We start from the raw sequence: 54,126 nt of genomic DNA, 5'->3' as shown, positions 1-54,126 counted from the left end.
CGGGCGAGGTCTGGCGGGCGGTGCCTGCCTCTTATAACAATGGATCAGGGATTATTCCGGCTGCTGACACCCGCCTGCAGTTGCAAAAAGATTCCTGGCTCGACCCGCTGGATATCAAGGTGCAGCATCGGGGTCAGGGCCTGCTGGTGAATACCGTGCCGACCAGCCGCGGAGAAACCCAGCGCGCAGTCTGGATTCAGGGGCTCTATGTGCCGCAGGTCACGGTCAAGGCGATTCATCAGAACCATCTCCAGCCGCTGCTGAAGCCCCTACGGGATGACACCGCCCAGGAGTTCCAGGATGTGGGCAAAGAGGGCGCGGCGGCACAACCACGCTATGCCGAGGATCTGGCCGCGCGGTTCGGGGAGGGCATGATGCAGGCGCGGGCCGTATGTGAGCAGATGGGCCTCGATGCCGAGGCGCTCGACCAGCATGATCAGTTGCAGGAAGTGGTGGAGCGGCTCATCACCCAGGCATTGCGGGACGCGCCCTGTCCCATGGATGCGGAGGGGGAAAGGCTGTTCGGTGAACTACAGTGATCGATCGCGGAATTCGGGGAAGAATGCCTGTCTTGCAGACGGCATGTCTTGCCGCAGTGGGAGAACAGGGATAACCTTCCACTATCGGTTGTCCTGGCAGGGCTTATCAGGAAGCAAAACATGGCCACTTCTCGCAAGCCTTGCAGGCTGCAAGCCCAAAGCAAACAGGCATACAGCTACCTGCTCCAGGTGGAACTCGAAGATATCACGCCCACGATATGGCGTCAGGTTTGGGTAGACAGTGGGATGTCGCTGCACACCCTGCACCATGTCTTACAAGCCGCCATGGGGTGGACGGATGCGCATCTCCACGAGTTCTCCATCAACGGGAAACGATATGCCCTGCCGGATCCTGAAGATGACCCGAAGCGGCTGCCTGTCGATGAACGAAAAGTCCTGTTGGGTCAGATATTGGAGCCGGGGTTGGAGTTCAAGTACCTCTATGACTATGGCGATAGTTGGACCCACGTCATCCGCGTGGAGGAGGTAAACCCCATCACTGAGCCTGCCGGCTGCAAGCCTTACGGTGTCGCCTTTGTGGATGCGGGGCAGGGCGCCTGCCCGCCGGAAGACAGCGGTGGGGCACCCGGCTATCAGGATTCCCTTGATCTGCTGCGTGAAGACCCGGAAAGCGAGGACGCTCAATCCTTCCTGCAGTGGGCGGGTGAGGACTTTGACCCCGGCCGGTTTGATCGGCACGCCGCTAATGCTGCGTTGCTGAGGATGGCGTGGAACCGGTGGGGATAACCATTGGCGCTTGGCGGCGCCAATAAGCTGGCCTTGGGACGGTTTATGCCAAGTTGAGCGAGACAATCATCACCCAGACATGGCCGACGCCGCCCCATGCCGGCACCATCCGCAAGCCCGGTCCCGGAGACCTGAATGTGCTCGCCGCCATCGAGAACCAGTGCTTTTCCATTGATCGCATTTCACGCTCCGGGCTTCGCCGTTTCCTGACCCGCAGTCGGCAGGACCCATGGGGCGTCAGGTTTCTCGCGGTCGAACATGGCGCGTGCGTTTGCGGCTATATCCTTCTCTTGTTGCGGCGAAACTCACTTATCGCGCGCATCTATTCCATAGCCGTTATGCCGGAGCACCGTCGGACGGGAATGGCCCGCACACTCCTCGCAGGCGCCGAATCCGTCGCTGTGGAGTCCGGCAGGAACCGGATACGGTTGGAAGTGCGCGAGGACAATGCCGCGGCTATTCGCCTGTACACCAGCGTCGGCTACCAGACTTTCGGACGTATCGAGCCCTATTACGAGGACCGCACCGCCGCGATTCGCATGGAAAAGCCACTCTGATGTCTGTTGTCCACCCCAATCCCGGAATTTTCCATGCCTAAAAACCTGATCGTTGTCGATTCCCGCCGCGACTGGCCGGTCGATGATTCCGGTATCCCCTTTATCACCGCGATAGACTACCTGCGCCGCAAACACCAGCCGGAAGACCGCCGCACGCGGGTCATCAACCTGTGCCGGAACCTGGAGTATGGGGGCGTGGGTTACTATTGCTCGCTGCTGGGTGAGGCCCGCGGCCACCACGTCCTGCCGGAAGTGCGCACCCTGCTGGAAGTGCGCAGGCAATCCCTGTATCGCCCGGGACTCGCCGATTTGCAACCTCTGCTGGAAAAAGCGACGGAAAACCTGCAGAAGGAGGTGGGAGCCACTTACGTGTTGCGGATTTTCTTCGGCTGGACGGCAGATGGCCCCATGCAGGAACTCGCACGGGAACTCTTCGAGCGCCTGCCCATGCCGACACTGGAGGTGCAGCTTCGGGCCAACGGCGTCTGGCGCATCCAACGGGTTTGCGCGTTACCCATCGGAGACCTGGACGCCGTGGAAAAAACGAATTTTCATGCCGCCATTCAGCACTATCTCGCCCGCCGTCGGCGCAAGTCGAAGCCTTCCGAGCGCATGCGCTACGATCTGGCCATCCTCCACGATCCCCAGGAAGCATTGCCGCCATCCAGCTCCCGAACGCTGAAGCATTTTGTTCGCATAGGAAAGCGCCTGGGAATACACGTCGAACTGATTTCGCGCCGGGACTATGGGCGGCTGGCCGAGTTCGACGCTTTGTTCATCCGGGAGACCACGCGTATTGACCACCACACCTATGAGTTCGCCCGGAAGGCCGAACAGGAAGGGCTGGTGGTGATCGACGATCCGGATTCCATTTTGCGCTGCACGAACAAGGTCTATCTGACGGAGATACTGCGGGCGCATCAGGTGCCTATCCTCGAAACCATCATTATCCGTAAAATTGATCTTCGACGCCTGGAGAAACGGCTGCCCTATCCCTTCGTGCTCAAGGTGCCGGACGGGTCCTTCTCCCGCGGAGTCCGGAAAGTCACCGATCCGGAGACCTTGAGGAAGGTGGCCGCCGAACTGTTCGCTGACTCGGATCTGCTGCTGGCTCAGCCTTATTGTTATACGCCGTTCGACTGGCGCATCGGCATGTTGGACCGGCAACCCCTGTTCGCTTGCCAATACTTCATGTCGTCCAACCATTGGCAGATCGTGCGTCACCTGGACAACGGGCGTGCCCTGCAGGGCGGGTTTCGCACGATTTCCCTCCACGAAACACCCGCGCCCGTTCTGCAGACCGCCGTCCGCGCCGCCAACCTGATTGGGGACGGACTTTACGGCGTGGATCTCAAGGAAACGCCTGATGGTGTCTTTGTCGTGGAGGTCAACGACAACCCGAATATTGATCGCGGCATTGAGGACGGTGTGATGGGGGACGCCCTCTACGAGACGGTGCTGCGCTCCCTGATCCGGCGCATGGAAACGCGGCACGGGCGGCCCTGAACCTGGCCAGCGAACGGACGGGCCACGAAAATGATAACGGGTGGCTTGGCCACCTGAATTGCACTATGATTTCCCCATCACCCCATGCCAGCGGGAGGCATGATCATGTCAACGGTAAGACAGCTGGAAACCCCCGGGCTCAATCTTTACGAACAGGACTTCTTTGCGTGGACGATGGCACAGGCGGCTGCCCTGCGGCACAATCGGCCCGAGGGCGTGGATTGGGAAAATGCGGCTGAGGAACTGGAGTCGATGGGGAAAAGAGACCGGCGGGAACTGGAAAGCAGGTTGCGGGGTTTGTTGATGCACCTGATGAAGTGGGTCTGGCAGCCCGAGAAGCGCGGTGCCAGTTGGGAGGCCACCATCGTCGAACAGCGCAAGGAAATACTCAAGATCTTCATTCAGTCCCCTAGTTTGAAAGGTCATGCGGAGCAGGTTCTGACCGAGGAATGGAGGGATGCCAGGCGTTTGGCGTCCATTGAAACGGGCCTGCCGTTGTCCGAATTCCCGGACGCTTGCCCTTGGGACACCAACAGACAGGTTCTAGCGGACTGGTGGCCGGAATGATGAAAGACGACCAATTGGCGGAGATCGCAGCCGAATTGTATGAGAATCCTGTTTGCATCGCTTGGAGTAAGTTCTGGGTGGTCCGAAAAGCGCACGCTGTTTATCTCCCACTTTGGAACCGGATACTCGTCAGTGATGCCTATCAACACGCGTCACCAGAAGCGCTTCGCTGTCTGGTGGCGCACGAGTTGGGACACGCCAGGGATGGTGCACTTCGGTTTGTTTTGTGGGGATACCTTGTCTCTGGCCTGCTAATGGTAGCGCTAAACTGGTTATACACCGTGTTCGCCGCCCCGATTGTTGGGTGGGCGGAAATGGCGGCCGTTTTCACCGCTGCGGGGTTTGCCTATCTGCTGGCTTCAAAGCGTATATTTCCTTGGGAGAAACGTGCCGACGACTGGGCGATAGCGCGAGTTGGGGAAGATATATATTGGACCACCAAGGAAGAAATCAGAGCGGTTACCCTGTGGCGGAAATGACGTCATGGATCGGGTGTTCAGGGCCGTACGGGCGGATTGCCTGCCGGTGGCCTACCAGTTCTCCGCCGCGCGGATGATCGAGGGGCGAAATGCGCCCGGCGTGGCGGAATGGTTGGCGGATGCGCCGGAGGAACAGATCCGCGAGGTCCTGGAACATATCGTGTTCGCGAGTTTCTGGTGTCTGGATGGTGCGGTCATCAAGGTCATTCAAAGAGATCTCCTCAGAGATAATCTGCAACCTGATCAGCAGCCATATTGCTCGCAATAATAATCGTGGAATACGGGCAATCCGCCGGTGTAGCCCTTTGCGGAGGACGAGCCCTTCGCAGGTTGCGTGCCCCTTGCGGGGTGCGACCCCTGCGTGGATTGCGGCCCCTGGGTAGATCCCGCACCCTGCGCGGGTGCATGCATCGGCAGTGCGGGGCCGATGCGGAAGAAACCTTGTCGGCCGGCGAGGCCGGACAGGGCGATTCCGGTGACCGGCCCGGCCCCTGTCATGATCGCGGCCCATGCGGTCGCGGGCCCCATCGCGAGCACCAAAATCAACGCCAACCCCTTGCAGGGCGCGAGCCCCTTGCCGGGGTACATTCCCTTGCGGAGCGTGAATCGTTTCATTTTCATTACCTCCTGCGACCTCAGCCGCGCTATCAGGAAAACTAATGCCGTCCCGGTCTTGGCGTCTGCACTGCGGCAGGCGCCGTAGGGGGCGTGGTCACCTGGCGCTGCACGTCGAGATCCGGTCCGGTGATCCCCAGTCGCTGGCCAATGGCCCGAAAACTCTCTTTCAGACGTTCCCAGATGCTGCCCCCTTTCTGATCAGGCAGCTGCTGCAGATGCTCTTCCGCTTTCTTCAGGTGTCTGTCGGTAATATCGGTATAGGCCCGACGCTCCTTGACCGGGATTTCGTCGAGTTCTGGTTCCAGGGCATCGAAGCGACGGGTGACTTCGGCATGCTGGTTCTGTAGGGCCTGTACCTGGCTCTGAAACTCCGGATTGGAACTGACGATGGACCCGACCAGCGCCTTTTGCTGCGCGTCGGCGTGATCGAGCCCTTTGGGTGCGGCTTGGCGCACGGCCTCCATGACCGGATGATGCAGCAGGGCCTCGCTCTGGTGTTCCAGATCGTGCGCGGTCGCCGTGAAATCGGAGAACTTCTCCCGCGCGGCGTCCTGTCGTTGGGCTTTCTGCTTTTCTTCCCGGGATTTCAGCAGCAGGTCCCGCCGCTGATTGAATCCCTGTGCCAGGGTGGTCAAAAAGCCCGCCGAGCGGATAGTGACATTTTTGCCATTGATATGGGTTTCCTGGGGCGATGGGGATCCTGGGTCTCGTGTTTCCGGCTCCGCAGGCAAGGTTTCCCTGCGTGCGGTGGGGGCCTGCCCTTCCTGGCCCAGGGCATCCGTCTGTGGGCTGGTCGGATGCGCCGCTTCGAGTGCCTCCTCAGGTTGCTCTACGGCGTTTCCCGTGTCCTTTTCTGATGCCACTTCCGGCGACTTCCCGGCCAGAAGCACGCGGGCCTCCTGTTCTTCGGCGTCCCGCCGTGCGGCCAGTTCCGCCGCTTCCTGATCGTCCGGCAGATCGAGCGGGGGTACCGTGGCGTCGGACTGCCCGGGATTGGTCTTCTGCATCTGCTCCAGGTGCGCCCATTCCTCCTCACTCATGGCTGGCGGCATGCTGTTCGCTTCGGATATTGCTCCTGGTACCTTCGCCCGTTCTTCCGTTGTGAATGGATAAGTCCGTGGTAGGGCATCCTCCGGGAGACCATGCCGCTCGCGCCACTCGGCCCAGGCCGTTTCCATGCCCGTAGCGGCCTCGGCGAATGGGTGTTCCGCAAGCGGCTCCTGTGCTTCCCTCTCCGCGGCTTCCCGCAGCCGGGTGAGAGCCTCCCCGATTTCCCCATCATCCAGCAGGAGCCGGGCGCCTTCCGCAGCGCTGGCGGCCGTATCGGCCGCCGGGCGATCCGTCCATTGGACAAGACCGGCCTCGGCGCGATGGATCGCGTCCAGGAGGGGCGTGCGGTAGCGCTCCTGAAAATCACGGACCGCCGTCGGCCACTGGGCGGGGATCTCGGTGTCCATCGCGGTCTGGGCGGGGGTGCGGGTGTCAGCCATGGATATGCTCCTGCGGCAAAAGGGTGGAATGGTCACTGGGGTTATAGCCGTGCGCCATTCCCCGTGTCTTGTCGGACGTCGGCCACCCTTCCGGATTCGCCTTATAACCCCCCTGAGCACCCTGCATTGAGGTATGACCCATGGCACACTCCGATTGGCCCGCGCGCGTTGCGGCGCTGCTCCAGAAGACGGTACACATTCCCCAGGCCCGGCGCGGGGCCTACAAGACCCTGACGGCTTATGGCCCGCCGGATCTGGCTCTGGACTTTCAGGGCCGCTTCGGGTTGCCGGTGGACACCCCGGCGGGTGGCAGTGCCCGCGCCCGCACCCTCGCCCAAAAGGAAGGCGAGATCAGCCTGCTGCTGTCCAGCCTGCGCCTGCTGAACCGCCCGGAGATTCTGGAAATGGTCGAGGCGGCCATGGCGGTGCGTTTATGAAGTCCGCTCTGCGCTTCGCCCTGCCCGCAGCAATGCTCCTGACTTTCGGCATCCCCTCCGCCTGGGCCTGCAGCTGCCCGTTGTGCAAGGAGGCCCATGCGGCAGCCATGAAACAGGCCCTGACCACCATTGACGCCCAGAAGCCGATTCCCGCCAACAGCGTGGTCCACGTCTACAAGAATCCCAACTGCGAAAACCAGCTGGGGAACTACAGCGGCATCCTGAATGCACTCCAGCAGCTGGCCGGCCAAAGCAACAATCAGACCGCCCAGACCATCGCACAAGTCCTGCAGACCCTGTTCGGCCAGACCCAGAACGCCTGCGGCGGCTCGGGCGGCAACATCTCTACCGCCACCACGCAGACCAACTGGGCCATCCCGACCAATCCCCAGAACATCCAGAACGCCATCAACCCCCAGGGAGGCACCGGCAATGCCGATTTCCAGAATCTCTTCCAGTAAAAGCCCCAGGCTCGCCCTTGTCGGCGGCATTACCCGTGCCGGCGGCATTGCCCTCGCAGTCGGTCTCGCTCTGGCGGCCCCGCAGGCCTTCGCCGGCAATACCCCTGCGGGAGGCACCCCTGCGAGGGGCATCCCCACGGGGGTCACCGGCCAGGCCGTGCCGGATAGTGGCGCCAGTTTCCAGAACTGGGCGGGATCCATCCCCTATATCGGCAATCCGCCCTATTCCCGCTATATCCCCTCCACGTCGGGGGTCTCTGGCATGGTGCAGTGCTATCCCGTGGGCGAGGGCGGCGGTTGCACCAATATTTTCTCCGGCGGCGGCGGTTTTGCCTCCCAACAGAACATCCAGGCCCTGGGGCACCAGATTCGCGCGGACATCTCCTGGCTGGGTTACACCCTCTCCCGCAGCATCCGCAACCGCACGGTGGCCCAAGCCATGGCGAAAGCCCAGGCCAACGGCGCCATGCCGGCGAGCGCGCCCTGCGCAGGACATGGCCCGCAGAGTTTCGCCAGCTCAGTGGCCGGCAATGCGGGCGCCTTCGGTGTCAACAATCCCATTGCCGGCGCCCTCCACGTCAAGGCGCAGGCGGTGAGCGGCCTCACCGTCCTGCACGCCGGCGCTGGTCCGGTGAAGTCCTGGAACGTGCATGATCTGCTGTTCTGTTCGGCTTTGGAGGTGCAGGAGGGGCTTTGCAGCAAAGTCGCCGCGAACCCCACAGTCGCCGATGACGATATCGCCGGATCCACCCTGCTCGGCATCAGCGGTCTGCAGGCCCCGCAACATCCCCAGACCGACGTCACCGCGCGGGCGGCCCTGATCCACAACCTGACCGACACCCTGCCGGTCCGGGTGACCGACAAAAACGCCTACCAGACGGCAGCGGGCAAGACCGCCATCGGCATGAAGCTCTCCTACAGCGCGCGCATGAGTCTCGCGCAGGAGGCCCTGGATCAGATCGCCGCCCTGCATACGCCGGTCCACGACTTGGGCAAGGCCATGGATCACTCGCTGCGCCATCTGGGCGGCGCCACCCTCCCCAACGACGCCTCCATCGATCAGGTGATCGCCCTGGAATACCGGGGCGAAGTGGGCAATCCGTCCTGGTACGGCGATCTGGCCACGCTCAGCGGCGCCGCCCTGCAGCGGGAGGTCGTGCTGTTGCAGGCGCAGAATCTGCAATACCAGTACATCGCCTTCCAGGAACGGACGGCCATCGAGTCCCTGCTGGCCACGTTGCTGGCACAGCAGACGGAAACCCAGTACCGGCCCCTCGTCGCCCGGCTCAACGCCGAAAACGCCGAGAACGCCAGTGGCGGTGGTCCCGCCCCGGCCAAACCCTGAAGGAGGCAACATGAACGAAGAAAAAATCATCGAAGCCCAGGCCCTCGCCCAGGATGCCCAGGTGGCACCCGCTCCCGTTGCGGCGGATCTCGTGGCCGAGGCTCGGGAACTGGCGGCGGAAGGACGGATGGAAGCGGATCCCGGTAGGGAAGGTGCCGCCCGGGAAGATCCGGGAGCGGCAGAAGCCGTATCGGAGACCGCCGAAGAAGCGCTGGCGGCTTCGGAAGAAACTCCGCTGCCCGACGTGGCCGTCCTGCCCACGGGCGGGATTCTGGAGATGGGGCACGTCCTCGATCTCCTGCGCGCCGCGGTTCCGGATGCCGGGGATAGTCCCGACGCCACCCGTGATGCCGACCGGGGCACCGTTCCGACGCCGGAAAACCCCGTTTATGGTGCGGTCTACGGCCCCCGACACTGAGGAACGCCCATGAACGCGCTGCTCTTTGCGCCTCCCGTCACGGATCTCTTCATGCGGACCCTGTCCTATATCGTGGGGCCCCTCATCCACACCGTGACCGGCATCGGCCAGGGCACCACCACGGGGGTTTCCAAACTCCTTGCCGATTTCGCGGGTCTGGTGATGTACTTCGTGGGCTTCTGGGTGGCCTATATCGTCTTCGTGGGCATCCTGCGCACGGCCCACGAAGGGGAATGGATGGGGCGCAAGTGGTCCACCAAGTGGATCATGCTGCGCACGGGGATCGCGGCGATGCTGCTGCTGCCCATCGTCAGCGGCGGCTATGACGCGGGGCAGGCGATCATGGTCTATCTCGAAGGCAATGCCGTGGGTGCCGCCGACCAGGCCTGGGATCTGGCGGCGAAATATGTCGTGAAGGATCCCGTCGGCGGGGTGCAAGTGGAACCCTCGCAACTGCGGGATATCGCCGCCGGCATCATGACCGCCCAGGTCTGCGAGGATGCGGTCAATTACAATATCCGGACCTATCCGCTGGCCGCCGCCGCAGCCGGTGGCCAGGTCTCCGCGAGCCAGGGCCTCGCCCTGGGTACGGATGTCGGGACGGCCGCCGCCAACGCCCTGTCCAATATCGCCGGATTCATCGGCTCCGGCGCCACCAACGAACCCGATCTCGTCAAATACGACAGCATCAACTGGTCGGTGCCGAATCTTCAAACGGCGGCAGATATGGGTGTACCCACCACCGACGTGTGCGGGGACATCATCTACCCGGTCGGGGCCTCCGGGAACAATACCGAGGGTCAGATCCAGAATGCCATTTTCGGGGAGAACGCCACGCTCATCCCCGACCTGAAAAACGCCTTGCGGCCCCTGTCCCTGGCGATCGAGAAAAACCAGAATCCGACACCGGCGGCCTACGATACCGCCATCGACAACTATGCGAACATCATGGCGAAAACCGCCGAAAACAGTGCCAGCACCCTGGAAACGAAAGCGGAACAGGGCTTTCTCGCCAAAATCCATACCCAGGGCATCGCCACTGCCGGAGACTGGTGGTGGCGGATGACCCATTTCAGCGCCGTGGCGCAGGACGCGCTCAACAATATCGGCAGCTACTCCAACTTTGGCGGCACCGCCGGTGATCTGGGATCGCTTTTTTCCGGACGTTACGACGGCGCCATGGTGCGCCTGACGCACTTTATCAACGACTATGGCGACAGTTATCTGGCACCCAGCAAGGCAGGAACCGGTTTTGGGGCGGTGCACACCCCCGGCATGCTGGGCGGGGTGGCCACGTGGACCAGCCAGATGTCGGCGCGGGCGGCGCTCTTCGCCGGGCGCGAACCGCGCAACGTGAATCCCATCCTGGGGATCATGAACGAGGGCTATATGGCAGAAGGCATGGGCACGGCCATGTTCGCGGCGCTGGAGGGAGTGGATGCCGTAAAGGGCGCGGCCAAGGGGGCGGCGGAAGGAGACACAGGCATGGTGCCCGGCGTCAGCATCATCGCCCGCGGCTTCGCCGGCGCGGCCAAGCCCATGGCGCAGTTGCTAAAGATTGGTGCCGAGGTCCTCATCGCTTTGGGGCTCTTCCTGTCGGTCTGGGTGCCGCTCATTCCGTATTTCGTGTGGATCACCGCGATCTTCAGCGTGTTGATCCTGTTCATCGTGGCGATCTTCGCGACGCCGCTCTGGCTCGCCTTTCACATTTCGCCGGAAGGGCACGAGGTGGTAGGGCTCGGGCAGCGGGGCTGGATGATGCTCAACACCATTCTGCTCACCCCGCTCCTGATGATCGCCGGGCTCATCGTCGGCACCGGCGTCCTCTATGGCGCCGCCTGGTTGCTGAACCAGACCATCGGCGGCGCGGTGGTGTCCACCTTCGTCAACGGCAGCGGCGGATTCATGGGGCCATTTGACGCCATCGGCGAGTTGGTACTATATATTGTCCTGTTGGTGACGGTGGTTACGACATCTTTTAGTTTGATCCACAAATTCCCGGAGTGGGTACTGGAATGGATCGGGGCGCCGAAGAATGACCGGACCGGTGAACCGCAGTCGGAGAAGATCCACGACACCGGTCGAAAGGCCAAGGAAGGTATCCAGGGAGGGCTGAATGCGTCACCGCCGAATCCGCAAGGATAGTAAAGGACTGGCGCACAGGATTGCCCAAAGGAGGTGAGGCATGTCGGATTCAGAATGGCGTTTGATTGCCGAGGACGATGGATATGGCGGTACCCGTTACTATCGCAAGAGGTTGCCGGGTCCCATCGACCCCAACGTGCTCTGGTTTCCCGTGGACCTGTTTGCGCTTATCGCGGTTTGCGGAGCGCTGGTCAAGGTCTTTGGTTTCTTGTCCAGCCATTCCGGCTTCATTTTCTATATCGTTGTCCCGGCCCTCACGTTGCTGGGCGTGATCCAGTATCCCGTAGTCAGGATCACAGACAAAATTCGTCGGCTTCGATATCTCAATCGTCTTTTTCTGCGTCGATGGTTCACGATATCTCTTATTCTGCTGCCATTGGAGATCGTACCGATCCAGGTGGCTGTATTCTTTTTCGTCTTTGCGCGTCACTTCCACTGAAATTTTTCGACTTTCTGCGGATGCTTCGTGGCCATGTCAGATGCCGTACTGCTTGATGATGGACAGTTAGAGTATCATTCCAGTCGGTTGACAGCATCTCAAGGGTGTATCCTCTCTAATGGCCGGATCGCAGCGTTATGTATACCTCGCGATTATGTATAGCTCCTACGTCGGCGTGGCTGAATACTTTGTAAATACTGGTTTTGCGGTAGATGTTGTGTCCAGATGATATACATAATCTGAGCGATCCGTTGAAGTGATGATTCTTCTACCGGAGGTCATCATCATGAAACGTACCAATCCTCTCTATTCCTCTCCTGAGGCATTTCTCCTCGCCAGTGTGCTTGCACCACACATGGGCGCATACTCAGCGCACCTGCAGTCCGGCCGCTATGCTTCTAGCACAATCCATGGCTATATTTTGGGTCTTGTGCATTTTGCCACTTGGATGGCACAAGATAAGCTTTCCGTTGAGCTGCTGGATGAAATCGCGATTAACCGATTCCTCGCCGAGCACCTTCCTCATTGCGATTTTGGGATGGAAGCAACGCGGATACGAAGAGCGCTTCGGGTCGCGAATCGTCTGTTATGCCGATGATCTCGTCATTTGCTGTCGGTGGCAGGCGGAACAAGCCATGGCCGCCATGCAGGATATGATGGGGAGGCTGAAACTGACGGTGAACGCAGAAAAGACCCGGATATGCCGGGTTCCGGAGGCTTACTTCGATTTTCTGGGCTATACCTTTGGGCTGTATCACTCGGAAAAGACAGGGTATCCCTACGTGGGTATGCGTCCATCCAAGAAGAGTGTGCAGCGGATGGTCGCCGCCATTAGCGCGGAGACGACGTCACAAAAGGGGTTGTTGGATGCCAAAACGGTGGTGGAACGTCTGAATCAGATGCTGGAGGGCTGGGCCAATTACTTTTACTTGGGCCCTGTCCGGAAAGCGTACCGCACCTTAGACGAACACGCCACCCGACGGCTCCGCCGGTGGTTGTGCATGAAGCATAAGGTGGCGAAAAGCGGGGGAACGCGCTTCCCGCATAAGTACCTATACCAGGATCTGGGTTTGGTACGCCTACCTGAGCGGATGCGGAACCTTCCGTGGGCGAAAGTGTGATGTCTTGTCCGAGAGCTGGGTGCGGTAACACCGCACGCCCAGTTCGATGAGCGGGATGTGGAAACGGGGTTATGGTTCGGCTATTGAGACACCGCAAACGAAAGGGCGGTCAACAGAGTAGGCCGTACCTAACGCTACCGCGTCACATCTCGACTCTACATATATATACATAAGCAGCGTTTGCAGTCATTGGCGTGCCACCAGGCCTGTGCAGTCGATACTATGCCTTTTTGGTCTGCGTTCGGCATGCCCGTCATGACGGCGTGCCGCGACTAAAGATGAATGCGTTTGTGAACATTTTGGTCCGGGGTAGCCAATGCTATTGGCCACGGACCACCCCTGGTTTTTATGGCGCTGCTGGCGTGATCCTGGTGATGACATAGCCACCGGTGGTATTCTTTGCGAAGTCAAAACTCACGATTTCTCCGGTCTTGAGTCCGTTGAGTAACGTCTTGTCCTGGACTACGAAATTCATCGACATACTAGGCCAGCCAAGGGCCTTAACGGGACCCATGGCGACATTGGCCGTGCGTGCCTCGAGATTGAGGCTGTTGATTTTGCCATGTCCCAGAAAGATCTGAGTCTTGGCCGTCTGTCCCGCGCCTGTGTTTTTGGCATTGCCCATAGTAGCCTTACCCTGCATGTCGCCCATGGCCGCCTGTGCCGGAAGTGTGATAGCCGAAAAGCACAGCAGAATGAGGGTGAGATAAAAATGTTTCATGGTCCTCTCCTTGACTATAAATTGAACATTCGCCCGCGCATTCCCCTTCTTGGGCCGTAGGCCAGGAGGGGGTCAAGCGGGCCGCTGGGCCTTGCGCGGTTTTTCCTTGGTCCCGTGGCTTTCCCCGTAACGTCGCACTGTCTCCAGTATGGCACCTCCGACGCTGCCAACATAATAAGCGCGATGCAAAAAAAACGGTTTCCAATAAAAAGGTTTGAGGTGCTCGCAAATCGGGTCCTTGCGCGTCTAGCACTGGCGGTTTTCAGGTTGTTGATCAGCGTGGAAATATTGAGCGCCGGGTGGATCTCTACCAATAGATGCACGTGGTCGCCTTTTAATTTACTGATCAGTGTATTGTAGCGCCAAGGTTTACGAGCGCCTCTGGATGATTCGGATTAGCCGTAAGCGCCTGTTGAAAAGCGGTTTTGGCTTCCTCTGGGCAGCCACGCTGGCGAAGTATGACCCCGAGATTCACCAGTGCGTCAGCTTGGTCCGGCATGATAGTGAGGGCCTGTCGGAGAATGGTTTCAGCTTCGTCTAATCGGTCTTGTTTGCTGAGGACTGCACCCAAGTTTATCAATGCGTCAGCGTGCTTTGGTTTAATGGCGACGGCCTGCCGGAGAATGGTTTCGGCTTCGTTCCAGCGGCCTTGTTTATTGAGTATGGCACCCAAGTTTACTAATGCATCGGGATGGTCCGGCTGGATAGCGAGTGTTCGTCGGAGGATGTTTTCAGCTTCGTCTAAGCAACGGCCTTGTCTGCTGAGGGCAGCACCCAGATTCATTAATGCCTCTGGATAATCTGGTTTGATAGTCAGTGCTTGCCGGAGGAGGGTTTCGGTTTCTTCCCATCGACCTTCATGGCCAAGTGTGACGCCCAGGTTCATTAATGCCTCTGGATAATCCGGTTTGATAGCGAGAGCCTTCCTGAGGACGGTTTCGGCCTCGTCCATGCGATCCTGACGGCCTAGTGCAACACCGAGCCTCATTAACGCTTCCAGGTAGTCTGGCTTGATAGTTAGGGCTTTTCGGAAGGTACCTATCGCCTCATCCACACGGCCTTGGTCGCTGAGTATGGCACCGAGGTTCATTAACGCTTCCGGGTATGCGGGTTTAATGGAAAGTGCCTTTCGGAAGGCTATTTCGCCTTCCGAAAGGCACTTCTTTCCTACAGATATCGCGCCCAGTATAAATATACTTTCGGCATTGTCCGGCATTAAGGATAAAACCTTCATGATTGCATGTTCAGCCTCCGGGTATCTATTCAGATATAGTAGCAAAACTGATAAATTATGGAGCGCTGCTACATTATTTTCATTAATATTAAGGGCATCAGAGAGAACACATTCGGCATCTGATAATTTACCTTGCCGACGAAGCACCTCACCTAGCATGGCCATCTCATTTGATGGGCTATTTTTTATGGCGATTAAATTATGTAAAATGTTTTCAACATCCTTCCAGCACTGCAAATTCAATGCTTGATTATAAACCCCCTCAAACAGCAAGGAAAAGTTTTTGTCAATTGCCAATGATTGTTGTAGGGCGGAACTGGCCTCTTGAGTGCGTCCTGTATTATAAAGCAATAGCATATAATTAGCCCAGGTTTGCCCATTTTTCGGATCTGAACTCAGCGCCGCCTGAAAAAAATATAAAGCGTCATTGATGCGGCCCGTTTGGCTAGCCAGCACCCCCATATTGCTATTAACCTCGGCGTGGTTCGGTTGCTCCACAAGAATGTTTCGATAAAGCTGTTCGGCCTCTTTCAGCCGACCTGTTTGATGATAGTGCGTAGCAAGTGCCAGTTTTTGACTTGTGACCGCAAGTTTTTGATCTTCCTGCTTGCCGACTGGTGATGGGAACATCGATGGCTCCTTCCTTCCGTGTGGAATTGTAGCAGACCCCCACCTCATCGTTGCAAAGGTATACTACAAATAATTTGTGTGATTTTGAAAAGACAGGTTAGGATACACTCGAAAAAACCCATTATCCCAAATATTCGCCATTTCAATCCATTGAAATAGAATCAGGTGAGAGCAGGTTTTTCGAGTCGCCCAGCAATATCAGAGGTCCGCGAATGTGCAAGACTATCCATGCTGGACACCAGACCAGACCTCGTGTTAATTAATTCACCATGTGACACCATAATATATCGCTAACGCATGCCCCTTAAGACTTAAGATAGGGGCATACACACTACTGTCCGGAGATTTGACCCGGACCTCATAGTAACCGACTGAAAAAACAAGTCGAAATTTGCTCGGGTAGGTGTCACCGACTTCAAAATGGCGCAAAATGGCCCATTTTCAATTTCGGAGCGCCCATGTATTCTGGAAAATTGGTTATGGCACAGCTTTTCGATCATCTGCCTATGCATACATTCCGCCGCTGCGTCGCCAAATATCCCAGTAAATATCCGGTGCTAAAATTCAGTCATTTTGACCAATTCGCCTGTATGGCATTTGCTCAGTTGACCTATCGTGAAAGCCTTCGTGATATCGAAATCTGCCTCCGTGCCCATAACAGTAAGCTGTATCATCTCGGCATTCGCGGACGTGTATCCAGAAGCACATTGGCCGATGCCAATGAAACCCGTGATGCACATATTTACGAAGACTTCGCACTTGCACTCATTAAAATTGCCCGCAAACTTTACGCTGGTGACAGTTTCGCCATCGATATAGATAACACCGTCTATGCACTGGATACCACGACTATTGATCTGTGTTTGTCTCTCTTTCCATGGGCACGTTTCCGCAAGAACAAGGCCGCTGTGCGACTGCATACCTTGTTGGATTTACGGGGTAATATTCCAAGCTTCATCCTGATTTCGGATGGCAAGCTTCATGATATTCACGTTCTCGATCACTTAATATACGAGCCTGGAAGCTTCTATGTGATGGACCGTGGATTCATCGATTTTTCCCGTCTCTATCATCTCCATAACGCCCAAGCTTTCTTCGTAATTCGCGCGAAAAAGAACCTGCAATATCGCCGCCTATATTCGCAGCCTATCGACAAGGAAACAGGCTTGCGTTGCGATCAAACCATCGTAATGACCGGTACAAACACGCAAAACAGCTACCCCGTCCCTTTGCGTCGCGTTAAATTCTATGACGCGGAGCAGGACCGCCTTTTTGTTTTCCTCACCAACAACCTAGACCTGCCCGCCATAACTATCACTCAGCTTTACAAGAGCCGTTGGCAGGTAGAGCTATTTTTCAAGTGGATCAAACAGCACCTTCGTATTAAGGCATTCTTTGGCACGTCAGAAAATGCGGTGCGTACGCAGATATGGATTGCTATATCCGTCTATGTATTGGTCGCAATTGTCAAAAAAAGACTGCATATTGATGCTTCCCTCTACACTATGCTTCAGGCCTTAAGTCTCGCCCTATTTGAGAAATCGACTATAAATCAGATAGTTGAAAATATAGGTGACGAACCTTGTGAATCTGTAAATTCTAACCAGTTGAATTTATTCGACTAAATCTCCGGACAGTAGTGGGGCATACACACGAATAGTCAACGCTAGCTCGCTGTTTCTTAAAATAGGAATCCGGTTTCGACGAGGGCTCTGGCCTGTGTAGGATTGGTTCCCTGTGGGCCAAAGACATCGCCCTGGGTGTAGCTGCTCGCCTGGACGTAGGAAAACTCGGCGCGGGCGAAGAAATCATGATTCTGATAGGTGGGCGTCACGGTGATGGACCACGCCTTACTGCCGGGTCCATACATCAGGTTGAGCGCGCCATCCGCGGCATTGCCGGTGCTCGCGATATATTCGGCCCGGGCGGCCAGGGTAACGTGGGGGGTGAGACTATAACTCGCCAGGAGAGCCGCGCCCCTGGTCCCCGTGCTGCGTCCCACGCCGATAGCGGGGTTGGCGGGCACCTGGGTGTACTGGAGGTAGGGCTGAATCATCCATGGGCCCGAGCTATAGGTATAGATCAGGTTGTAGATGTCGCTGTTGTTTTGATAGACCGGGGTAGCGAGCGTGGAATAACCCGTCTGCCCCGCATTGCCCATGCCCACGAAGCTCACGGTGTTGGCGGAGTTGATGGTGTAGGACAGGTCGCCGGAAAGCCAGTTGAAGCGGTTGGAATAGAAACCATCACTCCACTGCAGGGAGGCACTCAGAGGCCCCGCGCTGTAATTGACCTGGACGCCACGCTCGACGGCGTTTTCCTGGTTCCACAACAGGCCGCGCTCGATGTTCATATTCTCGAAGGTGAAGGTGTATTCCGCGCCGATCAGGGTGGGGAGCTTGCCGATCAGCACCGAGAAGTTTTTGGTGGGCGCGATCTTCAGATAGGCCTGTGGCAAAGGACCATAATAGCCGGCGGTGGTGGCTCCCGTGGAGAGGAAGGGGGTACCCAGGGCGGGCATATTGTAGGCACCGGCCTGGAGAAAGAACTGGATCAGGCCGTGGGTTTTCTGGATGAAGATCTGGCCATTGCTGATGTCGGCGTGGGTATAGCCATTAAAAGCGACGGGGTCGGGGCTGACGGTATTGACGGGGTTGTCCTGCCAGACACCCATGCCGCTCATCACCCCGGTGATGTCCAGTTTTCCGAGTGGGCCAGCGGAGAACTGAAAGGGCGACGGCGTCTGCAGCGGCCCAGTCATCGATGGCATTGGCAGGGGCGCGGCTTGAACAGTGCCTGACACCAGTGCCAATGTGGACAAAATCGCGACAGCAAGGATTGTTAAACACTGTTTGCTGTTTGTGTGGTGATGTTTTGTGGTGGTGAACGTACTCATCAGGTTGCTCCTTTTTCGTTAAATGACAGAATGCACGAAGCACGAAGCATGATTCATGCCATATACCACAATACCATTTTTTCAGTTGTAAACCCGCACAAAAAGGCTTGGGCGATATTGGGCGGCGCCGTCGCGAGCCAGTATAGATCAAGGGCACACCATTATGGTGCATGTATGCACAGTTATAGTGCATTGTTCTTGGGTCGGCAGAATCTGTTTTTCTATTTTAAGATGCCTTCATGAGGTCGCAGGGCGGGAGCGCACATGATCGTTGTACGGGCGGCACTTTAGTTGCCTAAGCACCGACCCTTATTATGGCCGCCTGCCGTAAGTTATGGCCGGTTGCGGTCGTACGGCTTCCTCTTTGGGCTTTGGCGCCGACGGCTTTGGTCCGCGTCGCCGTGCATCTCATAGTCCAGACTGGTGTCTTTCAGCCGTGACGTGCTCATGGCTTTGATGATGGCCTGTATGGCCTCCATCCCCGTGACCTCGTTCTCCACACCCAGCGCCGCCAGATCGTTCTCGATGTCCGGCTGGGTGAAGACCACGGCGGTGGCATGCCGCATACGAGAGAGATCCACATAAGCCTTCTCCCGGCTTTCTAGGGAACCGTCGGCAAACACGGTCACGTAATCGGCGGTGGTGCCCTGGTTGCGATGGGTGGTGCCGGCATAGGCATAGTCGAACTGGGCATAGCCCGCACCTGGTGCCACCTGCCGTTCGACCCGCCCTTGTGGCACCGGGGCCTCCGGGGTCAGGACGATTTCCATGTCATCGTCCTTGCGCACCGTGATCTCGGGCCCGTGCGGTCCCTGTGCCAGTTTGGTGACGGTGCCCGTCTCATTGTTTGTGATCTGGGCATAGTTGCGGTTGTGCCGGAACACCAGGCGTTCCCCAATCGCGATTTCGCGCTGGCCCAGGCTTTTGCCGTGCCGATCCCGCACGGTGATGGGCATGGCTTGGTGGAGGTCCAGCCGGCCCCGCTCTGCCATGCGGGCACGCGCCAAGTCATTAAGAATATCCACGGCACTGTTGGTGGCGGCCAGCAGGAGGCTTTCCTGGGGCCGATCGGGATCGTAGCGATCCAGCCAATGCCCCACGGCCGCCTCGGCCGCCTCATGCCAGTCTTCCTGTATCTCCACCAGGCCCTTGTGTTCCAGTATCTCCAGGGCTTTGGCCGCTTCTCCGCGCAGGGTGTGGGCGACGACGGCGCGCATCTCCGCGGTCTTCTGCCGGACGTTCTCTTTCAGCGCCGCATGACCCGCCCCGCTGTGGTCCTGCAGGGCTTTGAAGGCGCCGCCGGCCTCGATGGCCTGGAGCTGATTCACGTCGCCGACGAGCACGAGCTTGGCGCCCGAAGCTTTGACGTGGCCGATCAGTCGCTGCAGGGTTCGGGATCCGACCATGCCCGCCTCATCTACGACGATGATGTCTTTCGCGTCCAGCGTGCGGCTGGGAAGGCGGGTATCTCCACCTTCGTCCACAGACGGTTCCAGGGACTGGAGCAGGGCAGCCAGCGAGGTGCTCTCCACACCGGCGCCGTGGAACAGGGCGTGGGCCGCCTTGCGTGCGACGGCCGCGCCGTGAACCCGGAAGCCACGAGATTCCCAGGCCATACGTGCGGCTTCCAGCATCGTGGTTTTTCCGGCACCTGCACCGCCTTGGATCATCTGCAGGGCACCGGCCCGTTCGGTGACATGGCGGATGGCCGCCTTCTGCTCTTCGGAAAGAAAAAACCCTTTTTGCTGTGCGTTGCGGTCCACCTTCTGAATGGCGGTTTGTACCGTCGCCTCGTCCAGAACATGGGTGCGTATTTCTCCGAGGGCACGGGCGTCGGCGACCATTCTCTCCTCGATGGCGCGCATCTCCCGGGTCGTGAAGCGTTGCGGTGCTTCTACCCTCAGGCGCAGGATCTCGGCATCCCGCTGCAGGGCTGCGACCTCGGCGCAGATTTCGTCATAGCCCATACTGCAGGTCTGGGCGGCAATAGCGACCTGTTGCCAGATATGTCGCTCCTCAAAGGTGGAGTCCTGGGCGGTGAGTGCCGACAGTACGGCACCCCGATCGTAGGATGCGGCAACCAGCCCTTGACGCAAAGCCTCGACGGTCTGCGCATCCAGATCATACTGCGCGGCCCGTTCCCGCCAGTCAGCGGCAAGGATGGCGCGATCGATGATTTCCTTGCGTTTGCGGCTGTCGAGGGATGCCAAGGCGGCGGACCGGGCGTCGGTGCGCCCCTTTTTTTGCAGGATCGCCTCAATCTGGCTGCGCCGACGGGAGAACTCCCGTTCCACATCTTCCGAAAAACCGATAATCCGAAAGCTGTCGCGATCCGCCTCGATACCGAATCCCAGTTGCCGGAGTCTGTGTGCGAGGAGCGCACGGTAGATCGCTCCCAGAGCCATTTTGTGGCGGTAAATCTCCCAGGACTCAATGGCGCCCCAGCTCCCATCCCGGCGCTGGGCGATATTCATGAGCAGAGCGTGGGAGTGCATCTGGGGATCCTGCTCCCGGCTACTGGCGTGACGATAGACGCCGGCAATGAGGCTAGCGGTTTCCCGCGACTCGCCGGCATGGCCTCGCCGAGCAATGGGCAGATGACTTTCCAAGTGGCGTAGGGTGTCGGCCACCGCCGCATCGTGGGCGGCACTGATGGCGTCTTTGATGGCGCGGTCCGCGATGGCCCAGGTCACCGACACGCTTTTGGGGGCGGAAAAGGTCAGATCATAGCCATAGCGGCGATCCGGACCTGCGTTCTTGAGCAAAGCGTCCCCCGACCCAGGATGAAAACCCTGGAGTAGGGCCAGCATTTCCTCACGCTGCACGGAAAGGCCCTCCAGTCCGAGCGCATCCGCCCCGGCGCCGACCCAGACGCTTGGCGTGCCGCCGTTATTCTGGCTGTAATAGTCCTCAATGGCGCCGTCACTGCGATCCGGACGATCGGTCTGGCCCGGTTTCAGGACCGCAGATTCGTCGGGGTAGTCGGCGACTTGGGCGACGTGTCCCAGACTGGAGCCTTTCTTCGCGTGGATGGAAAGCATGATGACATCCGTAGGTTGATGAGAAAGTTATAGGTCGTGGGATTGTCGGTCAGGCACCTTGGAAACGCCGAGCGCTCTCTCAGACTATGAGGATGACGCCCTGTGCGCCTTGGGCTGGGATGTTCATTGACGGATCAAAGGGGGCAAACTCCGGCATCAATCGCAGATGGAATGGATGCCTCCCCCTTACGGGACCGGCAGCGGGGGGTAGGTTTTCGGCGGGATTTGGGGTCGTGCGCTACGATATATTCAGCAAAATATCACTGATTGGGGTGGTTTTTGCGCCGCTTCCAGGCGGGAAAGCCCTTCAAAATCGGGCATCAGGCAGGGGAATTCATCACCCTGCACGCCGCAACCGGGCTGGACGAGGAAGGACAACCCTGCTTTACCATTACCTTACCCCATTAGGGCGAGGACTCATGCCTCCTGCGGTTTCCGGACACGGCGCTTACGTTCTCTTCGTGATGTGGCCCTTCTTCATCGGTTTTTGCGGGCCAAAAACCCGCAGCACCATCCCCAGGGCAGCTAATCCACGGAAGACCACCAAACCCGCACCGAGAAACAGCGCCATGGCCAATTCCATGCTTGTCTGCGGCAACAAAGCCAAAGCCCTATTATCAATCAGGAATGAACGGTGAGTCCACTGCTGCGGCGCCGAGCATCCGGTCGATCTCACATTCGGCGGCAAGCCAGTACGCCTCGCAGTCTCCCTCAAAACCGCTCCGCTCGGCGATGAAATAAGCGGCTTCGGCGATCATGCAGTAGCGCGCCTCCGCAGGCACCCGTGACTCGCTCGCTACCTGGTGATGCCGGACTTCCTGATTTTCCTCGGACATCAGTGTATCTCCTCTGCGTGGAAAAAGAATTGCAACACTTATGGCTGATCGCCATCAGAACTCATCGCCGTCAGCGGAGTCTTCTGCGGCGTTCGCTATTGCCGATGCCAGCTCATCCAGAAAATCCTGCAGATGTTCACTGACCACAGCGACCTGACTCTCTAAGACATCCAGGTCGGGGCACCCCTCCGCTTCCTGGAGCAGAAACAAAAACAGCGCATCGTGGGTGAGCTGGGCATTCTCCCAAGTGCCGATACTGGCATATAGGCCTTCCTGATAGAGTTGTGCCACTCGGGTTTGCAATGGGTTGAGTTCCATGATCAGTCTCCAGGCCAATTGACGACGGGCGGGCGTGCCCAGTTCTGAGAATACACCCCGAATATGACACTTTTATGAATGCCAACGGACTCGACCGAAAAAACAACGCGCTACCGCCTTATCCAATGGCCCCGGCCCCAGAACCAGCGCCCGCCCCTATGCCACCAGCGGCCCGGCGCCCAGCGGGCGTAGGGGTGAGGCGGATAGGCCCAGCGCCCTGGTCCCCATATCCATCGTCCCCGCCAGGCCCAAGCGCCGGGCAGCCAAACCATTCCCACCGCCGGTGCCGGCGGGACTATTGCCATCGGCAGAGGGGGTGGCGGCCCAGGCACGACCACCGCCCCAGGGATTGATCCCTCCACATAGGCGGGTCCCGGTGCCACCGCACAACCGCTCAGGACGGCGAGCCATCCCACCGCCAATATTACCCGCCACACCCTATGTCCGCTCATTTTCCCAGATCGCTCCGCTTTTCAAGGTATTCATCACGCTCGATCTCGCCGCGCGCATAGCGTTCGCTCAGAAGCTTGAGAGCGGCATTCCCGTTGTCGCTCCCGCCGTTCCTGCACCCCTGCCGATGCCTGCAGGTAAAAGCCCCCCGAATCAGAAACGCCATACCGAGCACGATACCCACGATGACCAGCAGCCACAGCAATCCCCAAAACAGTCCGAAACCACCCATCATGCCAGGACCGTAATAGCCGGGACCCCAACCGCCCATCATGCCCGGGCCATAGTAGAAAGGTACAACCGGCCCCGCTTGTGTCGTCGGCGATTGGTCCGATGCGGTGGTGACGACCGTCTGCGCCACGGCCAATACCGGCGCCATCATGAGCCCCACCGCCGCGCCGGCCATGCGGATTCCCCTTTTTCGCTGTGATGCATCCATGCTGTCCATCGATTGCTCTCCTGCCGTTGGATGTCGGAATGCCATTCCCCAGTGCAAGTATAGTCCGGCTTTGCTCCCATGGCTGTGGGGTGCGCCAGTATCGCCAACAGAAGCTTCTCAAGCATCGCCTTGCAGAATCCGCGCCTGCAAGGCTCGACTTGCTGCCAGAAACCCCATCAGGTCCCCCGCTCCCGATACCACCAGGTAGGAGGACTCACTACTTGGAATCAGGGAGCATCCATGGCTGCGCAATACACCACCGTCCTTCGCCTGCTGCCGGAGGACTACGCCGCCGTAAAAGCCAAGGCTGAGACATTGAGACATACCGCAGAGATGTTGATCCGGCTGGGCGGCCTCCTCTTGAGGCACAGCAAGGATAGCGAAAAAGCGGGCCGGACTGTCGCCACGCGCAAGGAATTTATGGAGTTGTCGCGCCGGGTTCCTGGGCATTGCCAGCCGGATTGAGGACCGGACGATGGGGAGACCGCCCCATGATTGGCAAAGTTGGAGGATTACGGCCAAAACAGCATCACCCCAGCATCTTTACCAAGTCCTCGGCCCTCAAGTGAGTATAGAGTTTCAGCATTTGCCATGTCTTGTACCCCGTGATGGCCGCCACCTGCATAGGGTTCAAGCCCTTCTCGATCAGTCGGCTGGTGGCCCCATGGCGCAGGTCATGGAAGTATAACTTCTTAATGATGGCGCGTTTTCGTGCTCGACGCCATGATTGCTCTACCGCAGACTCGCTAAGGGGAAAGACATGTCCAGCCATGTCCCTCGGCAGGCTATGTAGCACGGCGAATGCGGGAGTGGACAGGGGGATGGTACGGTCATCCCCGTTCCTGGTGTCATGGAAGACCGCTGTTTTCTTGGAAAAGTCTATGTCTTTCCAACGAAGCTCCAGAAGCTCCCAGCCGGGTAGAGGTCTCTAAAGCGAAAAGCATGAACGGGCGCATATAAGGATTTTCACAATCAGCGAGAGCGTTCAGCATACGCTCCCCTTCGTCGCCGATCAGACGCCGGTCTCTTGGCTTGGATGGTGCTGGCATTCTCATAAGGAGCATTCCATCATGAGATACGCCAAACTGTTCAACAGTTATATGGCGGTGGATCAAGAGCGTGTCAGGTCTGACCCGGCATATAAGGCGAAGATTGCCGCTGACGTGGCCAACTGGATTGGGCCTTCGCAGATGAATGCAGTAAAACACAACAGGAGATGTCGTCATGAATGAAGAACTGCACACCCACGCCCCGCACGAGGAAACTGTTCACGCGCCAGCGGGAAAGCACAGCCTCAACCAGTGGATCGCCATTTTCACGGCGCTGCTGGCCACCATCGGCGCTATCGTCAGTTACCAGGGCAATGCCCTGATGAACGAAGTGCTCTTGCAGAAAAACCAGGCTGTTTTGGAGAAAACAAAGGCGACAGACCAATGGAATTATTATCAGTCCATCAGCACCAAGGCACACCTGATGGAACTGGCCGTGGATCTGGCCCCTCCCGCCAAGGTGGCGCCATTCCAGAAAAAGATCCAGAAATACCAGGCACAAAAGAAAACTGTGCAAGCGACCGCCGAGCACCTGGAGCAACTTTCCACTGCCGCCAATACAAAGTCCTGGCGCCTGAACCGTCCACACAGGGACATGGCTCTCGCCATGATTTTTCTGCAAGTCGCCATTTCCCTGGCGTCCATCACCGCCTTAACCGGACGGGCCTGGCTCTTCGGCATGGCCATACTCAGCGCCCTGGGTGGCGTCGGCTTGTGGGTCATCGCCCTGGGGATGACCTGAGAATCTCCAATCGAACATCGAGGAATAACGATGCGCAAGAAAAATGGGCTATATGCAAAATCTGGTTGAAAACCTATGGCCTCAGTGTCCAAAACCCTGAAGATACTTGCTGCGCCATGGGTTGGAAGATGAATATCCGTCAGGAGTGTGTGCAGAAGCTTTCTGGTTGGAATGAGAAGGTGTAAAGTTATCGAAACTTTGACCTGACCCTCCCCGGTCAGATGCCTTCTGTAGAGGTTTGGCGCTGAATGGCCGGTGCAGACTGTTGGCTGCCATTGGCGATTTAAACCAAATACTGTTTAGTTAGATTAATTTCTGTGCGATCATGGCCCTGTTACCCAAGATGGAGACAGGGTTATGGCGAGGACAAAAGCACAATTATCAGCGGGTGCGCGGTTGGCGGATTACCTGACCGTAGGCTATTTGGCGATGCGGTGTCCTGTAGGAAAAGTCCGGGATGCCTTGGCGTTGCATGATGCACAAAGCCAGCGGCAACGCGGGCTTCCACATGAAGTACTGGTGTATTTTGTGCTGGCCATGGTGCTCTATACCAGCGTGGCTTATGAAGAGGTATTGCAACTGGTCGTCGAGGGTTTGCGTCCGCTGCTCGGTGATGATCGCTTGGCCCAGACCGTCGTCAGCAAGGGGGCCATTTCGCAGGCGCGGGCCAAGGTCGGTGCGGCGCCCTTAAAAACGTTGTATCAGAATCAGGTTCAGCCCCACGGCCCGTTGGGCATGGCCGGGGTTGGGTATAAGGGATTACGGCTCATGGCCATCGATGGCTCGACGCTGGATATGCCCGACGAAGCGGCCAACGCCGAGCGCTTCGGCTATCCGGCATCTTCCCGGGGGAGTGCTGCCTTTCCCCAGTTGCGCTTTGTGGCGATGGCCGAGTGCGGTACTCACACCTTGTGTTATGCGGAGATGGGTTCCTACGAACAGAGTGAGCGGACTCTGGCGGGACCCGTCATGGCGCACGCAGACGCGACGATGCTGATCACAGCAGACCGCAATTTTTATAGCTACGCATTCTGGCAGCAGAGCCTGGCTACTGGTGCCCGACTGTTATTCCGCCTCAGCAGCGTCCTGAAGCTACCTCGGGAAAAAATACTGGCCGATGGATCCTACCTCAGCACCATCTATTCGAGCACCCAAGACCGTAAAAAGGGACGCGGTGGCATTCGAGTACGAATCATTGAGTATACCCTCGACGGAATCCCCGATGCGGAACCCAGCTACCGCCTGATCACCAACTGGATGGATCCAACCGAAGCGCTGGCCTTGGAGTTGGCGGCGCTGTATCATCGGCGCTGGACTATTGAATCCAGCCTGGATGAACTCAAAACCCATCTGGCAGACCGGCAAGTGGTACTCCGCAGCAAGCGCCCCGAGTTGGTAGAACAGGAGTTTTACGCCTTGCTCCTAGCGCATGCGGCGGTCCGCCATTTAATGACCGAAGCGGCGGACCAAACCGGACAAGCCGCTGAAGATCTGTCGTTCATCCATGCCATTCGTGTAATCCATCGTCGGCTCCCTGCCGCTGGCTCTATTCCCCCCTCGGGATAGGTCAACATGGATTTACAGCATCCTCAACGAGATAGCTTCACGAAAAGTGGTCACCAGTCGCGGGAAGCGCAACCCGCGTGGCGTCCGAAAAAAGATGAGTTCGTACCCCATTCGAGATCGCGGCGATCCGCTGCATCAGCCCTGTGATCCTGTTCCGGTCATCTTATCTAACTAAACAGCATTGGATTTAAACCCCTATAGTCGCAGGTTGGCACTGGAAGGCGGTCAATCTCCACTGGTGAGCGCTATGAGATGTCTACGCATTTAAGCAAGTGTATGGCGCTGGATGCGGTTCCCGAATGGTGGTGCACGACTACAAATACCGCAGATAGAATAGGAATATTCGTTCGAATGCTTCTTTTACAAAAATCAAATTCTTCGAACGCCGCGGAAAAATATTTCGAAACGGGGGTCTACCATCTTCCGATCTGTGTAGCCACATGGCGTCATTCCGCATGTCCAGTATACATGAAAGCTCCTGTCTATAAAGATTCGTGGATCCTTTACCATTTAAAATTGCTTTCATGTTTTTCGCCGCTGCGCTAGCTCGAAGTTGAGCCATATGGGCTTGATGCGGCACCCATGGCGGCGGATTCTCGTGATTAGCGCAATCTCCCGCGGCAAAAACATGAGGCAGCCCCTTTACCTGTCCATATTTATCTACATCAATATGACCGCCAATAGACACGGGAAGGCATGACTTCTGCACAACCAATGGACCCGTTATTTCAGGGGAATAGAGGACCAAATCGGCCTTCCTGAACGTGCCATCCTTGTCAGTCATCCCTCCATCTAAAAATTCTGCCGGCTCATATCCATCGTCAAGGATGATCCCGCGTTCACGCAGTCGATCGGTTATCGCGCCTTTCTCTCCCGGACTTCTATCTGGGGAGAAGAAATGAATCTCAAACTCATTTCTTACCCCCCTTTCTCTCAATGCATAATCCAGGAGGCAGGCGCATTCATACATGGGGCCGGGACGTCCGGCAACGAAACCGTCCATCCGGTTAATCTTGTAGCCGACATATATGATACCAGCACTCAGGGATTCCAGCTTCTTTACAAATACATCCATGTCATCAGGACCATAACATGGCGAATATGTATAGTCTTTTGTTCCAGGAATGTCGTCTTTTCTAAAGGATGGCCCTATACCAATAAATAGATAATCATTCTTGTATTCTCCATCATGGGTAATCACGGTCCGTCCGCCGTCCTGTATATCGACAACCGTACCCTCAATAAAGCGAATGTTTCGTCGTCTTAGGAATGGACGAATATCAATGGTGACATCTGCTTTGTTTCGCTTCTTTGTGAGAAATTCAGGAATTGCCGGAAAGTAAATGAATTTACCATTTCCGATGACCGTAATGTCGTATCGGGAATATATTCTTCGAAAGAAATACGCAATGATGGGAAAGGTAGGGATGGATAGAAAGTACCCAATGAAAAACAGGGATGCGAACCCATTGCCTATGATGGTGATTTGTTTCTTCATCAGTATCCCTTTTCAATATGCTCAACGACATGATGCCCAATGAGCAAGCGATCATTCCGGAGGACGCGCATCGGTACATGCCCACCCCTGGGGAACCGTCAGCCGTTAGGACTTTTCGACGATTTCCGCACGTAGGCGGATCTTCCCTTGATTCTGCAGATGGGCCAGCAGGGTGGTCACGCTCGCCGGACTCATGGAAAGCGCCGCGGCCAGTGCCTTAGTATCTTGATTGCCGCGCTCCTCAATCAGCTTTAGAACATCGCCTTCCCGGGCTGCGAGCCATTCTTCAAAAAGTTGGTACAGTTCAGGCTGCGCATTGACCGCCAGTGAAGTGGTGCGACGCATGGTGTCCAGCATTTCCGTACACATTGCCATGCACGTTCCCATCCTCTGTTGCATGAGATTGCCGCCGCTTTCCGTCCCTTCTCCTTTCTGACCCATCATCTTCTGCATCATCGCCATGGGGCCTCCGCCGCCCTGGCCCATCTGACCCATCATTTTTTTCATCATGCCCATGCCCATGGACTCACCGCCGCCTTCTTTTGTCGCTGCAGATGCTTCCTGCGGACTCTCCGTCTGACCTTCTGGTCCTTTCGTTTCCATTGTAAACCTCCTGAATTGTAGAACCTGATGGAAAGGGAATGTCCCGGATACAGCGGAACATCCCCACTTTTCCCGTTACCCGGGAAGCCGGAAAAGGGCGCCGTAGTGATAAGGTGGAAGTTCGATCAGGCGATCCGGCTGGAGACCGGCGGCTTCGGCAACGGCACGGACCTGCTCCGGCGTCATGCGCAGTTCCGTGCGCGGTCCGCGGACCTGTCCCAGGACCGGCGTTTCTTCCCGAGGGCGGGCGTGCCAGTTGACGACGGCGAAAAGCCCGCTGGGCTTCAGGACGCGGGCGATCTCCCGGGCCAGGGCCGTCTGCTCGGGCACGCCGTGAAAGGTGTTGGCCATGAGGCAATAGTCCACCGACTCGGGGAGCAGCCAATGCAGGTCCATGGCGTCGCCCTGCAGAAAGGTGCAGTTTTCCAGCCCGGCGCACACCGATGCGGCGGCGGCCAGCATCTGCTCGTCCAGATCGAAGCCGAGGATTCGACCGTCCTCCACCTGCCGGGCGAGGGCGGCGGTGAAATAGCCATCCCCGCAGCAGAGATCCAGCACCGTCATGCCGGGCCTGACACCCAAAGCCCTGATGACCTCCTCCGGATCGGGCCACAGCGCCTGCCACCAGTCGGGATCAGGCATGACCGTGGCCGGGAAAAACGCCGCTTGCTCCTTCGTATCCATCCCTACTCCTTCCGTACTATTCCAGATCCTTGCGCATCTGCTGGTATTCTTCGCGGGTGATCTCGCCCCGGGCATAACGCCGGTCCAGAACCTCCCGGGGAGTTTCTCCCGCCCCGGGTGTTTTGTGCGAACCGCCGCACATGGGGCCGCCGCCCATGCCACCGCGCATCATGAAAACAATGAAAACCACCATCAGCACCAGAAAAAACAAAGGGAAAATCATCATCCAGGGCGTCCAGCCCCACCCGCCATTTATCCACATGAGTTGGTCCTCCTTTCGGTCATGGAAACGCTTTCGTTGCTAATATCTTCCGAATCCTGAGTATTGGCCAATGAGGCATGTGCGGCCACCCAAAGCTGCAACGATTGCAGGATCGCCAACAACTCCGGGTCGGGGAGGCAATAGTAAATAAAGGCTCCCCGGCGCTCTGCACGGACGAGGCCCGCCTCGCGCAAAATACGCAGGTGGAAGGACACGTTGGTTTGGGGCAGGGCGGTGGCATGAATGATGTCAGTCACCGGTCGACATTCCGTCCCCAATGTGCAGAGGATGCGCAGCCGGTTGGGCTCAGCCAGGGCCTTGAAGACGGGTCCCAGGAGGACGGTGGGGCAGGATTCCCGATCCATGGCGGTCACCTCCTTGACATAAACCATGTTACATATGTATGTCCGCTCATGCTATGTGTGCCCCATAGATTTTGTCAACGGATTTCGATGGGTTGCTTTCCTCCCTCCCATACTCTACCAAGGTTTTGCCATGTTGACTTTGATCCACTTCGATTTCTGTCCTTTCTGCCAGCGGGTGCGATTGGCATTGGGATACAAAAATATTGAATTTGCCGAGCTGCCTGCGCGGTTTTACGGACCAGAACATTTCCGAAACATCAGCGGATTTGAGCGGCTTCCAGTCATTATCTATCCTGATGTAGACCGCCAAGGCGAATCCCTGGATATCATTGCCGATCTCGATCGGCGTTTCCCGGCAACGCCGCCGCTCCATCTGGGAGCCATCGCCGCCGCCGATCTGGAGGCGGTGCTGGCCTGGCGCGCGCGCATCAGCGGCATGCTTTTTCGGCTGATTGCACCGACTTTGCCGCAATATCCCGGGCTCGGCGACGATCCCCGCGCCATGACTTTCTACCGGGAACGGATGGAGGGCTGGCTGGGAGACACCCTGGAAGGACTGCAGGCCCGGCGGCATCAGTGGTATGCCTCCCTGGAGGCGGAGCTCAACGGGATTACGGACCGTATCGCCCGCCATGGCTTCTATACCCCTGTATTTTCTGTCGCGGACACGCTCATCACCGGCGATCTGACCGGTTTGCGCCTTCTGGAGGACATTACACTGCCGCCGGAGTTGAATGCGTATTTCGCACGGGTGGAGGCGGCGGCGGGAATATCGCTTTTGCCCGAACCCCTCCTGCAAGGACAGAATGCTTGAACCGCGCTGCCCATAGCTCCTCACCAGGATCGGAAGGCCGAAGCTGGAAAATCATTGCCAGACTTTATAGGGCAGCGAAATGCCAGAGAAATCATGGAGGGGGCTTTCATTCGGGGTCAAAGGCCAATCTGGTTTGGCCCTAAAAACCTATCCTACCTCTCCCGAGATTACCACCAAACCTCCCCAGGGCAGTGTATGGGGCAGTACCCATTCCATCGCTCGCGCCACGCGGTTCCCGGAAGGGAGGAATATGGCGGAGTGTACCGCCAGCCGGCGCACTCTCAGGCCGGAGAAGAAGTCGAGCACTTCGCGGGGACGATGCCAGCGCGCCCCACGATAGGCCCCGCTTCCACCGCCCCGGCCCTTCTGCCTGTAGAGCAGGCTCGTCCGGTTGAGCCAGCCGATGGCAAAGCGCTGCCGCGTCACCCGCACGATCTCGGCCACAGCTTGGCGCTCGTCTTCCACGAAGCACAAGGCCGCGACCGAAACCACCCGGTCGAAACTGCGGTCGGGAAAAGGCAGGGCACGGGCATCCCCCACGATCCAGCGGATCGCGGGAGGCCCCTTGATTTGAGCGAAGGCGAGCCAGTCCGGGTTCGGATCCAGACCGCTGGCGAGGAGACCCTCCTCGGCAAAGCGGCGGGTGAACCACCCGGTACCACAGCCCACATCCAGAAGCGTATCCCCCGGCCGGGACTGTAGTACCCTGGAGAGCAGGCGGAACTCGGCCATGCCGATCCAGCGCCCGCGAGCGGTATCGTACCAGGCGTCATAAGACGCGGCGTCCATCAGCCTACCGCGCCTGCCAGCCCGCGCCAGGCGTTGATCAGAGCGTTCGCCGCCTCGTCGATCTCCGCCGTGGTGGTGAATCGGCCCAAACTCAAACGGATCGCACTCAAGGCTTGTTCCTGGGGCATGGACATCGCCGCCAGGACATCACTCACTGTATGGCCGCCCGCATGACAGGCGGAGCCCGTGGATGCAGCGATCTCCGGGGTGGCGGCGAGGAGGAGTTGCCAGCCAGCCACGCCGGGGAAAGAGAGATTGAGGGTATTGGGCAGGCGCTCGGTAGGGTGGCCATTGAGCAGCAGGCCGGGAATGGCGATAACCAACCGTTCATGCAAGGCATCCCGCAATTGCTGCAGTCGTGCCGCTTCCCGGGCCAAACCCTCCTGTGCCAGCCGGGCTGCCGTGCCCAAGGCCACGATGTGCGGCACGTTCTCGGTCCCAGGGCGCAGGCCCCGTTCGTGGCCTGCCCCGGCCATGATCGGCAAAACAGGCGTTCCTGTCGGCACATACAATGCGCCAACGCCCTTGGGCGCGTAGAACTTGTGCCCCGCCAGAGTGAGGAGGTCGGCGCCGAGATCATGGACATCGATCGGGATCTTGCCCGCTCCCTGGGCGGCATCCACATGCATGAACGCGCCGCGGGCATGAGCGAGTGCGGCGATTTCCGAGACGGGTTGCATCGTCCCCGTTTCGTTGTTGGCGAGCATCACGGATATCAAAGCGGTGTCGCGGCGGATCGCGTGCGCCGCCGCCTCCATGCGCACGCGGCCCGTGCCGTCCACTGGCAACACGGTGAGCTGCCAGCCCTCCGCTTCCAGCCAGCGCATGGGCTGCATCACCGAGGGGTGCTCCACCGCCGACGTGACCAGGTGGCGCCGCTCCCCCCGCAGGGCCCGCGCCACCCCGAAAATCGCCAGGTTGTTGGCTTCCGTGGCGCTGCCGCAGAAAACCATATCCTCCGGCCGCCCGCCGATCAGCGCCGCCACCTCCGCCCGCGCCGTTTCCACTGCCGCCTTTGCCTCTTTGCCATAAAGATGTGCGGAAGAAGGGTTGCCGAAACGCTCCCGCAGCCATGGCTCCAAGGCCTGTGCCGCTAAGGGATCTACTGGGGTGGTGGCGTTGTAGTCGAGGTAAATCGGCAAATCGTTCATTAGACTCCCACCGGGTCTTCCAGGCAAAAAGACCGAACCAAGCTATTTTGGGAGTATGGTAGGACCTTGAGGGTCTTGCAATCGACAATGCACAAGAGGCTCCACCTCTTTGAGTCATGGCATTCCACGTGATCTTTGTGATCTTTTTTGGCGAAAAAACAAGATGCCAGCCGCCTTACGCCCAGTAAATCCGGATGGCAGTCTGACTCCAATATTCATCCGCTCCTTAAATACACGGGCGGCCGGACCAGATCTAACGGCACTGCAGCCTAGCTGTAGGGCCCGTGTTTTTGGGTCCTCTTTAATAGGCCGATACCTTCGCTACGGCTTGCCCGAAGCGCCCGAAGCGTATGGCCAGAATGGGTAGCACCAGCAGATTCAAAACGGTAGATGTAATCAGGCCGCCGAGAATGACCTGTGCCATTGGTCCTTCGATCTCGTTGCCCGGTGCCCCGCTGGTGAGCGCCAGGGGCAGCAGGCCCAAGGCAGTGACCAAAGCGGTCATGAGAATCGGTACCAGCCGCTCCTGGGCACCCCGAATCGCCGCATCCCGCCCCCAGGACACCCCTTCCTCCCCAACAAGATGTTGGTAATGGGCAATCAGCATGATGGAATTGCGTAAAGTGATGCCGAAAATGGTTACGAACCCTACCAAAGATCCAAGGGACAGCACACCGCCTGTAAGCAGCACGGCGGTCACCCCACCAACCAGGGCGAAGGGTAGATTGAGCAGTACCAGGAACAAGGCTCGCATGCTGCCCAAAGCGATGTAGAGCAGGAGGACAATACCAACCCCCGCCATCAGCGCGTGCATGAGCAGTTCGTTTTGCGCTTTCGCCTGGGCCGCCGCCGCACCCGAAAAGGTCACATAGGTCCCAGGGGAGAAAGAGACGGCTTCGTGGATTCGTTGTTCCGCAGCATGTACAAATTTACTCAACGCCTGCCCGCGCACATTTGCGGTGACGGTCTGTACCGGCTGTCCTGCGGTTTCGAGGATGGCATAGGGTCCAGGGCTTTCATGGATGTCGGCCAAATCGCGCAAGGGTACCATCAATCCATTTGGATTGCGCAACGGCAGATTGCCCACCTGCGCGGGATTACGCCGCCCTGCGGGATCAAGCGTTACCACCACATTGAACACCCGGTTGCCTTGATAGGTTTGCGCAACTACGGTGCCCGCGTAGGCGGCCTGAACCGCATCCAGCACATCTACCGGTGCAAAACCCCAACGTGCCAACGCCGCTTGTCGCAGGCGAATGACCAGTTGCGGCGCAGTTGGAGGCGCATGCATCTGCACGTCTACCGCGCCGGGCAGGTGCTTGAGAACCGCGGCGATTTCCCGCGCCTTTTCATAGAGCGCATCGAAATTGGTCCCAAAGACGCTGATCACTACCGGCGCGGTGTAACCGGAGATCGTCTCTTCAATACGATCCGACAGAGGGGTTTCAACGGAGAAACTCACCCCTGGAAACCCCGATAGGGTCTTGCGGATCCGGGTCAGGGCCTGCTCCTGGGCCTCCCCCGAGAGAGATTGTAGACCGACGATAAATTCGCTCACGTTGACGCCGTAAGTATCCGTACCCGTTCTTTCCGCCCGCCCCACCCGCTGTGCCACCGAGCGGACGGCGGGGATGCGGCTCAAGGCCATAGATATGTGGCGCCCGAGTTGCAGCGACTCGGCAAGCGACGTCCCCGGTGCCGTAGACACATGCACGATGAAATGCCGTTCACTAAACTCCGGGAGAAAATTACTGCCGAACGAGTGGAAGACTGCCGCTGCTGCCAGGAATAATATCGTGATCCCTACCATCAGCCACCGGTGCTGGCCCGCGATGGCGGCGAGCACCCGCGCTTGCCCCGCCTTGAGTACACGGATCCAGGCATGATCAATGGGGCTGGTTGGCGTGTGTCCCAGCAACAGGTAAGCCAGGGCAGGGGTCATGGTCAGCGCGACACCCAAAGAGGCGAAGACGGCCGCGATATAAGCCTCCCCCAGCGGTGCGAAGAACTTGCCGGCCACCCCGGAGAGCGACAGTACCGGCAGGAAGACCAAGGCCACGATAAAGGTGGCGTAAGTCACCGCCCCGCGGACTTCCATCGAACTTTTGAGCACCACTTTCGCGATGGATAAGGGTTGTGGCCGGGCGCGGTTTTCCCGCAGGCGCCGAAAGATGTTCTCGACATCAATGATGGCGTCGTCCACCACTTCGCCAATGGCAATAGCGAGTCCACCCAAGGTCATGGTATTGATGCTGGCGCCCAGCGCGTTGAGAACGATGACCGCGGTGATCAATGAGAGCGGGATGGCGATGGCCGATATCAAGGCAGTACGCACATTGAACAGAAAGAGAAAAAGCACGGCAACGACCAGGATGGCCCCTACCAGCAGCGCCGTGCGCAAGTGGGCGATGGCGGTTTTTATGTAACTGGCCTGCCCGAAAAGATCCGGATGCAAGGACACGCCTTGCGCCGCCAGTACCGGTTCGAGTTGTCGGAGCCGATCCTTCAACACCCTGGTCACCGCCAGGGTGTTGGCACCGTACTGCTCCTCGACATTAAGGATGACCCCCGGCTTGCCCCCTATGGTGGCACCGCCGATGGCTGGCGCCGGGGCCGCCGCTACCTGCGCCACGTCGCCCAACCGGACATCCGCGCCCTGGTGACGCAGGATGACCACGTTCGCCAACTGGGCGGCGGTGATGCTTTGGCCCTCGGTGCGTATGGCGATCCTTTGGTTGGCATCCTCCAGGAAGCCCGCCCCCCGTACTCCGGTGGCCCGTTGCGCAGCGCGAACGACATCTTGGAAGGTCAATCCGAAACGGACCAGCTTTTCCGGTTCGACCTGGATCTGCAGCTCGCGCACTTGCCCCCCGTATATGGCGACATTGGCCACGCCGGGGATGCTGAGCAGTTGTGGCTTGAGCAGCCAATCGGCCAGGGTGCGCAGTGTCATCAGCGAGCGGGTGTCCGACGTAAGACCCAGCACTTGGACAACGCCCGTCGCCGATGTCAACGGGGTCAGAAAGGGGGCGCGTACACTGAGCGGCAACTGTCCGGCGACGGTGTTCAGCCGTTCGGCCACGATCTGACGATCCCGGTAAATGTCCGTCCCGTTATGGAACGTCAAGGTAATCACCGATAGGCCTTGAATGGATCGAGAGCGCATCGCCTGCAAACCGGCTATCCCGGATAATGCGTTCTGGATGGGCTGGGTGACCAGTGCCGCCACTTGCTCGGGCGAAAGACCCGGCGCTTCGGTATCAACCACCGCTAACGGCGGTGTGAAGTTGGGGAAGGCCTCCATTTCCATGTGGGATAGGGTGTACAGCCCGTAGCCGACCAATAAAAACGCCAGGGCGATGATCACCCCGCGAAAGCGGATGGAGAAGCGGATAACGGCTTTGAGCATGGCGGATTCCGAAGTGCGGTGGGCGAGTCAACGACTGAAATTTAGTCGTTGTCCTGGTCTTCATTGGCCTCGTGGCTTGCCGACGGCGGGGCCAACAGCTCCTGGGATAGCAGTAGTTGGGCACCTTGCGTCACCACCCGTTGTCCCGGTCTGATATCCGTCTCGAACCAGCCGCTCGGGACCGGATTCCGCGTGGACACCAGATGCCGGACAAAATGCTCTGCGTCGGTTTGTAGATAGACCCAGGCTTGACCGGCATACCACAGCACTGCGGAATCCGGCACCACAATGCCCTGCGTCGCCTGTCCTGCCAGTGGCACATCCACTGCTACCCGCATGCCAACGCGTACATGGTGTGCGGGCATCCGGTAAAAATAGGTCTCACCCTGGACGCTGGGATCACTCTGCGATGCAGCGGAAATGAGCCGGGCGTCGGTGTAGGCGGTCGGCTTGCCGCTCTCGACATGGACAACCGGCGGCATGGAGGGAATGGCCAGACTCGGCGGCAACGTGACCAGCAAGAGGGCGTCGTGGCCGTTGAACAGGCGGGTGAGAGGGTCGCCGACTTTGCCCAGGATCCAGCCCCCCAGCTCTGGTCCCCACTGGGTAAGCGCCATCTGCCGCAAGCTGGCGGCATTGGCCAATGCCGCAGTGAGGCGTGCCTGGTCCGAGCGATACGCCGCCTGCGCCGCCTGTGCGGTTTTGATGGAAATGTTCTGGCCGTCTCGATTCAGGAGGCGCAGCCGTTCAAACTCCCCCTGCGCAGCAGTAACGGTGGCACGAGCCACCCCTGCCTGACCCAGAGCAGCGGTGTAGCTTGTGCGCAACTTCAGGAGCGGTAGCGGGTCAAGGATCACGCCATAGGCGCTGACTCGTGCTCGATAGCGCGCTGGGGTAAGAGGTCGTGTGCGGATACCGGCCTGCGCCTGCAGCACCGCATCCAAGACAACGACCTTCAGACCGTGCGCAGTGACAGTCATCGGCATCTCATGGGCGGAGTCTGTTTTAGCGCCGCCCCCGCCTTCGGGGTACGCCCTCGCGCCAAACCAGGTCAGGATGACCAGGAACAGCAATGCGGCCAATGTGCCCGCTATGACCAAATTCCGTTTCATACGCGCGCCCTCTCGCGACCGGATGGGGATTTTTCGTGGAGTGCAGGTTTGAGAGAAAAATGCTCCGTAAAGGGCCGCTGCAGGGCATTTTCCAAGGTACCCAGGGCTTGCTGTGCCTGATACAAGGCGGCGAGCCGGTCCTGGGCCGCTACCAGAGACGCCAAGTGCCCACCGAGCATGGCTACGGATCCGATGGCACCCGCAGCAAATCGCTGATCAAGCATGCGCTGGTGTTTCGTTTGGGTTGTAAGCAGGTTCTGCGCCGTATGGAGTGTTTGTACAGCGCCGCGATAGCCAACGACGGCCTGACTGACTTGCCCGATCACCTGGGCCTGCAGGGCGGCGAAGCGCGCAGATTCTTCCGTCACGCGTGCCTTGGCGACGACGATTGGGCCTTGGTTTTGATTCAGCAGGGGAAGGGTTAAGGACAACAAGCTCAGCGACCACCGGCTATCCCCTTCTTCCCATTCGTAACCTGGGCCCAAATTAATGTTGGGATATTGCTTTGCGATTTCGAGCTTGAGGGTGTCCTCGGCGGCGGCATATTGTGCCAAAGCGCGCCGAAGATCCAGGCGGTGGAGCAATGCCACCCGTTCCAGGGTCCTGGTGGATAGCTGCTGCAACGCGGGAAGACGGTCTATGCTCGTGAAGTCGAAACGCGTGTCGGCAATGGCGCCTACCGGCAGGCCCAGCGCTTCAGCCAACGCCGCCCGCACACTGGCGGCGTGCGCCTTGGCGGCGGCTAGCGCCATCTGCGTCCGTTGTAAGGCCAATTGGGCGCTGTTTACCTCAAACGTGGCACTCTCGCCGACGGAGAAACGTTGTGATATCAGTTCCAGCATCCGGCTGCGCACTGCTGTTTCGGCCTTGAGTACTTTGATTTGCTCTATGGCCGCAAACAGGTCCAGGAATCGTTGGCGGACACGGTTGCGCAACTGCCAGGCGGTCTCGCCTACCTGGAATCGCGCGGCGGATGCGAGGTCAAGTGCCTGTTGGATGCGGTCCCCCCGTTTGCCCGCCGTTTCAATGGGCACATCGAAGGAAAAACCGAGCGTCCAGGGCAATACTCCACCAGGGGCGATGCTGTGGTGCTGAGAAAGGAAGCTGATGCGGGGATTCGGGCGTTGGCCAGCGGTGATCACGCCCGCACGAACAACTGCCCATCGGGCACGCTGGGCGGCCAGTTCCGGACTTTCATAAAGGGCTACCAGGGCAAGATCATCCAGATTCCAATGTCGCTTGGGCCAGTGCTTCGGCGGGCGGCCAAAGTGGGCGAGAAAAGTCCTTAGTTTCGGGTTATCAAGGCTGCGCGCCTGAAAGGCGGCCGCAGTCACTGAGGGCACCAGCACGCGCGGATGGTAACTGGCGCATCCGCTCAAAACCGCCAGGACGAAAATCGCCAGCACCGAGTGCCGGGGCATGCGCAGAGCAGGCGTCGCGGCAGATGGTGCTGCCGCCCACTCCCCGCAAAGCGCCTGTCTCGGCGAAAGAACAGCGTTTTCCCTCTGTTCGTCCTTTGACAAAACGCCCGCTCCTGCAGAAAGAAACTTCTCTGATTGCACCTCTCGGCCAGCACTCCTAATGGTCCATCGCACTGTTCTTTCCCTTTATCGGTGGGCAATCAGGGGCACTGTTTTGAAGACTTCCACTGCCTCGGCAGGCTCATGTTCTCGCCTCCCCGTCTTGATGCGACGATGCCGTGACGGGAGCGAATCGTTGACAATCTCGTGGGTCATTATTATATTCATTCAAATGAAAGATTCAAGCGCTGCACCTCGCTGCCGTATCCGTTGCTTTGAACCCGAAAAAGTAGCGGGCATCCGCGATCGTCTGGCTGAGGAAGAGGCACAGATTGCGCGATTCGCCCGTGTTTTCGAGGTGCTGGGCAACCGCACCCGGCTCCGTATTCTGCGGGCTTTGGCGCGAGAGGAATTGTGTGTCTGCGACGTGGCGCAGGTCCTGGAACTCAGCATCGCCGGTGCTTCCCATCAACTCCGCGCATTGCATGACCGGGGATGGCTGCATATGCGCAACGACGGCAAGATGGTGTATTACCGGCTGTCTCCGGACGCCCTGCGGCAGGTGCTGCAGGAGGGCAGGATTTTCCTGGAGGAAGGCATCGCTTCATAGGGGGTGACGAGGGTTTGAGGAGAATCCCGCAGATGGAATGGTTACGCACCGTCATAAACCATAAGGTGGTTCGAATACCCAGGTGGCGCAAGCTATCCATAGCCTGTCGTGCCCCAGGGTAAATGGCATCGACGATGACCACAGTTCAGAGCAGACGACCGTCGTTCTGGACCCCAAAACTTCGGTTGCCGAAGTCTTAATCAATCCAAATCCTATCCCAGCATCTGCCTGGCGAACACTGTAACTTTACGCCCGTTGGGCGAAGATCTACTATCCGCAATGGGTTGCCGGTGCGGATCCTCCAAATAGATTGCGGAGAAGTGCGGTGAGGGCTTTTCTCCCATGTAGGTGACCGGAGTGGGCTTCAGCCTTTGAACATTGCAGTTCTGTCGCCGGAGAAAATCTGTCCAGGATTTTACGGTTGGATGCCGTTTGGGAACGCTTTCTTGAGGAGGTAGGAATGAACGAGAAGAACATCGGCCTTTCCACTCGTTGCGTCCATGCCGGAGAGCTGAAGGACCTCCACGGTTCGCCGCACACACCGATCTACACCACCACCACCTTCAAGTTCGATTCCACCGCCGACTTGCTTGATGTGGTGGAAGGACGCAAGTCGGGCAGCCTGTATACCCGCTATGGCCTCAATCCTACTCTCTTCAGCCTGGAGGAAAAGCTGGCCGCGCTGGAAGATGCGGAGGCAGCATGGGTATTCAGCTCGGGCATGGCTGCCGAGGCGGCGCTGTTCCTCGCCTACGGACGCAAGGGCATCGTTTGCATCGGCGACGCCTACGGCGGCACCATGGAACTCCTTTCCAGCCAGTTGCCCGAACTGGGCATTCCCACCCACTTCCTACTCGGCAGCGAGCTTGGCGGGTTGAAGATGTTACTGGAAACCGGGGCGGGTCTGGTATTTTTCGAGACACCGACCAATCCTACATTGGAAGTGCTCGACGTTCGGAAAATTAGCGGCATGGCCCATGAATACGGCGCTCTGGTGGCGGTGGACAGTACCTTCGCCTCACCGGTAAACCAGAACCCGCTCGCACTAGGCGCAGATTTCGTCATTCACAGCGCAACCAAGTATCTGGGGGGTCACAGCGACATCACCGCCGGTGCATTAATGGGATCCAAAGATCTGCTGGCACCGGTGTGGAACTGGCGCAAGAATCTGGGCACAGTGATCGCTCCGGAAACGGCTTCGCTGCTTGCGCGCAGCATCCGCACCCTGACTGTGCGGGTGGAGCGACAAAATGCCACGGCGCAGGCAGTTGCGGAGGCAATGACAGAGCATCCAAAAGTGGCTCGGGTATTTATCCGGGGCTGCCCGCTTTTGCCGGCCACGCGGTGGCCAGGTCTCAGATGAAAGGGTTCGGCGGCATGCTGACGCTGGAACTGAATGGTTCCTATGAGAATGCAGTGCGGGCGGTGGACAGGTTCCAACTCTTTGCCATCGCGCCCAGTCTGGGCGGGGTAGAAAGCCTCGCTACCATGCCGGTGACTACTACTCATCATGGTCTGGCACCGGAGGAGCGGATGCGGCGCGGCATTTCCGATGCCATGATCAGGCTCTCCATCGGCCTGGAGGACGCCGCCGACCTGATTGCCGACCTGGAACAGGCGCTCGAATGATATCCTGAAGAAACACATTCGTAGGTCTTCTTAATAACTGCTCTCCACCGCCAAGCAAACTGGCAGAATAGCCTGATGATTACCCAAAAACATTATCCAAAAAGGCTACCAATTGCGCTCCATAATCTTCAATTTTGTGAATGGAATTGTGGCCCGCCTTGGGCAAAACCCATAGCTGCACCCGTTCGTTTTTGCGCTGCGCATAAATCGCCCTGGCGTCCGCCACCGGTACCTGGGCATCGTCCTCGCCATGGACGAGCAACACGGGACACTTTATCCGCTGGATAGTCGCAATGGGAGCGATATCGGCAAAACGCGCACCAATTTGCCTCTCTACCGTCTTGAGCACCCAGCGCCCCACCGGCCAGTAATTAAAATTAACGTTATAAACAGTGATAATATGCCATGCTTTTCAGGAGGGTCATGGCATGGCACGTCCGGCAGGTGGAGTAGAGCATGTGGTGGCGGCACGAGAGTTGTTGCGCAGCGCGAAGACAGCTGAAGAACTGAGGCGGGCACAGGCGGTACTGCTGCCCCTGGATTTGGGGTTGAGCCTGGAGCAGACGGCGCGGGCCATTGGACGCTCCGTGAACGCCACCTGTGCGATACGCACGCGTTTTGCCAAGGTTGCCGAAGGGGTTATGGGGCCGCCCCAGGCAAAAACCGCATTGCGCAACCATGCCTTGGCTGATCTTGAGCGTGAGGCCAGCATTCTCGACGAAGTATTGGCCGACGCACAAAAGGGCGGCATCGTCGTAATTCCTCAACTCAAGCCGCTGATTGAGGAGAAGGTGGGAAAACCCATGGCGCTTTCGACGGTCTATCGCATGTTGGCACGCCACGGTTGGCGGAAGCTCGCTCCCGATACCTACCATCCACAGGGCGATGCGGAACGCCGGGAAGTCTGGAAAAAAAACTGCCCGAAGCCATAGCCGAAGTGCTGGCGATGTTTCCGACCTCCCGCCCTTTGCGGTTGATGTACCAGATACCGTCTTGGACGGGGCTATGCAAGCCCAAAATTGGGGTCGAATGGCTTCCCAGATTTAAGCACACCGAAGGCCATATGTAAGAGCCTGCGCATGGCTGCGACCACCACCTGCATGGGGCGTTTGCCTCGGGCCAGGAGTCGGTCACAAAAGGCCGCAATAATCGGGTTGTGCTGCTTGGCCACTACCGCAGGCAGATAAAGCGCCTTGCGTAACAGGGCATTCCCAGCCTTAGCGATGGGGGTTTTTCCTGCCCATTGACCAGACTCACGTATACGGGGATTGAGGCCGGCATAGGCAACTACCTGCTTGGCGGAGTGGAATCGATCCAGAGGGCTGAGGAAGGCCAGCAAGGTAGCGGCTGTGTTGTCCCCAATACCAGGGATACTGGACAGCAACTCCTGTTGGTTTTTGAGATCGGGGTGTTTATCGATATGGATCTCGATCTGCAGGCGGACCATCTGGATCTGCTGCTGGATAAATTCCAAAACAGCCTCCACCGACTTGCGCGCTGGTCCCTCTGCAGATTCCAGGCGGTTGCTCTCCATCGTTTGAAGAGCCAGGAGGTCCTCCAGACGTTGCACCAAGGCTTGGAGAGTAATGATCTCCTCAGCCGGCGGCACCCAGGGTGCAGGACGGTGCATCTGGCAATAGCGGGCAATGAGCCGGGCACCGGCCTTATCCGTCTTGGCCCGAGTGAGCTCGATTTTACCAAAGGCGTGGATCTGGGCCGGGTTGACCACACTGACGAGGAGTTGCTGTTGCGCCAGAAAACGCGCCAGGTTCCGTCCATAGGCGCCCGTGGTTTCCATGCACAGATGGGCTTCCTGGGCCTCGTACTTGTTCAGCCAATCCAAGAGCTGTCGATGGCCAGCGGGGGTGTTCGGGAAGACTTTGCTGCGGTACTTGCCTTCCGCGCTCAGAAGAGCGACATCGAATTTGGCCTTGGCTACATCGATGCCGACGAAAATGATAGGATGGGTCATGACTGCCTCCTTGCAAAGGATATCAGCGATCTGCGGACTATGCCGGTTCATCCTTATCTGTTCAGGCTCATGCTCAATGCAGGCCTCGGATACCGTCCGAACTGGTGGCAAAGGTGGGGCAAGAGACTAATCTGTCTGGCAGGATCAAGTCCTTAGAATGATAACAATCTATCTTGCCTCGCTCCGGGGATCAGCCGAAGGGTACCAATCCACAAGGACTGGCTCCAAGACATAAGGACGAAGCGCGCTTTGGGCGGATCAGCGACACCCGCTATTGCTGGGCCAAGAAGCCGACGCGCCCCGAAGTGAAGGGCATGCTGATCTACCAATACACTTATGCCTATGCGACCGTATCACCCCAGGACGGACGTATGGATTCCCTGGTTCTGCCAGAAGTCAGCGGCAGGTGCATGCAGATTTTCCTCGACGAGGTTGCCCAGCGTTATCCCGATGATAACATCGTCATGATTGTCGATGGTGCCGGTTGGCACAAAAGTAACGATCTCAAGCTGCCAGAAAATCTACGCTTGCTCTTTTTGCCACCCTATTCGCCTGAACTGAATCCTCAAGAGCACCTATGGGACGAGTTGCGGGAGAAGTATTTTCACAACAGGGCCTTTGACAGCCTGGGGGCGCTGGAAGATCAGTTGGTCGCCGGCCTTCGTGCCCTTGAGGCGGACCATGCACGGGTGAAATCCATCGCCGGATGGGAGTACATAATTAACTCTATTTCTAATGCGATTTAGAATAAGGGACATGATGCGCTGCCATGAGCCTGCGCATCACCACGGCTGGATGGGCAAAGGCGCCAATACTGACCACGACCGCCACACGGCGGCGGGAGGCAACCAGCAAGACCGCCGCCGCCCCCAGCGAATGACCCAAGATAGCGACCTGCCCCGGCGCAACATCGGGCCTGGCTTCGAGCCAATCGATGGTATGCTCCAGATCCTCGGCGAATTTGGGCATGGAGGAGAAATCATCCGCATCGCTCTTGCCATGATTCCTTGCGTCAAAAAACAGCAGCGAATAACCCGCACGATGTAAAACTGGCGCAAAAGGCAACATCATCTCTGCGTTTCCTCCCCATCCGTGGATAACCACGATGGCCGGGGCCTGGAGGGGTGCGGAGGTGATCTGTGGCGCAGAAATGTACCAGGCGAAAAGCCGTTTGCCCCCTTCGGTGTCAATGGATATTTCCTGGTAAGGCAAATTAAAACGGGCTGGCGTACCTTTTTCCACCATTCGCGGTGCCAGAAAGGCGCGGCGGAGGAGCCATGGCGCGAGAGCGTCGAACATTACCAGCAAACCGGAAATCCCCGCAAGAAGTTCGATGATGCATGCCATCATGGTTGGCAAATGGGTACCCCAAGGGCGATCTCATGAGCACGATGCTTTAGCTAGCCCATGTTTGACACTATGAAAAATTTTTTCAATAAGGACTGATCGGCGTACTTCTGGGCGTAGATGATGAGGCCAACACCTCCGTGGGTTGGCACGAAGGTTATAGGGTGTAGGGCTGTCTGCCAGAACATTTCTCCTCTTGGCGGCGACAGGCGCGAGCAGTCGTTGCGTGCCCGTTCAAGGCGGCATCTCACCAACCGAGAGGAGAAACCTCCTGCATCTTGAGCACACATACCATACACACCTTTATGGAACGTCTAGCCCAGAACCACACCATGAGCGGTTTGTGCGTGCGTTCCATGACGGTGCCGGTCGTGAGGTAGCTATTGTGATACCAGACACCTTACGAGCTCTTTTACGCTTCAGGTTTCCTGGGCGCAGAGGGCGGGTGGTTATTATTTGAATTCGCCGACCCCAAAAAACCAACAAGAAAAGAGGGGTAGGCGGCGGCATCGTGCGCCAAGTACCATTTCACGGTATGGCTATCATCCAGATTATTGGAACGCGAACACCCTGCAAGGGCGGTTATTACGAACAGCGCGACGAGGAGCTTATTCATGACGGCGTCCTTTCCAATTATCATGCGATCAGTCGCTCTCACTCTTGGCTCAAGCGCTATCATGTGCAGTGATGGTTAGTTTAACTACCTCGATGGGGCTAACTATCGAGATGGACTGCGATGACGCAAGCTGGCGCATGTCAGATGGCGGCATGGCGTGATGGAGGATAACCGACGCGACGAACACCGCCACCCCCAACGCACTTTGGATATTCACTGCGTGCGCACAGCGCCCCACGGGGAGGGTTCCAGTATTGTCTACACTGTGAACACTGTACATCCAGAATCCTGGCAACTTGGAGCATTGATGTGGGGCCCTTCCCGCCCGCTCCACAGATCCAGCATCGGAAGATGTTACTTGACCGTAAAAGACCAGCGACCATCGGTATGATGCCCATCAGTTGATCGAAAATTCGCTTTGCACACCTAGGTTATTGAAGGAGTTCGGCATATTTGGCCACAGTAGCAGGACCGTCCACCTCCCAGGTTGGATCTGGAATTTAACCTTCACCTCGGCACCAAAGACACGGTTAAAGCTATAGGCTGCGCTGTTTATCGCTGACAGACACCAGATTCCTCGTCCCAGGTAAATTATCTTACAGTTAATACGGATACGGTTACATGCGGCAAATTGTCGCACCCCCATCGCTTTGCAATGCCTTGTTACGACGAGGGAGGGGCGGCTGCATTGTCAGGACATCTGATACCCTTTTGTTTAAGGACCCTAACGGATCAGAACAGGAAACCCATCCCTGCCCCGAAGTAATGGGTAAATCCACCTAGGTTTCCGCTCAGGCGCACACCCTCTTCGAGGTCTACCTCACAGGAGGGGGTCAGCAGGTACTGCACACCGCCGTCCGCATCAAAACCGGACCCCAGGCCCGGCCCCGTGCGGCTTTGTCCGTAGACCTCGCCATAGAACTGCAGATTCCACAAAGGCAACCAGGTAAAGGTGATATCCGGATTGATGCTGGTGAAGCGACCACCTCCGGCGAGCGCGGGATTGGTCTGGGATGTGACGCCCAATTGCAAGGATATCCCGGTGTCGTCGCTTGGGGCATAGGTAACGATGCCGTTAAAGGCTACTCCTGTCCCCCGGCTGCCAAACGCCGGGCTCCCGGAGGGTAGGGTAAACAAGCTTTCCACGGCCCCCAGCCAGTGTTTGGTATAGCCCAATTCGTGCTTGATGCCGACCGTGGTGGCCGAGAACCCCTGGAGATGTGGGCTGCCTGGGACCTGCTGGAGATTGTCGTTGGGCGGCAGCAGGACGAATTCGTTGTGGCCCGGCAGGCCAAAGCGCAATTCCGCCTCGGGGAAATTATCGGCAGTGCCGCCTCCGGTTCCCGTAAGGTTGGCGTGTTGGTAACCAGCTTCCAGTACGGCTTGGCCGTATTGCACCACGCACGCGCTGTCAGACACCGTGGGCCGATCTAGCAGAGCGAGTAATGCGGATGGTCCGGTGCAGGGATTTTGGACGGCATCATCTGCACGTACGGCTTGGATGCTCATGATAAGCGTTGCCAGCAAGGCGGTAATAGGGAAAAAATTTATTTTATTCATGTTGGTTCCTTTTCAAAATGCCTGCCAGGGCACTCCCACGAATCAGCGGTTATGCTTAGAAACAGACAATTTTCGTATATGAATATAAAATATCACTACTGTCCGGAGATTTGACCCGGACCTCATAGTAACCGACTGAAAAAACAAGTCGAAATTTGCTCGGGTAGGTGTCACCGACTTCAAAATGGCGCAAAATGGCCCATTTTCAATTTCGGAGCGCCCATGTATTCTGGAAAATTGGTTATGGCACAGCTTTTCGATCATCTGCCTATGCATACATTCCGCCGCTGCGTCGCCAAATATCCCAGTAAATATCCGGTGCTAAAATTCAGTCATTTTGACCAATTCGCCTGTATGGCATTTGCTCAGTTGACCTATCGTGAAAGCCTTCGTGATATCGAAATCTGCCTCCGTGCCCATAACAGTAAGCTGTATCATCTCGGCATTCGCGGACGTGTATCCAGAAGCACATTGGCCGATGCCAATGAAACCCGTGATGCACATATTTACGAAGACTTCGCACTTGCACTCATTAAAATTGCCCGCAAACTTTACGCTGGTGACAGTTTCGCCATCGATATAGATAACACCGTCTATGCACTGGATACCACGACTATTGATCTGTGTTTGTCTCTCTTTCCATGGGCACGTTTCCGCAAGAACAAGGCCGCTGTGCGACTGCATACCTTGTTGGATTTACGGGGTAATATTCCAAGCTTCATCCTGATTTCGGATGGCAAGCTTCATGATATTCACGTTCTCGATCACTTAATATACGAGCCTGGAAGCTTCTATGTGATGGACCGTGGATTCATCGATTTTTCCCGTCTCTATCATCTCCATAACGCCCAAGCTTTCTTCGTAATTCGCGCGAAAAAGAACCTGCAATATCGCCGCCTATATTCGCAGCCTATCGACAAGGAAACAGGCTTGCGTTGCGATCAAACCATCGTAATGACCGGTACAAACACGCAAAACAGCTACCCCGTCCCTTTGCGTCGCGTTAAATTCTATGACGCGGAGCAGGACCGCCTTTTTGTTTTCCTCACCAACAACCTAGACCTGCCCGCCATAACTATCACTCAGCTTTACAAGAGCCGTTGGCAGGTAGAGCTATTTTTCAAGTGGATCAAACAGCACCTTCGTATTAAGGCATTCTTTGGCACGTCAGAAAATGCGGTGCGTACGCAGATATGGATTGCTATATCCGTCTATGTATTGGTCGCAATTGTCAAAAAAAGACTGCATATTGATGCTTCCCTCTACACTATGCTTCAGGCCTTAAGTCTCGCCCTATTTGAGAAATCGACTATAAATCAGATAGTTGAAAATATAGGTGACGAACCTTGTGAATCTGTAAATTCTAACCAGTTGAATTTATTCGACTAAATCTCCGGACAGTAGTGATAAAATATAACGTTTACTGCCCAATTTGTGGCACCTCCTTAATAAGCCCGCACCCTAATCAATGCATCCCGCGGGTAAAACCAATCGCCACCAGTATCAGCATGGCGACGATGTAGAGCCGCAGCCCCCAAAACGCGGTTTTCACCGCACCTTGAACGGGTGCACGGGATAATGGCGCCAACTCTCCGCCCCCTTCTGCCTGAAGAAAGCTTGCAAAGTCATCAGAGACATCCAATGTTTCCTTGGGGTCAGGATAATAGTCTTTATTTTGCATGTGCCATCTCCTAAAGTGCGTGAGGGAAAACCACCGTAAATCCATAGAGACCGTCGGCGACCATCAGTAAACCCACAATGCTGAATGCCGCCATATTCTGCCAAGGACGATTCACATGCTGACCCATGATTTCAGGGTCGTTCAGCAATAGCAGCAGGAACATCATTGCCGCTGGCATGAAGATGGAGGCGACCACTTGAACGGTGAGGTTCAAAAATCCCAAAGGAGCATGTGGGAGCAGGACGATCAAGGCCGCCAAAGCCGTACCTAGAAGCCCAGACAAATAGAACGGGAGTGCATGTTGAGGCCGTAAATTGATGCTTCGCGGCAGTTTAAGCGCCTCGCCCACGGCCCAGGAAGTGCTTGCGGTAATCGCGATGGCGGCAATCAGACCGGCCTCGACCAGTCCCAGCCCAAAGAGCGCGGTACCGACAGACCCGATTGGGCTATGTGCAAGAGCTGCCATGATACGGTGTATTCCGAAATTTCCCGCGCCGGACAACCCATACACCCAAGATCCTGTCAGGGCAACCAAGGCTATGGCGACCAGCCCCATCAGAATGGTGCCAATGGCGGTGTCGGCCTGGCCAATGGGGATATCCTTTTCTGTCAGGCCTTTGTCTACCACGCTCGATTGCTGGAAAAAGAGCATCCATGGCGCAATCGTCGTGCCCAGGTTTGCGAGAATCACATAAACAAAGCCGCTTACCGCGATACCCGCAGGGATGTGCCAGCTCCCCAAGGCCTTTACCACCTGTCCCCAGTGTGGATGGGAAGCAATGGCCAGCGGGACAAAAATCAAGTTTCCAACAGCAACCCAAAGCGCCACCCGTTCCCAGGTGTGATAACGCAAAAATAAAAGCACTCCTGCAACGATGAGAAATCCGCCCAATGCGCTCCAAACAGCGGGCACGCCAAACATCTTCATCCCTATGGTGATACCGATGAATTCTGTAACGAGGGTGAGGATGTTGGCGACGACCAGATCGAAGAGGGAAAAGGCGCCCCAAAAAGGGCCATAACGACCCCAGATCATTTCGGCATGCCCGCGGTGTGTCACTGCGCCAAGACGGACGGTCATCTCCTGCACCACATAGGCCACCGGGACCATGAGGATGAGAAACGGAATGAAAAATCCGATCCCGTAGGCGGCGCCGGTTTGGGCGTAGGTGATCACCCCACCAGCATCATTATCCGCGATCATAACGAGAATTCCTGGCCCGATGAGGGTGAGAAAGAGCCAGAGCCGTTTCCAAAAGGAAGAGCGCTGAATCAATGCTTCCCGTTGCTGGTGGACCCGCCAGCGGTCAGCCACCCGGTGGCGCTGATCCTCGGGAAGTGATGCCAACAGGTTAGTGATATTTTTGGTTTGTACCTCTGTCGCCATCGTATGCTCCTTTACGGGCATGCGACTGGGACGCACTCACGGCGGCGCGCACAAAACAACGATAATGAATGGAAATATTCCATCACCCGAGGACCGGGTGATGGCAACAGCAACTATGCCAGGATGACCCGATCTACGAACTGCAACGGTGCTTTGTGAAAGCAACTAGGGTCACTGTCCAAGTCGCTGGCCCTCCTGTGTGAAGAATTCAGGGGCCTTTGTACCGGTAGAAAACGGAGATGTCAACCATGGGTTTTTGCTATTGGGGTTTAGGGAGCAACGGAACGTAAAACCGGGTTAACCCCTTGTCCAAAGCTGTTGTCTGATTTCTTTCGGTCACGGCTTGTCCGTGCAAGCCGAACCGCTGCACGGTTTAACGGGATGAAACGGGCGCACGTAGCGCTTGCAAGGATTGCCGCAGGACATTAAGCGCGGAGCTGAGAAACACGCTGGAGATAAGGGCACCGACGATGATGTCCGGCCAGCGCGAGGCAAGCAGGTAAATGCTGCTGGCGGCTAGTAAGACACCGACATTGGCGATCAAGTCATTTCGAGAGCACAGCCAACTGGAACTCATGTTTAGGTTGTGGCCACGGGATCGGTACAGAAGAAAAAAACACGCAAGATTAGCGATGAGTGCCAGCATGCCGACGATTCCCATCGTTTCTATACCCGGCATGACGGGGTGAAACGCCTTGTAGGCCGCAGTCCCCAGCACACCAAGCCCAAAGGCGAGCATGAAGCCGCCCTTTACCAAGACAGCAACTGTCTGTCGGCGCGCCGACCGTGCCAGCGCGAAGAGGCTGAACCCATACACCAAGGCATCGCCCAGCATGTCCAGCGCGTCCGCCAGCAGCGAAATTGAATGGGCGATTAGGCCCGCCGAGCCTTCCACGAAATACATGACAGCGTTGATGGCGAGCACGATCCACAGTACACGCCTGTGACTGTCGCGCATGGCGTCTATCTCGCAGCTTTTGTCTTCACAGCAATTAGCCATTTGTGGGATCCCTTGAGTTTGCTGTACCTAGCGGTAGCGTACGTTAAATATTCTGCTTCCTCGATATTTCTGGTGGGAGCCGAAGCGGGCGAGGCGGTCTTGGGCTTCTTCGGGGGTGGGCCCTCGGGCTCCAGTCGGGTTCATGACCTTTTCCTCAATAGTTTTGATTCAGGCCATAGCCCCCATACCGAAGAAATACTTGTTCAACGATCTGTACTGATTAGGTACAGGTGATGAGGATTTGAAGGGCCGAACATCGGCTTGCATTGGCGATATGATCAGCCGGTCGGCGATATCGCTTGAATACCAAGTACCGGAGTTTATGACAAGCCGATCCTCAAAGGTGTTGATGGCATATCCTGTCTCTTTCCTAATCCCCTGAGGACATTGGTCTTCAGAGTATCTATAATTGTGGAAAAGAAATCTTCTCGAAGCCATATTCTTGGATCCTTGCATAAACCTTCCGGAAAATCTCAAACCCGATGATCCGGCGCCAGTGCGCACGGGTGGGCCGGATCGCCAGCCTCCACCTGCAAGGTGGGGTGGTCGATGCGAAAGCGCCTCTGCAATTCATTGCTGATCCGGTTCAGGAGCGCGTCTCCGGGGTAGCCGTTGGGCATGACCAGATGCACGGTCAGCGCCGTTTCGGTGGTGCTCATGGCCCAAATGTGCAGGTCATGTACCGCCGCCACATCCGGCAGGGCGGCGAGATAGGCGCGTACCGCCTGGGTTTCGATTCCTTCGGGCACGCCGTGCAGGGTCAGGTTGAGGGAGTCCCTCAGCAAGCCCCAGGTGGTGATCACGATCACCGCGCTGATGAGCAGGCTGACCGTGGGATCCAGCCAAAACCAGCCAGTAAACAGCATCCCGATCCCCGCCAGGACCACCCCGAGCGATACAGCGGCATCGCCCGCCATGTGCAGAAATGCCGCCCGGATATTCAGATCGCCCTTGCGCCCCGCCATGAACAGCAGGGCGGTCCCAGTATTGATCGCCACTCCGAAGGCTGCGACGCCAATGACTATGTCGCTTGCCACGGGCGTGGGATGCAGCAGGCGCTGAATCGCTTCCCAGGCGATCCCGCCAGTCACCACCAAAAGGAATACGGCATTGGCCAGAGCCACCAGAATAGACGAGCTGCGCAGCCCGTAGGTAAAGCGCGCCGAGGGCTGGCGGCGAGACAGTGCCGTGGCGCCCCAAGCCATGAGTAAGCCCAGGATGTCACTCATGTTATGTCCGGCATCCGCCAGCAAAGCCAGGGAATGTCCAATCATCCCAAACACGACCTCAGCCAGCACGAAGCTCAGGTTGAGCGCCACCCCGATGGCAAAAGCGCGGCCGTAGTTTGCCGGACCGTGGGCATGGCTATGCGCGTGGGTATGATGGCGACCAGCGGTATGGCCGGCATGGTCATGAGAATCGTGTGCCATACATCATCCTTCTCTGCAAAAATCCGAATGAATTGCCATTAAAAACCTTGTAGTCACTACATGGTCAAGGATTTATACTGCTCTTTTTGGGGGGATGATATGCGAATTGGCGAACTTAGGCAGGCCACGGGCGTGGATCCAGAGACCATCCGTTATTATGAACGGATAGGCCTCTTGCCCGCGCCAGTTCGGCGGGCGAACGGCTATCGAGCTTATGGCCCCGCGCATCTGGAACGGCTTGCCTTTATTCGCCACTGTCGGGCGCTGGACATGCCACTCGCGGACGTGCAGCGACTCTTGCATCTGCTGGATCATCCGCTGGACGATTGCCTGGACGTGGATCGGTTGATCAATACGCATCTGGCTCATGTACAGGGACGGCTCCAATCGCTACAAGCGCTGGCGAGGCAGCTTGAGCAACTGCGCGGATGCTGCCACGGGCGGCATACCACCGCCGAATGCGGTATCCTGCATGAGTTGGTGACCGCTGCCCAAGGGGAAGGGTGTGTGTGCCACGGCGGTTCGGCCCCGAACAGCCCGGAGGTCATAGAAATCTCCTAAGGCCTTCATTCATGCAGATGGTGCATATTGGGAGTGTGAGGGTGGTCGTGGGTTAAGGGTTGGTGACGATGCGGGTGCCAGTGGCGGACACCGGGCGCCATCGGGAACGGGTGCCCATGCCGTCACAAAACCTTGGTTTTCAAGCTGGCTTTTGGAGTTATCGCTATTGGGGTTTGGGGGAGCCCGGAACGTAAAGCCCGGTTAACCCCTTGTCCAAAGCTGTTGTCTGATTTCTTTCGGTCACGGCTTGTCCGTGCAAGCCGAACCGCTGCACGGTTTAACGGGATGAAACGGGCGCACGTAGCGCTTGCAAGGATTGCCGCAGGACATTAAGCGCGGAGCTGAGAAACACGCCGGAGATAAGGGCACCGACGATGATGTCCGGCCAGCGCGAGGCAAGCACAAGCAGGTAAATGCTGCTGGCGGCTAGTAAGACACCGACATTGGCGATCTCGCAGCTTTTGTCTTCACAGCAATTAGCCATTTGTGGTATCCCTTGAGTTTGCTGTACCTGGCGGTAGCGTAACCTCTGTACCGGCTGTTCGACGAATATATACCCGAATACCTCACCAAAATAACTCTAAAATCCGTTATGGTGATTTTGCCTTACGCCAACAAGCGGCAGCGCACTGCTGGCTGTATCCCGCGCAGCCTTTACCCGATGACGGTGGGCTTGCGGTTCTGCAGTAGCACCGCAAGCAGTCCGTGCCCGTCCAAGTGTGTTTCCACCCCCAAAGACCATGAGAAGCAAACCGCCAAGTGGTCAGCCGTTGGGTAACCATCTTCACAACGAAAAACCCATCCTATCAGGTGAATCTCATGATTTCAGCGAAAGGGAACTGCTGTTTTTAGAATTAAGCATGCATTCTTTCCTGAACTTTCGACGGCCAAAATGACGGGAGTTTTACCTTTCAGCGCCACGACCAATTTCCCGCCCGACCGTCCCTCGCCCACAAAGGCATCGTCCCGTTACACCAAGCCATCCGGCTGATAGATGCTAGCGTTCCTGCTCGTCACGAAGGTCTAATGGCGCTGGTGGCCACATCAATAAGTGTTTATTGCCTGTATTCGTTTGCCAATCTCGGCAACCTTTTGGGCGTCCTTAACGACTTCCTTCCAGTGACCATCCTTGATCTGTACAATCATGGTGTACGTTAAATATTCTGCTTTATCTGTCAGTATTTTTGTCTCATACCTCGGATTGGTTGGCGCATGATCTTCGCGTGCATAGGCAGATAATGGTGCGGTCATAAGAATCGTCATCATAAAACCCCGCAGGGCAGCATGGCGAAGTCTGATTGTCATGATCCGTATTTCTTTGCATGTCTCCTGGTG

At 57.5% G+C, this 54,126-nt stretch carries 62 protein-coding genes and 1 pseudogene (2 of these 63 cut by a window edge); 28 read left to right on the top strand and 35 right to left on the bottom strand.

The window, feature by feature from the left end; translation table 11 throughout:
• From PJU76_RS08070 to PJU76_RS08040, 7 genes are all read left to right on the top strand, one after another.
• Positions 1-539: the 3' portion of a type IV secretory system conjugative DNA transfer family protein gene (locus PJU76_RS08070; RefSeq protein ID WP_271779093.1), read on the top strand. It extends 1,513 nt beyond the left edge of the window; 539 of the gene's 2,052 nt are visible here — the last part of the coding sequence; its start codon lies off the left edge, out of view; it ends in the stop codon at positions 537-539.
• Between the two features lie 120 nt (positions 540-659).
• The gene (locus tag PJU76_RS08065) at positions 660-1,286 is read left to right on the top strand and encodes a plasmid pRiA4b ORF-3 family protein (RefSeq protein WP_271779092.1); all 627 of its coding nucleotides are present in this window, start codon (positions 660-662) and stop codon (positions 1,284-1,286) included.
• Positions 1,287-1,339: 53 nt separating this feature from the next.
• Positions 1,340-1,843 (top strand): GNAT family N-acetyltransferase, encoded by a 504-nt coding sequence (locus PJU76_RS08060; protein WP_215888907.1) that lies wholly within the window; start codon positions 1,340-1,342, stop codon positions 1,841-1,843.
• A 33-nt stretch (positions 1,844-1,876) separates the two neighbouring features.
• Positions 1,877-3,349: a RimK family protein gene (locus PJU76_RS08055; protein WP_064218487.1), complete on the top strand. Its 1,473-nt coding sequence runs from the start codon at positions 1,877-1,879 to the stop codon at positions 3,347-3,349.
• 105 nt (positions 3,350-3,454) lie between these two features.
• Entirely contained in the window at positions 3,455-3,916 is a 462-nt protein-coding gene (locus PJU76_RS08050; RefSeq protein ID WP_064218488.1) for a DUF29 domain-containing protein, read from the top strand.
• Positions 3,913-4,395, top strand: coding sequence for a M48 family metalloprotease (locus PJU76_RS08045; RefSeq protein WP_271779091.1), 483 nt, complete (start codon positions 3,913-3,915; stop codon positions 4,393-4,395). The genes PJU76_RS08050 and PJU76_RS08045 overlap by 4 nt, the downstream gene beginning before the upstream one ends.
• A 4-nt stretch (positions 4,396-4,399) precedes the next feature.
• Positions 4,400-4,663: a hypothetical protein gene (locus PJU76_RS08040; RefSeq protein WP_271779090.1), complete on the top strand. Its 264-nt coding sequence runs from the start codon at positions 4,400-4,402 to the stop codon at positions 4,661-4,663.
• Here the strand turns inward: PJU76_RS08040 and PJU76_RS08035 are convergent.
• Genes PJU76_RS08035 through PJU76_RS08025 form a run of 3 tightly spaced genes read right to left on the bottom strand, consistent with a single transcriptional unit; the run spans position 4,639 to position 6,645 of the window.
• The gene (locus tag PJU76_RS08035; protein WP_064218491.1) at positions 4,639-5,010 is read right to left on the bottom strand and encodes a hypothetical protein; all 372 of its coding nucleotides are present in this window, start codon (positions 5,008-5,010) and stop codon (positions 4,639-4,641) included. The genes PJU76_RS08040 and PJU76_RS08035 overlap by 25 nt on opposite strands.
• Before the next feature lie 41 nt (positions 5,011-5,051).
• On the bottom strand, positions 5,052-6,503 hold the full coding sequence (locus tag PJU76_RS08030; protein ID WP_271779089.1) for a hypothetical protein: 1,452 nt from the start codon (positions 6,501-6,503) through the stop codon (positions 5,052-5,054).
• Entirely contained in the window at positions 6,496-6,645 is a 150-nt protein-coding gene (locus tag PJU76_RS08025; protein WP_271779088.1) for a hypothetical protein, read from the bottom strand. Before PJU76_RS08025 ends, PJU76_RS08030 begins: the two co-directional genes overlap by 8 nt.
• Here PJU76_RS08025 and PJU76_RS08020 point away from each other — a divergent pair.
• From PJU76_RS08020 to PJU76_RS07985, 8 genes are all read left to right on the top strand, one after another.
• On the top strand, positions 6,644-6,940 hold the full coding sequence (locus PJU76_RS08020; protein WP_271779087.1) for a hypothetical protein: 297 nt from the start codon (positions 6,644-6,646) through the stop codon (positions 6,938-6,940). The genes PJU76_RS08025 and PJU76_RS08020 overlap by 2 nt on opposite strands.
• Positions 6,937-7,401: a hypothetical protein gene (locus tag PJU76_RS08015; RefSeq protein WP_271779086.1), complete on the top strand. Its 465-nt coding sequence runs from the start codon at positions 6,937-6,939 to the stop codon at positions 7,399-7,401. The genes PJU76_RS08020 and PJU76_RS08015 overlap by 4 nt, the downstream gene beginning before the upstream one ends.
• Positions 7,373-8,746, top strand: a complete 1,374-nt coding sequence (locus tag PJU76_RS08010) for a hypothetical protein (protein ID WP_271779085.1) — start codon at positions 7,373-7,375, stop codon at positions 8,744-8,746. Before PJU76_RS08015 ends, PJU76_RS08010 begins: the two co-directional genes overlap by 29 nt.
• Positions 8,747-8,756: 10 nt before the next feature.
• Complete coding sequence (locus PJU76_RS08005; RefSeq protein WP_271779084.1) at positions 8,757-9,164, top strand: hypothetical protein; 408 nt, start codon at positions 8,757-8,759, stop codon at positions 9,162-9,164.
• Between the two features lie 9 nt (positions 9,165-9,173).
• Positions 9,174-11,309: a DotA/TraY family protein gene (locus PJU76_RS08000; RefSeq protein WP_271779083.1), complete on the top strand. Its 2,136-nt coding sequence runs from the start codon at positions 9,174-9,176 to the stop codon at positions 11,307-11,309.
• Positions 11,310-11,349: 40 nt separating this feature from the next.
• Entirely contained in the window at positions 11,350-11,748 is a 399-nt protein-coding gene (locus PJU76_RS07995; RefSeq protein ID WP_064218498.1) for a hypothetical protein, read from the top strand.
• Between the two features lie 286 nt (positions 11,749-12,034).
• Positions 12,035-12,346, top strand: coding sequence for a hypothetical protein (locus tag PJU76_RS07990; protein ID WP_215888910.1), 312 nt, complete (start codon positions 12,035-12,037; stop codon positions 12,344-12,346).
• Positions 12,231-12,869 (top strand): group II intron maturase-specific domain-containing protein, encoded by a 639-nt coding sequence (locus tag PJU76_RS07985; RefSeq protein ID WP_226859747.1) that lies wholly within the window; start codon positions 12,231-12,233, stop codon positions 12,867-12,869. Before PJU76_RS07990 ends, PJU76_RS07985 begins: the two co-directional genes overlap by 116 nt.
• Before the next feature lie 346 nt (positions 12,870-13,215).
• On the opposite strand, the gene PJU76_RS07980 is transcribed toward PJU76_RS07985, so the two are convergent.
• The 3 genes from PJU76_RS07980 to PJU76_RS07975 are packed head-to-tail and all read right to left on the bottom strand — an operon-like array spanning position 13,216 to position 15,454.
• On the bottom strand, positions 13,216-13,590 hold the full coding sequence (locus PJU76_RS07980) for a copper-binding protein (protein ID WP_064218500.1): 375 nt from the start codon (positions 13,588-13,590) through the stop codon (positions 13,216-13,218).
• Between the two features lie 14 nt (positions 13,591-13,604).
• Positions 13,605-13,913 (bottom strand): transposase, encoded by a 309-nt coding sequence (locus PJU76_RS13740; protein WP_215888900.1) that lies wholly within the window; start codon positions 13,911-13,913, stop codon positions 13,605-13,607.
• Positions 13,914-13,936: 23 nt separating this feature from the next.
• Positions 13,937-15,454, bottom strand: coding sequence for a tetratricopeptide repeat protein (locus PJU76_RS07975; protein ID WP_271779082.1), 1,518 nt, complete (start codon positions 15,452-15,454; stop codon positions 13,937-13,939).
• 458 nt (positions 15,455-15,912) lie between these two features.
• On the opposite strand from PJU76_RS07975, the gene PJU76_RS07970 reads away from it, so the two are divergent.
• Positions 15,913-17,079: an IS4 family transposase gene (locus PJU76_RS07970; RefSeq protein WP_271779062.1), complete on the top strand. Its 1,167-nt coding sequence runs from the start codon at positions 15,913-15,915 to the stop codon at positions 17,077-17,079.
• Between the two features lie 56 nt (positions 17,080-17,135).
• Here PJU76_RS07970 and PJU76_RS07965 read toward each other — a convergent pair whose 3' ends face one another.
• Together PJU76_RS07965 and mobF are read right to left on the bottom strand one after the other, a co-directional pair.
• Positions 17,136-18,350, bottom strand: coding sequence for a porin (locus PJU76_RS07965; protein WP_271779081.1), 1,215 nt, complete (start codon positions 18,348-18,350; stop codon positions 17,136-17,138).
• A gap of 332 nt (positions 18,351-18,682) precedes the next feature.
• Positions 18,683-21,391, bottom strand: coding sequence for a MobF family relaxase (gene mobF, locus PJU76_RS07960; RefSeq protein ID WP_271779080.1), 2,709 nt, complete (start codon positions 21,389-21,391; stop codon positions 18,683-18,685).
• A 279-nt stretch (positions 21,392-21,670) separates the two neighbouring features.
• Here mobF and PJU76_RS07955 point away from each other — a divergent pair, with 279 nt between their 5' ends.
• Positions 21,671-21,799, top strand: a complete 129-nt coding sequence (locus PJU76_RS07955; protein WP_264318784.1) for a hypothetical protein — start codon at positions 21,671-21,673, stop codon at positions 21,797-21,799.
• 40 nt (positions 21,800-21,839) lie between these two features.
• Here the strand turns inward: PJU76_RS07955 and PJU76_RS07950 are convergent, their stop codons facing one another.
• The 5 genes from PJU76_RS07950 to PJU76_RS07930 all read right to left on the bottom strand — a co-directional run bounded on the left by PJU76_RS07950 (position 21,840) and on the right by PJU76_RS07930 (position 23,401).
• Positions 21,840-21,974: a hypothetical protein gene (locus PJU76_RS07950; RefSeq protein WP_264318783.1), complete on the bottom strand. Its 135-nt coding sequence runs from the start codon at positions 21,972-21,974 to the stop codon at positions 21,840-21,842.
• Between the two features lie 34 nt (positions 21,975-22,008).
• Positions 22,009-22,227: a DUF2934 domain-containing protein gene (locus tag PJU76_RS07945; RefSeq protein WP_271779079.1), complete on the bottom strand. Its 219-nt coding sequence runs from the start codon at positions 22,225-22,227 to the stop codon at positions 22,009-22,011.
• Positions 22,228-22,281: 54 nt separating this feature from the next.
• Positions 22,282-22,545: a hypothetical protein gene (locus PJU76_RS07940; RefSeq protein WP_271779078.1), complete on the bottom strand. Its 264-nt coding sequence runs from the start codon at positions 22,543-22,545 to the stop codon at positions 22,282-22,284.
• Between the two features lie 156 nt (positions 22,546-22,701).
• Positions 22,702-22,980, bottom strand: coding sequence for a hypothetical protein (locus tag PJU76_RS07935; RefSeq protein ID WP_271779077.1), 279 nt, complete (start codon positions 22,978-22,980; stop codon positions 22,702-22,704).
• 13 nt (positions 22,981-22,993) lie between these two features.
• A complete protein-coding gene (locus PJU76_RS07930; RefSeq protein ID WP_226859803.1) occupies positions 22,994-23,401 on the bottom strand; it encodes an SHOCT domain-containing protein in 408 nt (135 codons plus the stop codon).
• A gap of 273 nt (positions 23,402-23,674) precedes the next feature.
• Between PJU76_RS07930 and PJU76_RS07925 the strand changes: the two genes are divergently transcribed.
• On the top strand, positions 23,675-23,899 hold the full coding sequence (locus PJU76_RS07925) for a hypothetical protein (RefSeq protein ID WP_215889096.1): 225 nt from the start codon (positions 23,675-23,677) through the stop codon (positions 23,897-23,899).
• A gap of 64 nt (positions 23,900-23,963) precedes the next feature.
• Here the strand turns inward: PJU76_RS07925 and PJU76_RS13735 are convergent, their stop codons facing one another.
• Positions 23,964-24,338, bottom strand: coding sequence for a site-specific integrase (locus tag PJU76_RS13735; protein WP_215889101.1), 375 nt, complete (start codon positions 24,336-24,338; stop codon positions 23,964-23,966).
• A 166-nt stretch (positions 24,339-24,504) separates the two neighbouring features.
• Between PJU76_RS13735 and PJU76_RS07920 the strand changes: the two genes are divergently transcribed.
• The 3 genes from PJU76_RS07920 (at position 24,505) to PJU76_RS07910 (ending at position 26,791) form a co-directional block, all read left to right on the top strand.
• Complete coding sequence (locus PJU76_RS07920; protein WP_215889095.1) at positions 24,505-24,666, top strand: hypothetical protein; 162 nt, start codon at positions 24,505-24,507, stop codon at positions 24,664-24,666.
• Positions 24,659-25,225, top strand: coding sequence for a DUF4337 domain-containing protein (locus tag PJU76_RS07915; protein ID WP_271779076.1), 567 nt, complete (start codon positions 24,659-24,661; stop codon positions 25,223-25,225). The genes PJU76_RS07920 and PJU76_RS07915 overlap by 8 nt, the downstream gene beginning before the upstream one ends.
• A 357-nt stretch (positions 25,226-25,582) precedes the next feature.
• Positions 25,583-26,791, top strand: coding sequence for an IS4 family transposase (locus PJU76_RS07910; RefSeq protein WP_271779075.1), 1,209 nt, complete (start codon positions 25,583-25,585; stop codon positions 26,789-26,791).
• Positions 26,792-27,104: 313 nt separating this feature from the next.
• On the opposite strand, the gene PJU76_RS07905 is transcribed toward PJU76_RS07910, so the two are convergent.
• The 5 genes from PJU76_RS07905 to PJU76_RS07885 all read right to left on the bottom strand — a co-directional run bounded on the left by PJU76_RS07905 (position 27,105) and on the right by PJU76_RS07885 (position 30,203).
• Positions 27,105-28,289: an NAD(P)/FAD-dependent oxidoreductase gene (locus tag PJU76_RS07905; protein ID WP_215889092.1), complete on the bottom strand. Its 1,185-nt coding sequence runs from the start codon at positions 28,287-28,289 to the stop codon at positions 27,105-27,107.
• Positions 28,290-28,394: 105 nt separating this feature from the next.
• Positions 28,395-28,892 carry a MarR family transcriptional regulator gene (locus PJU76_RS07900; protein ID WP_271779074.1) on the bottom strand — a complete coding sequence of 166 codons (498 nt, stop codon included), beginning with the start codon at positions 28,890-28,892 and terminating at the stop codon, positions 28,395-28,397.
• A 75-nt stretch (positions 28,893-28,967) separates the two neighbouring features.
• On the bottom strand, positions 28,968-29,576 hold the full coding sequence (locus PJU76_RS07895) for a class I SAM-dependent methyltransferase (RefSeq protein ID WP_215859882.1): 609 nt from the start codon (positions 29,574-29,576) through the stop codon (positions 28,968-28,970).
• 16 nt (positions 29,577-29,592) lie between these two features.
• Positions 29,593-29,838 (bottom strand): SHOCT domain-containing protein, encoded by a 246-nt coding sequence (locus tag PJU76_RS07890; protein ID WP_215859881.1) that lies wholly within the window; start codon positions 29,836-29,838, stop codon positions 29,593-29,595.
• The gene (locus tag PJU76_RS07885) at positions 29,829-30,203 is read right to left on the bottom strand and encodes an ArsR/SmtB family transcription factor (RefSeq protein ID WP_215859880.1); all 375 of its coding nucleotides are present in this window, start codon (positions 30,201-30,203) and stop codon (positions 29,829-29,831) included. The genes PJU76_RS07890 and PJU76_RS07885 overlap by 10 nt, the downstream gene beginning before the upstream one ends.
• Before the next feature lie 130 nt (positions 30,204-30,333).
• Between PJU76_RS07885 and PJU76_RS07880 the strand changes: the two genes are divergently transcribed.
• Complete coding sequence (locus PJU76_RS07880; protein WP_271779073.1) at positions 30,334-31,017, top strand: glutathione S-transferase; 684 nt, start codon at positions 30,334-30,336, stop codon at positions 31,015-31,017.
• Between the two features lie 147 nt (positions 31,018-31,164).
• On the opposite strand, the gene PJU76_RS07875 is transcribed toward PJU76_RS07880, so the two are convergent.
• The 5 genes from PJU76_RS07875 to PJU76_RS07855 form a co-directional block, all read right to left on the bottom strand.
• Positions 31,165-31,806, bottom strand: coding sequence for a class I SAM-dependent methyltransferase (locus tag PJU76_RS07875; protein ID WP_271779072.1), 642 nt, complete (start codon positions 31,804-31,806; stop codon positions 31,165-31,167).
• On the bottom strand, positions 31,806-32,957 hold the full coding sequence (locus PJU76_RS07870; protein ID WP_271779071.1) for a cysteine desulfurase family protein: 1,152 nt from the start codon (positions 32,955-32,957) through the stop codon (positions 31,806-31,808). The genes PJU76_RS07875 and PJU76_RS07870 overlap by 1 nt, the downstream gene beginning before the upstream one ends.
• Positions 32,958-33,258: 301 nt before the next feature.
• Positions 33,259-36,366, bottom strand: a complete 3,108-nt coding sequence (locus PJU76_RS07865) for an efflux RND transporter permease subunit (RefSeq protein ID WP_271779070.1) — start codon at positions 36,364-36,366, stop codon at positions 33,259-33,261.
• Positions 36,367-36,407: 41 nt separating this feature from the next.
• Positions 36,408-37,478 (bottom strand): efflux RND transporter periplasmic adaptor subunit, encoded by a 1,071-nt coding sequence (locus PJU76_RS07860; protein ID WP_271779069.1) that lies wholly within the window; start codon positions 37,476-37,478, stop codon positions 36,408-36,410.
• On the bottom strand, positions 37,475-39,001 hold the full coding sequence (locus PJU76_RS07855) for a TolC family protein (protein ID WP_226839532.1): 1,527 nt from the start codon (positions 38,999-39,001) through the stop codon (positions 37,475-37,477). The genes PJU76_RS07860 and PJU76_RS07855 overlap by 4 nt, the downstream gene beginning before the upstream one ends.
• Before the next feature lie 229 nt (positions 39,002-39,230).
• On the opposite strand from PJU76_RS07855, the gene PJU76_RS07850 reads away from it, so the two are divergent.
• Both PJU76_RS07850 and PJU76_RS07845 read left to right on the top strand, forming a co-directional pair.
• Positions 39,231-39,608, top strand: coding sequence for an ArsR/SmtB family transcription factor (locus PJU76_RS07850; protein ID WP_041638081.1), 378 nt, complete (start codon positions 39,231-39,233; stop codon positions 39,606-39,608).
• A gap of 460 nt (positions 39,609-40,068) precedes the next feature.
• Positions 40,069-41,237, top strand: a pseudogene (locus PJU76_RS07845) (trans-sulfuration enzyme family protein).
• A 79-nt stretch (positions 41,238-41,316) separates the two neighbouring features.
• Here the strand turns inward: PJU76_RS07845 and PJU76_RS07835 are convergent.
• Positions 41,317-41,586 carry an alpha/beta hydrolase family protein gene (locus tag PJU76_RS07835; protein WP_231104471.1) on the bottom strand — a complete coding sequence of 90 codons (270 nt, stop codon included), beginning with the start codon at positions 41,584-41,586 and terminating at the stop codon, positions 41,317-41,319.
• A 79-nt stretch (positions 41,587-41,665) separates the two neighbouring features.
• Here PJU76_RS07835 and PJU76_RS07830 point away from each other — a divergent pair, with 79 nt between their 5' ends.
• The gene (locus tag PJU76_RS07830) at positions 41,666-42,169 is read left to right on the top strand and encodes a winged helix-turn-helix domain-containing protein (RefSeq protein ID WP_064218616.1); all 504 of its coding nucleotides are present in this window, start codon (positions 41,666-41,668) and stop codon (positions 42,167-42,169) included.
• Between the two features lie 71 nt (positions 42,170-42,240).
• On the opposite strand, the gene PJU76_RS07825 is transcribed toward PJU76_RS07830, so the two are convergent.
• The gene (locus PJU76_RS07825) at positions 42,241-43,209 is read right to left on the bottom strand and encodes an IS110 family RNA-guided transposase (RefSeq protein WP_271779066.1); all 969 of its coding nucleotides are present in this window, start codon (positions 43,207-43,209) and stop codon (positions 42,241-42,243) included.
• 173 nt (positions 43,210-43,382) lie between these two features.
• Between PJU76_RS07825 and PJU76_RS07820 the strand changes: the two genes are divergently transcribed.
• The gene (locus tag PJU76_RS07820; RefSeq protein ID WP_271779065.1) at positions 43,383-43,955 is read left to right on the top strand and encodes an IS630 family transposase; all 573 of its coding nucleotides are present in this window, start codon (positions 43,383-43,385) and stop codon (positions 43,953-43,955) included.
• On the opposite strand, the gene PJU76_RS07815 is transcribed toward PJU76_RS07820, so the two are convergent.
• The 3 genes from PJU76_RS07815 to PJU76_RS07805 form a co-directional block, all read right to left on the bottom strand.
• On the bottom strand, positions 43,942-44,559 hold the full coding sequence (locus tag PJU76_RS07815; RefSeq protein ID WP_271779064.1) for an alpha/beta hydrolase: 618 nt from the start codon (positions 44,557-44,559) through the stop codon (positions 43,942-43,944). The two genes, PJU76_RS07820 and PJU76_RS07815, sit on opposite strands and share 14 nt — an antisense overlap.
• Before the next feature lie 409 nt (positions 44,560-44,968).
• Positions 44,969-45,172 carry a hypothetical protein gene (locus tag PJU76_RS07810; RefSeq protein WP_081254369.1) on the bottom strand — a complete coding sequence of 68 codons (204 nt, stop codon included), beginning with the start codon at positions 45,170-45,172 and terminating at the stop codon, positions 44,969-44,971.
• A gap of 732 nt (positions 45,173-45,904) precedes the next feature.
• On the bottom strand, positions 45,905-46,732 hold the full coding sequence (locus tag PJU76_RS07805; protein WP_271779063.1) for a transporter family protein: 828 nt from the start codon (positions 46,730-46,732) through the stop codon (positions 45,905-45,907).
• A gap of 222 nt (positions 46,733-46,954) precedes the next feature.
• Between PJU76_RS07805 and PJU76_RS07800 the strand changes: the two genes are divergently transcribed.
• A complete protein-coding gene (locus PJU76_RS07800; protein WP_271779062.1) occupies positions 46,955-48,121 on the top strand; it encodes an IS4 family transposase in 1,167 nt (388 codons plus the stop codon).
• A 76-nt stretch (positions 48,122-48,197) separates the two neighbouring features.
• Here PJU76_RS07800 and PJU76_RS07795 read toward each other — a convergent pair whose 3' ends face one another.
• The 4 genes from PJU76_RS07795 to PJU76_RS07780 all read right to left on the bottom strand — a co-directional run bounded on the left by PJU76_RS07795 (position 48,198) and on the right by PJU76_RS07780 (position 52,230).
• Positions 48,198-48,413, bottom strand: coding sequence for a hypothetical protein (locus tag PJU76_RS07795; RefSeq protein WP_064217748.1), 216 nt, complete (start codon positions 48,411-48,413; stop codon positions 48,198-48,200).
• Between the two features lie 10 nt (positions 48,414-48,423).
• On the bottom strand, positions 48,424-49,800 hold the full coding sequence (locus tag PJU76_RS07790; RefSeq protein WP_271779061.1) for an NRAMP family divalent metal transporter: 1,377 nt from the start codon (positions 49,798-49,800) through the stop codon (positions 48,424-48,426).
• A 373-nt stretch (positions 49,801-50,173) separates the two neighbouring features.
• Entirely contained in the window at positions 50,174-50,800 is a 627-nt protein-coding gene (locus tag PJU76_RS07785; protein ID WP_215861473.1) for a cation diffusion facilitator family transporter, read from the bottom strand.
• A 473-nt stretch (positions 50,801-51,273) separates the two neighbouring features.
• Positions 51,274-52,230 (bottom strand): cation diffusion facilitator family transporter, encoded by a 957-nt coding sequence (locus PJU76_RS07780; RefSeq protein WP_215861474.1) that lies wholly within the window; start codon positions 52,228-52,230, stop codon positions 51,274-51,276.
• Positions 52,231-52,329: 99 nt separating this feature from the next.
• On the opposite strand from PJU76_RS07780, the gene cadR reads away from it, so the two are divergent.
• Positions 52,330-52,791: a Cd(II)/Pb(II)-responsive transcriptional regulator gene (gene cadR, locus PJU76_RS07775; RefSeq protein ID WP_064218664.1), complete on the top strand. Its 462-nt coding sequence runs from the start codon at positions 52,330-52,332 to the stop codon at positions 52,789-52,791.
• Between the two features lie 277 nt (positions 52,792-53,068).
• Here cadR and PJU76_RS07770 read toward each other — a convergent pair whose 3' ends face one another.
• Entirely contained in the window at positions 53,069-53,275 is a 207-nt protein-coding gene (locus PJU76_RS07770; protein WP_014003705.1) for a cation efflux protein, read from the bottom strand.
• 560 nt (positions 53,276-53,835) lie between these two features.
• On the bottom strand, positions 53,836-54,126 hold the 3' portion of the coding sequence (locus PJU76_RS07765; RefSeq protein WP_271779060.1) for a hypothetical protein. It continues 18 nt past the right edge of the window; 291 of the gene's 309 nt are visible here — the last part of the coding sequence; its start codon lies off the right edge, out of view; the stop codon is at positions 53,836-53,838.

Source organism: Acidithiobacillus ferriphilus (assembly GCF_028215975.1).
GTDB classification, from domain to species: Bacteria; Pseudomonadota; Gammaproteobacteria; order Acidithiobacillales; family Acidithiobacillaceae; genus Acidithiobacillus; species Acidithiobacillus ferriphilus.
This window is presented reverse-complemented; position numbering and strand designations above follow the sequence as displayed.

What these genes read in the sequence shown, in the direction of transcription:
- PJU76_RS08065 (WP_271779092.1), top strand. Translation starts at nt 660, where the DNA reads ATGGCCACTTCTCGCAAGCCTTGCAGGCTGCAAGCCCAAAGCAAACAG.
- PJU76_RS08055 (WP_064218487.1), top strand. Translation starts at nt 1,877, where the DNA reads ATGCCTAAAAACCTGATCGTTGTCGATTCCCGCCGCGACTGGCCGGTC.
- PJU76_RS08050 (WP_064218488.1), top strand. Translation starts at nt 3,455, where the DNA reads ATGTCAACGGTAAGACAGCTGGAAACCCCCGGGCTCAATCTTTACGAA.
- PJU76_RS08045 (WP_271779091.1), top strand. Translation starts at nt 3,913, where the DNA reads ATGATGAAAGACGACCAATTGGCGGAGATCGCAGCCGAATTGTATGAG.
- PJU76_RS08040 (WP_271779090.1), top strand. Translation starts at nt 4,400, where the DNA reads ATGGATCGGGTGTTCAGGGCCGTACGGGCGGATTGCCTGCCGGTGGCC.
- PJU76_RS08035 (WP_064218491.1), bottom strand. Translation starts at nt 5,010, where the DNA reads ATGAAACGATTCACGCTCCGCAAGGGAATGTACCCCGGCAAGGGGCTC.
- PJU76_RS08030 (WP_271779089.1), bottom strand. Translation starts at nt 6,503, where the DNA reads ATGGCTGACACCCGCACCCCCGCCCAGACCGCGATGGACACCGAGATC.
- PJU76_RS08020 (WP_271779087.1), top strand. Translation starts at nt 6,644, where the DNA reads ATGGCACACTCCGATTGGCCCGCGCGCGTTGCGGCGCTGCTCCAGAAG.
- PJU76_RS08025 (WP_271779088.1), bottom strand. Translation starts at nt 6,645, where the DNA reads ATGGGTCATACCTCAATGCAGGGTGCTCAGGGGGGTTATAAGGCGAAT.
- PJU76_RS08015 (WP_271779086.1), top strand. Translation starts at nt 6,937, where the DNA reads ATGAAGTCCGCTCTGCGCTTCGCCCTGCCCGCAGCAATGCTCCTGACT.
- PJU76_RS08010 (WP_271779085.1), top strand. Translation starts at nt 7,373, where the DNA reads ATGCCGATTTCCAGAATCTCTTCCAGTAAAAGCCCCAGGCTCGCCCTT.
- PJU76_RS08005 (WP_271779084.1), top strand. Translation starts at nt 8,757, where the DNA reads ATGAACGAAGAAAAAATCATCGAAGCCCAGGCCCTCGCCCAGGATGCC.
- PJU76_RS08000 (WP_271779083.1), top strand. Translation starts at nt 9,174, where the DNA reads ATGAACGCGCTGCTCTTTGCGCCTCCCGTCACGGATCTCTTCATGCGG.
- PJU76_RS07995 (WP_064218498.1), top strand. Translation starts at nt 11,350, where the DNA reads ATGTCGGATTCAGAATGGCGTTTGATTGCCGAGGACGATGGATATGGC.
- PJU76_RS07990 (WP_215888910.1), top strand. Translation starts at nt 12,035, where the DNA reads ATGAAACGTACCAATCCTCTCTATTCCTCTCCTGAGGCATTTCTCCTC.
- PJU76_RS07985 (WP_226859747.1), top strand. Translation starts at nt 12,231, where the DNA reads ATGAAATCGCGATTAACCGATTCCTCGCCGAGCACCTTCCTCATTGCG.
- PJU76_RS07980 (WP_064218500.1), bottom strand. Translation starts at nt 13,590, where the DNA reads ATGAAACATTTTTATCTCACCCTCATTCTGCTGTGCTTTTCGGCTATC.
- PJU76_RS07975 (WP_271779082.1), bottom strand. Translation starts at nt 15,454, where the DNA reads ATGTTCCCATCACCAGTCGGCAAGCAGGAAGATCAAAAACTTGCGGTC.
- PJU76_RS07970 (WP_271779062.1), top strand. Translation starts at nt 15,913, where the DNA reads ATGTATTCTGGAAAATTGGTTATGGCACAGCTTTTCGATCATCTGCCT.
- PJU76_RS07965 (WP_271779081.1), bottom strand. Translation starts at nt 18,350, where the DNA reads ATGAGTACGTTCACCACCACAAAACATCACCACACAAACAGCAAACAG.
- mobF (WP_271779080.1), bottom strand. Translation starts at nt 21,391, where the DNA reads ATGCTTTCCATCCACGCGAAGAAAGGCTCCAGTCTGGGACACGTCGCC.
- PJU76_RS07950 (WP_264318783.1), bottom strand. Translation starts at nt 21,974, where the DNA reads ATGGAATTGGCCATGGCGCTGTTTCTCGGTGCGGGTTTGGTGGTCTTC.
- PJU76_RS07945 (WP_271779079.1), bottom strand. Translation starts at nt 22,227, where the DNA reads ATGTCCGAGGAAAATCAGGAAGTCCGGCATCACCAGGTAGCGAGCGAG.
- PJU76_RS07940 (WP_271779078.1), bottom strand. Translation starts at nt 22,545, where the DNA reads ATGGAACTCAACCCATTGCAAACCCGAGTGGCACAACTCTATCAGGAA.
- PJU76_RS07930 (WP_226859803.1), bottom strand. Translation starts at nt 23,401, where the DNA reads ATGGCCGGCGCGGCGGTGGGGCTCATGATGGCGCCGGTATTGGCCGTG.
- PJU76_RS07925 (WP_215889096.1), top strand. Translation starts at nt 23,675, where the DNA reads ATGGCTGCGCAATACACCACCGTCCTTCGCCTGCTGCCGGAGGACTAC.
- PJU76_RS07920 (WP_215889095.1), top strand. Translation starts at nt 24,505, where the DNA reads ATGAGATACGCCAAACTGTTCAACAGTTATATGGCGGTGGATCAAGAG.
- PJU76_RS07915 (WP_271779076.1), top strand. Translation starts at nt 24,659, where the DNA reads ATGAATGAAGAACTGCACACCCACGCCCCGCACGAGGAAACTGTTCAC.
- PJU76_RS07910 (WP_271779075.1), top strand. Translation starts at nt 25,583, where the DNA reads ATGGCGAGGACAAAAGCACAATTATCAGCGGGTGCGCGGTTGGCGGAT.
- PJU76_RS07905 (WP_215889092.1), bottom strand. Translation starts at nt 28,289, where the DNA reads ATGAAGAAACAAATCACCATCATAGGCAATGGGTTCGCATCCCTGTTT.
- PJU76_RS07900 (WP_271779074.1), bottom strand. Translation starts at nt 28,892, where the DNA reads ATGGAAACGAAAGGACCAGAAGGTCAGACGGAGAGTCCGCAGGAAGCA.
- PJU76_RS07895 (WP_215859882.1), bottom strand. Translation starts at nt 29,576, where the DNA reads ATGGATACGAAGGAGCAAGCGGCGTTTTTCCCGGCCACGGTCATGCCT.
- PJU76_RS07890 (WP_215859881.1), bottom strand. Translation starts at nt 29,838, where the DNA reads ATGTGGATAAATGGCGGGTGGGGCTGGACGCCCTGGATGATGATTTTC.
- PJU76_RS07885 (WP_215859880.1), bottom strand. Translation starts at nt 30,203, where the DNA reads ATGGATCGGGAATCCTGCCCCACCGTCCTCCTGGGACCCGTCTTCAAG.
- PJU76_RS07880 (WP_271779073.1), top strand. Translation starts at nt 30,334, where the DNA reads ATGTTGACTTTGATCCACTTCGATTTCTGTCCTTTCTGCCAGCGGGTG.
- PJU76_RS07875 (WP_271779072.1), bottom strand. Translation starts at nt 31,806, where the DNA reads ATGGACGCCGCGTCTTATGACGCCTGGTACGATACCGCTCGCGGGCGC.
- PJU76_RS07870 (WP_271779071.1), bottom strand. Translation starts at nt 32,957, where the DNA reads ATGAACGATTTGCCGATTTACCTCGACTACAACGCCACCACCCCAGTA.
- PJU76_RS07865 (WP_271779070.1), bottom strand. Translation starts at nt 36,366, where the DNA reads ATGCTCAAAGCCGTTATCCGCTTCTCCATCCGCTTTCGCGGGGTGATC.
- PJU76_RS07860 (WP_271779069.1), bottom strand. Translation starts at nt 37,478, where the DNA reads ATGAAACGGAATTTGGTCATAGCGGGCACATTGGCCGCATTGCTGTTC.
- PJU76_RS07850 (WP_041638081.1), top strand. Translation starts at nt 39,231, where the DNA reads ATGAAAGATTCAAGCGCTGCACCTCGCTGCCGTATCCGTTGCTTTGAA.
- PJU76_RS07830 (WP_064218616.1), top strand. Translation starts at nt 41,666, where the DNA reads ATGGCACGTCCGGCAGGTGGAGTAGAGCATGTGGTGGCGGCACGAGAG.
- PJU76_RS07825 (WP_271779066.1), bottom strand. Translation starts at nt 43,209, where the DNA reads ATGACCCATCCTATCATTTTCGTCGGCATCGATGTAGCCAAGGCCAAA.
- PJU76_RS07815 (WP_271779064.1), bottom strand. Translation starts at nt 44,559, where the DNA reads ATGATGGCATGCATCATCGAACTTCTTGCGGGGATTTCCGGTTTGCTG.
- PJU76_RS07810 (WP_081254369.1), bottom strand. Translation starts at nt 45,172, where the DNA reads ATGAATAAGCTCCTCGTCGCGCTGTTCGTAATAACCGCCCTTGCAGGG.
- PJU76_RS07805 (WP_271779063.1), bottom strand. Translation starts at nt 46,732, where the DNA reads ATGAATAAAATAAATTTTTTCCCTATTACCGCCTTGCTGGCAACGCTT.
- PJU76_RS07800 (WP_271779062.1), top strand. Translation starts at nt 46,955, where the DNA reads ATGTATTCTGGAAAATTGGTTATGGCACAGCTTTTCGATCATCTGCCT.
- PJU76_RS07795 (WP_064217748.1), bottom strand. Translation starts at nt 48,413, where the DNA reads ATGCAAAATAAAGACTATTATCCTGACCCCAAGGAAACATTGGATGTC.
- PJU76_RS07790 (WP_271779061.1), bottom strand. Translation starts at nt 49,800, where the DNA reads ATGGCGACAGAGGTACAAACCAAAAATATCACTAACCTGTTGGCATCA.
- PJU76_RS07785 (WP_215861473.1), bottom strand. Translation starts at nt 50,800, where the DNA reads ATGGCTAATTGCTGTGAAGACAAAAGCTGCGAGATAGACGCCATGCGC.
- PJU76_RS07780 (WP_215861474.1), bottom strand. Translation starts at nt 52,230, where the DNA reads ATGGCACACGATTCTCATGACCATGCCGGCCATACCGCTGGTCGCCAT.
- cadR (WP_064218664.1), top strand. Translation starts at nt 52,330, where the DNA reads ATGCGAATTGGCGAACTTAGGCAGGCCACGGGCGTGGATCCAGAGACC.
- PJU76_RS07770 (WP_014003705.1), bottom strand. Translation starts at nt 53,275, where the DNA reads ATGGCTAATTGCTGTGAAGACAAAAGCTGCGAGATCGCCAATGTCGGT.